The organism is Hyphomonas sp. TMED31 (genome assembly GCF_002172815.1).
Taxonomy (GTDB): Bacteria; Pseudomonadota; Alphaproteobacteria; order Caulobacterales; family Hyphomonadaceae; genus Hyphomonas; species Hyphomonas atlantica.
This window is the reverse complement of sequence record NZ_NHCK01000059.1, coordinates 1-57437: the sequence shown is the minus strand read 5'-3', so window position 1 is coordinate 57437 and position 57437 is coordinate 1. Positions and strand designations below refer to the sequence as shown.

General features: G+C 57.2%; 62 protein-coding genes (1 of these 62 running past the window's edge). 27 read left to right on the top strand and 35 right to left on the bottom strand.

All coding sequences use genetic code 11. From position 1 onward, the window contains the following. Nucleotides 1–164, top strand: the end of a protein-coding gene (locus CBB91_RS09150; protein ID WP_273013656.1) for a sodium:alanine symporter family protein. It extends 1561 nt beyond the left edge of the window; 164 of the gene's 1725 nt are visible here — the last part of the coding sequence; the start codon falls outside the window, past its left edge; the stop codon is at nucleotides 162–164. A 76-nt stretch (nucleotides 165–240) separates the two neighbouring features. Here the strand turns inward: CBB91_RS09150 and CBB91_RS09145 are convergent, their stop codons facing one another. The 3 genes from CBB91_RS09145 to CBB91_RS09135 are packed head-to-tail and all read right to left on the bottom strand — an operon-like array spanning nucleotide 241 to nucleotide 2107. Next, nucleotides 241–708: a VOC family protein gene (locus CBB91_RS09145; protein ID WP_345906789.1), complete on the bottom strand. Its 468-nt coding sequence runs from the start codon at nucleotides 706–708 to the stop codon at nucleotides 241–243. A gap of 2 nt (nucleotides 709–710) precedes the next feature. Next, on the bottom strand, nucleotides 711–1169 hold the full coding sequence (locus CBB91_RS09140; RefSeq protein WP_035548818.1) for a hypothetical protein: 459 nt from the start codon (nucleotides 1167–1169) through the stop codon (nucleotides 711–713). Nucleotides 1170–1222: 53 nt separating this feature from the next. Next, entirely contained in the window at nucleotides 1223–2107 is an 885-nt protein-coding gene (locus CBB91_RS09135; protein WP_035549036.1) for a bifunctional helix-turn-helix domain-containing protein/methylated-DNA--[protein]-cysteine S-methyltransferase, read from the bottom strand. 128 nt (nucleotides 2108–2235) lie between these two features. Between CBB91_RS09135 and CBB91_RS09130 the strand changes: the two genes are divergently transcribed. Next, complete coding sequence (locus CBB91_RS09130) at nucleotides 2236–3183, top strand: glutathione S-transferase (protein ID WP_035548821.1); 948 nt, start codon at nucleotides 2236–2238, stop codon at nucleotides 3181–3183. A 67-nt stretch (nucleotides 3184–3250) separates the two neighbouring features. Further along, nucleotides 3251–4060 (top strand): SDR family oxidoreductase, encoded by an 810-nt coding sequence (locus CBB91_RS09125; RefSeq protein ID WP_273013652.1) that lies wholly within the window; start codon nucleotides 3251–3253, stop codon nucleotides 4058–4060. Here CBB91_RS09125 and CBB91_RS09120 read toward each other — a convergent pair. Further along, the gene (locus tag CBB91_RS09120) at nucleotides 4057–4896 is read right to left on the bottom strand and encodes a hypothetical protein (RefSeq protein ID WP_273013651.1); all 840 of its coding nucleotides are present in this window, start codon (nucleotides 4894–4896) and stop codon (nucleotides 4057–4059) included. The genes CBB91_RS09125 and CBB91_RS09120 overlap by 4 nt on opposite strands. 214 nt (nucleotides 4897–5110) lie before the next feature. Between CBB91_RS09120 and CBB91_RS09115 the strand changes: the two genes are divergently transcribed. Then, the gene (locus CBB91_RS09115) at nucleotides 5111–6811 is read left to right on the top strand and encodes an acyl-CoA dehydrogenase family protein (RefSeq protein ID WP_035549038.1); all 1701 of its coding nucleotides are present in this window, start codon (nucleotides 5111–5113) and stop codon (nucleotides 6809–6811) included. 34 nt (nucleotides 6812–6845) lie between these two features. Here CBB91_RS09115 and CBB91_RS09110 read toward each other — a convergent pair whose 3' ends face one another. The 4 genes from CBB91_RS09110 to CBB91_RS09095 all read right to left on the bottom strand — a co-directional run bounded on the left by CBB91_RS09110 (nucleotide 6846) and on the right by CBB91_RS09095 (nucleotide 10253). Then, nucleotides 6846–7460 carry a glycoside hydrolase family 16 protein gene (locus tag CBB91_RS09110; RefSeq protein WP_273013648.1) on the bottom strand — a complete coding sequence of 205 codons (615 nt, stop codon included), beginning with the start codon at nucleotides 7458–7460 and terminating at the stop codon, nucleotides 6846–6848. Between the two features lie 230 nt (nucleotides 7461–7690). Next, nucleotides 7691–8449, bottom strand: coding sequence for an N-acyl homoserine lactonase family protein (locus tag CBB91_RS09105; protein WP_273013647.1), 759 nt, complete (start codon nucleotides 8447–8449; stop codon nucleotides 7691–7693). 166 nt (nucleotides 8450–8615) lie between these two features. Further along, the gene (gene hisI, locus CBB91_RS09100; RefSeq protein ID WP_273013645.1) at nucleotides 8616–9011 is read right to left on the bottom strand and encodes a phosphoribosyl-AMP cyclohydrolase; all 396 of its coding nucleotides are present in this window, start codon (nucleotides 9009–9011) and stop codon (nucleotides 8616–8618) included. A gap of 48 nt (nucleotides 9012–9059) precedes the next feature. After that, nucleotides 9060–10253 (bottom strand): CoA transferase, encoded by a 1194-nt coding sequence (locus CBB91_RS09095; protein WP_273013643.1) that lies wholly within the window; start codon nucleotides 10251–10253, stop codon nucleotides 9060–9062. Between the two features lie 29 nt (nucleotides 10254–10282). Here CBB91_RS09095 and CBB91_RS09090 point away from each other — a divergent pair, with 29 nt between their 5' ends. After that, nucleotides 10283–11182, top strand: a complete 900-nt coding sequence (locus CBB91_RS09090; protein WP_273013642.1) for a hydroxymethylglutaryl-CoA lyase — start codon at nucleotides 10283–10285, stop codon at nucleotides 11180–11182. A 3-nt stretch (nucleotides 11183–11185) separates the two neighbouring features. Here CBB91_RS09090 and cobT read toward each other — a convergent pair whose 3' ends face one another. From cobT to rpmB, 4 genes are all read right to left on the bottom strand, one after another. Next, nucleotides 11186–13186, bottom strand: coding sequence for a cobaltochelatase subunit CobT (gene cobT, locus CBB91_RS09085; protein ID WP_273013640.1), 2001 nt, complete (start codon nucleotides 13184–13186; stop codon nucleotides 11186–11188). A gap of 27 nt (nucleotides 13187–13213) precedes the next feature. After that, nucleotides 13214–14197: a cobaltochelatase subunit CobS gene (gene cobS / locus CBB91_RS09080; RefSeq protein WP_199285765.1), complete on the bottom strand. Its 984-nt coding sequence runs from the start codon at nucleotides 14195–14197 to the stop codon at nucleotides 13214–13216. A gap of 104 nt (nucleotides 14198–14301) precedes the next feature. Beyond that, entirely contained in the window at nucleotides 14302–15774 is a 1473-nt protein-coding gene (locus CBB91_RS09075; RefSeq protein ID WP_273013638.1) for an amidohydrolase, read from the bottom strand. Nucleotides 15775–16102: 328 nt separating this feature from the next. Continuing rightward, entirely contained in the window at nucleotides 16103–16387 is a 285-nt protein-coding gene (gene rpmB / locus CBB91_RS09070) for a 50S ribosomal protein L28 (protein ID WP_035548848.1), read from the bottom strand. 250 nt (nucleotides 16388–16637) lie between these two features. Between rpmB and CBB91_RS09065 the strand changes: the two genes are divergently transcribed. Then, nucleotides 16638–17525: a DUF3108 domain-containing protein gene (locus CBB91_RS09065; RefSeq protein ID WP_273013636.1), complete on the top strand. Its 888-nt coding sequence runs from the start codon at nucleotides 16638–16640 to the stop codon at nucleotides 17523–17525. A 5-nt stretch (nucleotides 17526–17530) separates the two neighbouring features. On the opposite strand, the gene CBB91_RS09060 is transcribed toward CBB91_RS09065, so the two are convergent. Continuing rightward, nucleotides 17531–18550, bottom strand: coding sequence for an RluA family pseudouridine synthase (locus CBB91_RS09060; protein WP_273013635.1), 1020 nt, complete (start codon nucleotides 18548–18550; stop codon nucleotides 17531–17533). Nucleotides 18551–18639: 89 nt separating this feature from the next. Here CBB91_RS09060 and CBB91_RS09055 point away from each other — a divergent pair, with 89 nt between their 5' ends. Next, complete coding sequence (locus tag CBB91_RS09055) at nucleotides 18640–20349, top strand: alkaline phosphatase D family protein (protein ID WP_272981695.1); 1710 nt, start codon at nucleotides 18640–18642, stop codon at nucleotides 20347–20349. On the opposite strand, the gene CBB91_RS09050 is transcribed toward CBB91_RS09055, so the two are convergent. After that, nucleotides 20346–21104 carry an SDR family oxidoreductase gene (locus CBB91_RS09050; RefSeq protein ID WP_035548858.1) on the bottom strand — a complete coding sequence of 253 codons (759 nt, stop codon included), beginning with the start codon at nucleotides 21102–21104 and terminating at the stop codon, nucleotides 20346–20348. The genes CBB91_RS09055 and CBB91_RS09050 overlap by 4 nt on opposite strands. A 102-nt stretch (nucleotides 21105–21206) precedes the next feature. Between CBB91_RS09050 and CBB91_RS09045 the strand changes: the two genes are divergently transcribed. After that, entirely contained in the window at nucleotides 21207–21476 is a 270-nt protein-coding gene (locus CBB91_RS09045) for a hypothetical protein (RefSeq protein WP_272981697.1), read from the top strand. Nucleotides 21477–21507: 31 nt separating this feature from the next. On the opposite strand, the gene CBB91_RS09040 is transcribed toward CBB91_RS09045, so the two are convergent. Both CBB91_RS09040 and CBB91_RS09035 read right to left on the bottom strand, forming a co-directional pair. Next, entirely contained in the window at nucleotides 21508–21675 is a 168-nt protein-coding gene (locus CBB91_RS09040) for a YdcH family protein (RefSeq protein WP_035548862.1), read from the bottom strand. 111 nt (nucleotides 21676–21786) lie between these two features. Next, nucleotides 21787–22401, bottom strand: a complete 615-nt coding sequence (locus CBB91_RS09035) for a GGDEF domain-containing protein (RefSeq protein ID WP_035548865.1) — start codon at nucleotides 22399–22401, stop codon at nucleotides 21787–21789. A 198-nt stretch (nucleotides 22402–22599) separates the two neighbouring features. On the opposite strand from CBB91_RS09035, the gene purE reads away from it, so the two are divergent. The 7 genes from purE (at nucleotide 22600) to CBB91_RS09000 (ending at nucleotide 29437) form a co-directional block, all read left to right on the top strand. Next, nucleotides 22600–23094 carry a 5-(carboxyamino)imidazole ribonucleotide mutase gene (gene purE, locus CBB91_RS09030; protein ID WP_035548867.1) on the top strand — a complete coding sequence of 165 codons (495 nt, stop codon included), beginning with the start codon at nucleotides 22600–22602 and terminating at the stop codon, nucleotides 23092–23094. Next, the gene (locus tag CBB91_RS09025) at nucleotides 23091–24170 is read left to right on the top strand and encodes a 5-(carboxyamino)imidazole ribonucleotide synthase (RefSeq protein ID WP_273013631.1); all 1080 of its coding nucleotides are present in this window, start codon (nucleotides 23091–23093) and stop codon (nucleotides 24168–24170) included. Before purE ends, CBB91_RS09025 begins: the two co-directional genes overlap by 4 nt. Nucleotides 24171–24174: 4 nt before the next feature. Beyond that, entirely contained in the window at nucleotides 24175–24930 is a 756-nt protein-coding gene (locus tag CBB91_RS09020) for a creatininase family protein (RefSeq protein ID WP_273013629.1), read from the top strand. A gap of 86 nt (nucleotides 24931–25016) precedes the next feature. Then, a complete protein-coding gene (locus CBB91_RS09015; protein ID WP_035548874.1) occupies nucleotides 25017–25748 on the top strand; it encodes an ATP-binding cassette domain-containing protein in 732 nt (243 codons plus the stop codon). Next, nucleotides 25745–26500, top strand: a complete 756-nt coding sequence (locus CBB91_RS09010; protein ID WP_272981700.1) for an ABC transporter permease subunit — start codon at nucleotides 25745–25747, stop codon at nucleotides 26498–26500. The genes CBB91_RS09015 and CBB91_RS09010 overlap by 4 nt, the downstream gene beginning before the upstream one ends. Before the next feature lies 1 nt (nucleotide 26501). After that, a complete protein-coding gene (locus CBB91_RS09005; protein ID WP_273013663.1) occupies nucleotides 26502–28394 on the top strand; it encodes a Gldg family protein in 1893 nt (630 codons plus the stop codon). Beyond that, nucleotides 28391–29437, top strand: coding sequence for a DUF4340 domain-containing protein (locus tag CBB91_RS09000; protein WP_273013628.1), 1047 nt, complete (start codon nucleotides 28391–28393; stop codon nucleotides 29435–29437). The genes CBB91_RS09005 and CBB91_RS09000 overlap by 4 nt, the downstream gene beginning before the upstream one ends. Nucleotides 29438–29451: 14 nt before the next feature. Here the strand turns inward: CBB91_RS09000 and CBB91_RS08995 are convergent, their stop codons facing one another. After that, entirely contained in the window at nucleotides 29452–30102 is a 651-nt protein-coding gene (locus tag CBB91_RS08995) for a DUF1223 domain-containing protein (protein WP_273241883.1), read from the bottom strand. 118 nt (nucleotides 30103–30220) lie between these two features. Continuing rightward, entirely contained in the window at nucleotides 30221–32914 is a 2694-nt protein-coding gene (acnA, locus tag CBB91_RS08990) for an aconitate hydratase AcnA (RefSeq protein ID WP_273013624.1), read from the bottom strand. 116 nt (nucleotides 32915–33030) lie between these two features. Between acnA and ccmA the strand changes: the two genes are divergently transcribed. From ccmA to CBB91_RS08965, 5 genes are all read left to right on the top strand, one after another. Continuing rightward, nucleotides 33031–33606 (top strand): heme ABC exporter ATP-binding protein CcmA, encoded by a 576-nt coding sequence (ccmA, locus tag CBB91_RS08985; protein ID WP_273013622.1) that lies wholly within the window; start codon nucleotides 33031–33033, stop codon nucleotides 33604–33606. Continuing rightward, nucleotides 33603–34268: a heme exporter protein CcmB gene (gene ccmB, locus CBB91_RS08980; RefSeq protein ID WP_273013620.1), complete on the top strand. Its 666-nt coding sequence runs from the start codon at nucleotides 33603–33605 to the stop codon at nucleotides 34266–34268. The genes ccmA and ccmB overlap by 4 nt, the downstream gene beginning before the upstream one ends. Nucleotides 34269–34289: 21 nt before the next feature. Then, a complete protein-coding gene (ccmC, locus tag CBB91_RS08975; RefSeq protein WP_273013619.1) occupies nucleotides 34290–35021 on the top strand; it encodes a heme ABC transporter permease CcmC in 732 nt (243 codons plus the stop codon). A 3-nt stretch (nucleotides 35022–35024) separates the two neighbouring features. Next, entirely contained in the window at nucleotides 35025–35189 is a 165-nt protein-coding gene (locus tag CBB91_RS08970; RefSeq protein WP_272981706.1) for a heme exporter protein CcmD, read from the top strand. Beyond that, complete coding sequence (locus CBB91_RS08965; protein ID WP_273013616.1) at nucleotides 35186–35710, top strand: redoxin family protein; 525 nt, start codon at nucleotides 35186–35188, stop codon at nucleotides 35708–35710. The genes CBB91_RS08970 and CBB91_RS08965 overlap by 4 nt, the downstream gene beginning before the upstream one ends. Before the next feature lie 17 nt (nucleotides 35711–35727). On the opposite strand, the gene CBB91_RS08960 is transcribed toward CBB91_RS08965, so the two are convergent. Next, nucleotides 35728–36438 carry a MarR family transcriptional regulator gene (locus tag CBB91_RS08960; protein WP_273013614.1) on the bottom strand — a complete coding sequence of 237 codons (711 nt, stop codon included), beginning with the start codon at nucleotides 36436–36438 and terminating at the stop codon, nucleotides 35728–35730. A 128-nt stretch (nucleotides 36439–36566) separates the two neighbouring features. Here CBB91_RS08960 and CBB91_RS08955 point away from each other — a divergent pair, with 128 nt between their 5' ends. Then, nucleotides 36567–37118, top strand: a complete 552-nt coding sequence (locus CBB91_RS08955) for an NUDIX hydrolase (RefSeq protein ID WP_273013612.1) — start codon at nucleotides 36567–36569, stop codon at nucleotides 37116–37118. On the opposite strand, the gene CBB91_RS08950 is transcribed toward CBB91_RS08955, so the two are convergent. Both CBB91_RS08950 and CBB91_RS08945 read right to left on the bottom strand, forming a co-directional pair. After that, entirely contained in the window at nucleotides 37115–37756 is a 642-nt protein-coding gene (locus CBB91_RS08950; RefSeq protein ID WP_273013611.1) for a septation protein IspZ, read from the bottom strand. The genes CBB91_RS08955 and CBB91_RS08950 overlap by 4 nt on opposite strands. A gap of 107 nt (nucleotides 37757–37863) precedes the next feature. Next, nucleotides 37864–38724 (bottom strand): DMT family transporter, encoded by an 861-nt coding sequence (locus tag CBB91_RS08945; RefSeq protein ID WP_273013609.1) that lies wholly within the window; start codon nucleotides 38722–38724, stop codon nucleotides 37864–37866. A 106-nt stretch (nucleotides 38725–38830) separates the two neighbouring features. Between CBB91_RS08945 and CBB91_RS08940 the strand changes: the two genes are divergently transcribed. After that, complete coding sequence (locus CBB91_RS08940) at nucleotides 38831–40567, top strand: amidohydrolase family protein (RefSeq protein WP_273013607.1); 1737 nt, start codon at nucleotides 38831–38833, stop codon at nucleotides 40565–40567. Here the strand turns inward: CBB91_RS08940 and ftsY are convergent, their stop codons facing one another. The 5 genes from ftsY to CBB91_RS08915 all read right to left on the bottom strand — a co-directional run bounded on the left by ftsY (nucleotide 40568) and on the right by CBB91_RS08915 (nucleotide 46201). Next, a complete protein-coding gene (gene ftsY, locus CBB91_RS08935) occupies nucleotides 40568–41956 on the bottom strand; it encodes a signal recognition particle-docking protein FtsY (RefSeq protein WP_273013604.1) in 1389 nt (462 codons plus the stop codon). Next, complete coding sequence (mtaB, locus tag CBB91_RS08930) at nucleotides 41953–43230, bottom strand: MiaB/RimO family radical SAM methylthiotransferase (RefSeq protein WP_345906787.1); 1278 nt, start codon at nucleotides 43228–43230, stop codon at nucleotides 41953–41955. Before mtaB ends, ftsY begins: the two co-directional genes overlap by 4 nt. 531 nt (nucleotides 43231–43761) lie before the next feature. Next, nucleotides 43762–44571 (bottom strand): diaminopimelate epimerase, encoded by an 810-nt coding sequence (dapF, locus tag CBB91_RS08925; protein WP_273013598.1) that lies wholly within the window; start codon nucleotides 44569–44571, stop codon nucleotides 43762–43764. A gap of 521 nt (nucleotides 44572–45092) precedes the next feature. Beyond that, nucleotides 45093–45875, bottom strand: coding sequence for an SDR family oxidoreductase (locus CBB91_RS08920; RefSeq protein WP_273013596.1), 783 nt, complete (start codon nucleotides 45873–45875; stop codon nucleotides 45093–45095). Continuing rightward, nucleotides 45872–46201 (bottom strand): nuclear transport factor 2 family protein, encoded by a 330-nt coding sequence (locus CBB91_RS08915; protein ID WP_273013595.1) that lies wholly within the window; start codon nucleotides 46199–46201, stop codon nucleotides 45872–45874. The genes CBB91_RS08920 and CBB91_RS08915 overlap by 4 nt, the downstream gene beginning before the upstream one ends. A gap of 71 nt (nucleotides 46202–46272) precedes the next feature. Between CBB91_RS08915 and CBB91_RS08910 the strand changes: the two genes are divergently transcribed. Then, nucleotides 46273–46650, top strand: coding sequence for a helix-turn-helix domain-containing protein (locus CBB91_RS08910; protein ID WP_273013594.1), 378 nt, complete (start codon nucleotides 46273–46275; stop codon nucleotides 46648–46650). A 1-nt stretch (nucleotide 46651) separates the two neighbouring features. On the opposite strand, the gene CBB91_RS08905 is transcribed toward CBB91_RS08910, so the two are convergent. From CBB91_RS08905 to CBB91_RS08895, 3 genes are all read right to left on the bottom strand, one after another. Beyond that, nucleotides 46652–47704 (bottom strand): MaoC family dehydratase, encoded by a 1053-nt coding sequence (locus tag CBB91_RS08905; RefSeq protein WP_273013593.1) that lies wholly within the window; start codon nucleotides 47702–47704, stop codon nucleotides 46652–46654. 366 nt (nucleotides 47705–48070) lie between these two features. Beyond that, on the bottom strand, nucleotides 48071–48418 hold the full coding sequence (locus CBB91_RS08900) for an ArsC/Spx/MgsR family protein (RefSeq protein ID WP_273013592.1): 348 nt from the start codon (nucleotides 48416–48418) through the stop codon (nucleotides 48071–48073). A 55-nt stretch (nucleotides 48419–48473) separates the two neighbouring features. Continuing rightward, nucleotides 48474–49358, bottom strand: coding sequence for a CoA ester lyase (locus tag CBB91_RS08895; protein WP_273013590.1), 885 nt, complete (start codon nucleotides 49356–49358; stop codon nucleotides 48474–48476). A 91-nt stretch (nucleotides 49359–49449) separates the two neighbouring features. Here CBB91_RS08895 and CBB91_RS08890 point away from each other — a divergent pair, with 91 nt between their 5' ends. After that, complete coding sequence (locus tag CBB91_RS08890) at nucleotides 49450–50553, top strand: serine hydrolase domain-containing protein (protein ID WP_273013588.1); 1104 nt, start codon at nucleotides 49450–49452, stop codon at nucleotides 50551–50553. Between the two features lie 42 nt (nucleotides 50554–50595). Continuing rightward, nucleotides 50596–51180: a LysE family translocator gene (locus CBB91_RS08885; RefSeq protein WP_273013586.1), complete on the top strand. Its 585-nt coding sequence runs from the start codon at nucleotides 50596–50598 to the stop codon at nucleotides 51178–51180. A 93-nt stretch (nucleotides 51181–51273) separates the two neighbouring features. Here the strand turns inward: CBB91_RS08885 and rarD are convergent, their stop codons facing one another. Next, on the bottom strand, nucleotides 51274–52182 hold the full coding sequence (gene rarD, locus CBB91_RS08880; RefSeq protein ID WP_273013584.1) for an EamA family transporter RarD: 909 nt from the start codon (nucleotides 52180–52182) through the stop codon (nucleotides 51274–51276). Nucleotides 52183–52242: 60 nt separating this feature from the next. Then, nucleotides 52243–53286, bottom strand: coding sequence for an aspartate-semialdehyde dehydrogenase (locus CBB91_RS08875; RefSeq protein WP_273013582.1), 1044 nt, complete (start codon nucleotides 53284–53286; stop codon nucleotides 52243–52245). A 123-nt stretch (nucleotides 53287–53409) separates the two neighbouring features. On the opposite strand from CBB91_RS08875, the gene CBB91_RS08870 reads away from it, so the two are divergent. Further along, a complete protein-coding gene (locus CBB91_RS08870) occupies nucleotides 53410–53781 on the top strand; it encodes a nuclear transport factor 2 family protein (protein ID WP_273013580.1) in 372 nt (123 codons plus the stop codon). Nucleotides 53782–53787: 6 nt separating this feature from the next. After that, on the top strand, nucleotides 53788–54588 hold the full coding sequence (locus CBB91_RS08865) for a TIGR03084 family metal-binding protein (protein ID WP_273013578.1): 801 nt from the start codon (nucleotides 53788–53790) through the stop codon (nucleotides 54586–54588). On the opposite strand, the gene leuB is transcribed toward CBB91_RS08865, so the two are convergent. From leuB to CBB91_RS08845, 4 genes are all read right to left on the bottom strand, one after another. Beyond that, nucleotides 54585–55637 (bottom strand): 3-isopropylmalate dehydrogenase, encoded by a 1053-nt coding sequence (gene leuB / locus CBB91_RS08860; protein WP_273013576.1) that lies wholly within the window; start codon nucleotides 55635–55637, stop codon nucleotides 54585–54587. The two genes, CBB91_RS08865 and leuB, sit on opposite strands and share 4 nt — an antisense overlap. 87 nt (nucleotides 55638–55724) lie before the next feature. Continuing rightward, a complete protein-coding gene (locus CBB91_RS08855) occupies nucleotides 55725–55880 on the bottom strand; it encodes a hypothetical protein (RefSeq protein ID WP_155841697.1) in 156 nt (51 codons plus the stop codon). Nucleotides 55881–55901: 21 nt separating this feature from the next. Further along, complete coding sequence (leuD, locus tag CBB91_RS08850; protein ID WP_273013574.1) at nucleotides 55902–56531, bottom strand: 3-isopropylmalate dehydratase small subunit; 630 nt, start codon at nucleotides 56529–56531, stop codon at nucleotides 55902–55904. Between the two features lie 10 nt (nucleotides 56532–56541). Further along, complete coding sequence (locus CBB91_RS08845; RefSeq protein WP_273013572.1) at nucleotides 56542–57384, bottom strand: VOC family protein; 843 nt, start codon at nucleotides 57382–57384, stop codon at nucleotides 56542–56544. Between the last annotated feature and the right edge of the window lie 53 nt (nucleotides 57385–57437).

Here is a 57437-nt window from a genome sequence, read left to right as displayed (position 1 = left end):
TACTCGGCGACATCGCGAACGCCTCGATGGCTTTCCCGAACCTGATCGCCATCCTGGCGCTTTCGGGCGTCGTAGCTGCCATGCACAAGTCGAACGGAGATCCCGACAAGGGCCATCCGGTGCACGACTATCGCGAAGAGTCGCGCCACCCCGAACAGGACTAGACGCGACATACAACCAAAAAATAAAGCCCCGCCTGGTTCACACCGGGCGGGGCTTTTCTATTCCACTTTGTGCCGTCTACCAGACGCCGATATTCTCTGCGCTGGCCCAAGGTTCTTTCGGGCCAAGCGGCTCGCCCTTCTGAAGCAGTTCAACCGATATCCCGTCCGGCGATCGGATGAAGGCCATGCGGCCGTCACGCGGCGGACGGTTGATCGTCACACCGAGATCCTGCAGGCGCTCGACCGCGCCATAGATATCGTCGACAAGGTAAGCGAGGTGGCCAAAATTCCGGCCACCAGAATATTCTTCCGGGTCCCAATTATAGGTCAGCTCCACCATCGGGATGTCGGTCTGGGTCGGGTTTACCCCTTCTGGCATCCCGCCCATGCGATCAACATCTTCAGGTGTCGCCAGAAACACCAGAGTGAACCGCCCGGCTTCGCTGTCCATCCGACTGACTTCTTTCAGCCCCAGACCCTCGCAGAAGAATTTGAGAGATGCATCGATGTCGCTGACGCGCACCATTGTATGCAGATATTGAATGCTCATGACTGGCCTCCGTTAAGGTCCCGAATGACTTGTTTGAATGTGGGTGGCATCAGCGCATAGTAGCGCCGCATCGCGATCGCCAACAGGCCGATCGTCACGAGCATGAAGGCAAGAAACACGGAAAATGTGTGAATAAGCGTTCCGGTCTCAAAGACCGGGGACTGCCCACTCAGCCGCCAGAATGTCAGCCATAGCTGGTTGAAGCCGGCGACAAATGGCCCAAGAAGTCCGAATACGATGACCGCACACGCGAAGAAATAGGTTGCGGCCCTCGGCCCTTCGCTACGCAGATAGAGATCTGTGAACTCTACCTCAGTCACATCCTCCGGAATCTCGCCCGATGCCTTGCGCACCGCTAAAACTTCCGGGGCGAAATCGCGCGCCTGTTTCCAACGCCAAGCCAGATGACCGCCCCAGGCAACAAGCGCGGCAAGAATAATCAGGAATGCGAGCATGAGCGTTTTCGGTCCGGGATCTGCGGCGGAATGCCGTCTGCCCGGCGCCTGTATCAGGCCGCGCAGGCACGTTCGAGGGTCAACATGGCACGCTTGCGTGCCACACCCCAATGATAATTATGAAGCCGACCGTCCGCTGCAAGGGCACGGTGACAGGGAATAAACCAGCTTATGGGATTTGCACCCACCGCCGCCCCAACAGCACGTGCTGCCTTGGGGTTACCACTCGCCTTGGCAAGCGCCCCATAGGTCGAGACGGTGCCCATCGGAATATCCAGCAATGCCCGCCAGATCTGCCGCCGGAACGGCGTGCCATAGAGTGCCACGGGCAACGGCTCGCCTGCCTCGAATACACGGCGTGCCATCTGTTCGGCCTCCGCATCATCGCGCCGGATACTCGCCCCCGGATATCGCCCAGCCAAATCTGCAAACGCATTTTCTTCCGTGCGCCCCTGATGCTCGAATCCGGTCCTCTCAGGTGGGTTTTCATCGATAAAGCCAAGCGCCACCAATCCTCGTGGAGAAATGAGCCAAGCCCCTTCTCCAAAAGGTGTTGGCGCGCGTCCGAGTACAAGGTCCGCTCCCTTGCCGCCTGCCTTCGCTTCACCAGGTGAAAGCCCTTCGTGCGCGATGAAGAGATCGTGCAGTCGTCCCGGCCCGGACAGGCCTGTTTCCAGAGTCGCATCCAGCACACTTGCCCCCTCTCGAAGCAGGTCACCGGCTGCTGCATGTGCCAGAGCGGATTGGTATTGCTTCGGGCTTATCCCGGCCCATCGAGTGAACTCGCGCTGAAAATGACTGGGTGACAAGCCAACGGACTTCGCAGCCGTCGCCAAGTCTGGCCATTCCTGCCAAGTGTCGCCCAAATAGGACAGGGCATCTGCCATGCGCTCATAGGCGACAGCGCGCTCATCAAGGGAGTGGGAAACAGTCATCATGAAACATGAATGCCGCGCTACAAACTCAAGTGCCACCCGTTTCTTGCGGCACATCTCACCAATTGAGACTTCCCAGCCCAACAAAAGCCCGGCAAGTATAATCCGTAAAAAGTCCTGGGAGACATAAAATGGCTGATGCGCGCAGTATTATCCTGCATGAGTATCCAACCTCACCTTATGCAGAAAAAATCCGGCTCGCATTGCGCCTCAAGAATTTGGCATACAGTCGGGTAGAGATTCCGGTCATCATGCCACGGCCTGACCTAATGCCTCTGACCGGCGGCTATCGACGTACGCCTGTAATGCAGATTGGCGCGGATGTCTTTTGCGACACAGCGATAATCTTGCGGGAGTTGGAGGCACGCTATCCAATGCCTGCGCTGAAGCTGCCCGGCCATGAGGGGCTGGCCCAGATGGTCGCGGGCTGGACCGATGGTCGATGGTTCCAAAGCTCTGTCGCCGTCATCTTCGGGGAAATGGGTGACAAGGTCCCGGAAGCCTTCAGGAAAGATCGCGAAGCTCTTTCCGGGAGACCCTTTGACGTCGATGCGATGAAGGCCGTCGCGCCGATGATGCGCGATCAATGGCGTGCGCGCCTGATGCTGCTGGAAGAACGTCTGCAGGGCGGGCAAGGCGCCGGGGCCGGTATCTACCTTGTCGGAATGAAGCCCGGCCTGGTCGACATCCACGCCTATATGAATGTCTGGTTCATGCACCAGAATGTGCCGGATTTTGTCGCCAAATGCTTCGAAACTGCCGATCTGACAAAAGCGTGGTTTGAGCGACTGCAGGAATTCGAAGGACAAACTCCGGAAACGATTACGTCCAAAGACGCGTTGGAAATCGGGCTGAATTCAGCACCTCGCCTGGTCGCCGCGACGACGCGTAATGAACCACAAGAGTTTGCCCCCGGAGAGAACGTAGCTGTTGCCCCAGACGATTACGGTCAGGTCTGGGTGGAAGGTGAACTCGTGCATGCAGACTCTCAACGCATCATCCTGCAACGTACGTCGCCAGAGGCCGAAACGGTTCATGTTCATTTTCCTCGCGCCGGATTCCTGGTGCGCCGAGCCTAGGCCGCCTTGCCAGAAAGGCCCTGCCCGCTAGTCTCGATACGGCAGCGTTTCGCAACGGAGATGGATCATGGACAGGCGGCTTTGTCTTATCACGGGCGCTTCAGCGGGCATCGGCGCCGAATTCGCCAGACAATATGCAGCACTCGGCTGGGACGTCGCTTTGACTGCCCGCCGCAAAGATCGTCTTGAGGAACTGGCTACCGAGATCGAAAGCAAGTACGGCGTTCACGCTATCTGCATCGTACAGGATCTCGCCCGGGCGAATTCGGCCGACAAGATTCTGTCCACGCTCTTGGAGCAGGACCGACACGTGGACGCGTTGGTGAACAATGCGGGCTATGGTCTGCCCGGTACTTTCTTCAACACGAGCTGGAAGTCGCAGGCAGAGTTCCTGCGCGTGCTCTATACGGCCCCGATCGAACTCGCGCACAAGGTTCTGCCCGGCATGTCTGATCGCGGATATGGACGCATCATCAATGTCGCCTCACTGGCGGGCTATGCGCCGGGTAGCAACGGCCATACCCTCTACGCCAGCGTGAAAGCCGGGCTCACAAAGTTCTCTGAAAGCCTGAATGCGGAGTGCGAGGCGCTTGAGGGGGCTGACATACATTGCACCGCGTTATGCCCCGGGTTCACCTATAGCGAATTCCACGACGTAAATGGCACACGCGAACAGATGAAAAGCATGAACAAACGGATGTGGATGGAGGCTGGACCTGTCGTAAAAGCAGGCATCGACGCGGTGAACCGGGGACAACCGGTTGTCGTTCCGGGTGTGGTGAACAAAGGCCTCGCGACTCTGACGCGGCTGATGCCTGAACCTCTCGGCCGCGCCATCATGCGTCGCCAAAGCCGCACAATTCGTCGCCAGGATTAGTCGCCGGTCGCCGTAAACTCTTCGCGAATACGATTGGCGGTCGGTGTCGTATCCGTCTTTCGCCAGTCCTTTGCGGTTCGCTCGCGTACCTTTTCAGGCCGTTTGCCGCGTTTGACCTCAGCGTGTTCTTCGCGGCCTGAGGACACAATCGGGCCCTCGAAAAAGGCCGACCAGTATTTCCCGAGCACTTCCGCGCGGCCCTCAAGCGATCGCAGTTTACGGCGCTCTTTCCAACTCGTCAGTTTGATGCCTTCCGTCTTGATGCGCTTTTCAGCACCGGCGAACCGAAGACAGCCGGAATAGCGTGTCGGGGCACCACCCGTCAGATCAAACTGGACCTCGCCAAATCCCTCTGCCTGCCGGCCTGACTCAATTGGCAGCGTTTCGCGAAACTTGAAGTCGATACGTGGCCAATTGAACCCCAGATACTCGGCATGCAGGCCGCTCTCGACCTCACCGATGCGCGTAAGGGTGGATGAGGAAATCAGAATGCCGTTACGCGCGGGCTTCAGCGTCACAATCGCGATGCGCGGCCCATTGGGGCCGCCGCGTTCCGCCTGAATCCAGCTTCCTTCGACAAAAGATCGCCCCAGAACCCACCGCCGAGGCCACCCCAGCTTCAACAATCCCGGCAGGATAATACCTGACAACACAGACCAGACGATGAGCAACACCAATCCGGCGCCAACCAAACCACCCCATCGGGCGACCGCACTCTCGCCTGCGACCTGAAAAATCGTCTCGCGAACCGTCGGCCCGAAGGCGACAATTCCTGCAAGAACAACACTCGACGCCAGAAGGCTGGAGATTGCGCTGAAGCGATTGTAGGGGTTCATTTAAAAGGCGGCTCCGTCAGGGTTCGGTGTGCGTGATCCCCTTTCCGGAAATCCGTCCTTGAACACCGATTACCGCAACGCCAGTCGGGACGCCACGCATATTCTGTTGTTTCCTGAAAGCGAGACGTATTGTTGCAGCGCACAACTTATCCATGACTTGCCGCCCACTGCGCCCTATAATCAGAAAAAACAGAAATCTCTGGAGGAAGTTCGAATGGATGGTGCTGTTGAGACTGCGGCCCTTGAACCTGTTGTAATCCCAAATCTGGTTGCGTTGATCAGTGACGCATGCACAGCCATTGACGCATATGCCGATGCCGCGAGAGGCAAGTGCCGCGCAGCGCTGACCAATGATGACGGCCGCCCGGACCGCGCCGCACTTGAGCGCGAGCAACATATTGCACATGGCCTTTCCTGGCTGGTGACTTATGCCGAAACCCTGAGGCAGACGGCGGAATGGGCCGCCCGGTTGGATCAGGAAGGAAAGTTCGGCACAACTGAATCCCTTCTGACGCAAATCCTGTTCAGCGACTATTGCGCGCAACTCGCAAGCGGTATTCCGATGAACCAAGGCGAAGTCATTCGCCCGCACGAACTCGGCATTGCTGCCGAAGCGAGCGCACTGGCTGCCGCAAGCCCCATCCAGAAGCTCATTATCGAAGGCAAAACACCTGCCGTGATGGCCGCGGCTGCCGAATGCCTGCCAGATGCACTCAGCCGCAACACGGTCGAGGAAACAGGTCTCGACGAAACCATGAGCATGGTTCGCGAACAGTTTGCGAAATACGCAACGGACAAGATCAAACCGAACGCGCATGAATGGCATCTCAAGAACGAATATATTCCGATGGATGTCGTCAACGAGATGGCAGAACTCGGCGTTTTTGGCCTGACCATTCCCGAAGAGTTCGGCGGTTTCGGCATGGGCAAGACGGCCATGTGTGTCGTCTCGGAAGAATTGTCCCGCGGATATATTGGCACCGGCTCCCTCGGCACACGGTCGGAAATCGCCGCTGAGTTGATCCTGATCGGCGGCACCGATGATCAAAAGCAGAAATGGCTGCCGCTGATATCAAGCGGAGAAATCCTGCCCACAGCCGTTTTTACTGAGCCAAACACTGGATCAGACCTCGGCTCCCTGCGTACTCGCGCTGTCAAATCTGAAGATGGCTCGGAGTACAGTGTCACCGGCAACAAGACCTGGATTACTCATCCAGTCCGCGCAGACTTGATGACACTGCTCGCGCGCACAGATCCGTCCACTAATAATTTTTCCGGTCTATCCATGTTGTTGGCCGAAAAGCCGCGGGGCACAGACGAACACCCCTTCCCGGCTGACGGCATGACCGGCGGGGAAATCGAAGTTCTCGGCTATCGCGGCATGAAAGAATATGAAATCGGTTTTGACGATTTCAAAGTCAAAGCCGAAAACCTGCTGGGCGGTGTCGAGGGGCAAGGCTTCAAACACCTCATGGCTACGTTCGAAAGTGCGCGCATCCAGACCGCCGCCCGCGCTATCGGCGTCGCGCAGAACGCTTTCGAAACCGGCCTGCAATACGCGCTAGATCGCAACCAATTCGGCAAGCCGATCTTTGAATTCCCGCGTGTCTCAAACAAGCTGGTCATGATGGCAGCAGAGCTCGTCGGCGTTCGTCAGCTTACATACTATTCCGCGCGCCAGAAGGATGGTGGAAAGCGTTGCGACCTGGAAGCGGGAATGGCGAAGCTGCTTGCCGCCCGCATTGCCTGGGCGGCGGCTGATAATGCCGTTCAAATCCACGGAGGCAATGGTTTTGCGCTGGAGTACCCTGTCAGCCGAATCCTTCAGGACGCACGCATTCTGAATATCTTCGAAGGAGCAGGCGAAGTTCAGGCGATGGTCATCGCGCGTCGCCTGATCGAAAGCGCGAACTGACCACTGTCCCCTTGGGGCCAGCCATAGGTTGGCCCTAGGGAATCTTCTTCTCGTAGACGCGAACCCAATCAACGAGAAAACGGTCCGGCAGACGCTTGTCGTCAGGCATATTCGACCACCACTGATGAGCGACGGAGGGCTGTGTACTGATTTCTCCGGAGAATTTGATCCATTTGGGCGCTTTCGAAACGCCACCGGCAGAACTTCGCCAAACCTCTTCGCCGTCAACGAACCAGATATACTCTGTCTCGCTCCATTCCAGCGCAAACACATGCCATCCACTGCGAATACCTGGACGAACTGCTTTCTTGTTTTCGGTCTTGTGATGCTTGTCGTATCCATCCCAGTGGAGCGCGTGGCTGACCACGTCATTCCAGCCGAAAGCTTCAACGATATCGATTTCTGTGCCGTCTTCACCGGATCCGTCTTCCAGGTGCACCTCATCCGCAAATAGCCAGAAGGCAATCCACCAACCTGGATCCTGAGGCAGTTTGATACGCGCCTCATAGCGACCGAAAGCGGTCTCGAACTTTCCTTCCGTAGACACCATGCCAGACGCATAATCGTGAGGATCGTCATCCTGGTCCGGGTTTCGGTTTGGTATTAGGGTTGCTGTAATTTCCAGCTGTCCGTGACCTGTCAGGCTCACATTATCTTTAAGCCACCACCCGTCCGGACCCTCGGAGTTNTGCTTTCGATTGTATTCGTGAGAAATCCACTTGTCGGGATCTGGCCGCCCCCGACCACTGAACTCATCCCGNAAAACAAGCTTCCAACCCGAGTTGGGATGATCAAGCACTGAATAGGATGTTGTGTTGCTTGAGCATGCGACGCTCAGACAAAATAGAACAGCTGCAGCAAACAAGCGCATTCTGCGCATTAGCGAATCTCTCCTTGCAGCGGATCGATATCCGCTGGTTCATGTTGGATAATNACTTTCGCACCCAAGGCCTCAGCCCGCGCCTCAAATGCTTCCATGGACTCCAGGGTCTGATCTTCGTCTGAATTGAATCTTGGGACGCGCTTCAGGTCGCGGCTTTCTGCCCGATGGTAAAGATCGCCCGTCAGCAGGATGGGCCCCGATTCCGGCATCATCAATTGCAGCGATGTGTGCCCGGGCGTGTGTCCGGGTGTTTCAAANATCACGACACTTCCATCGCCAAACACATCTAATTCGCCGGTGAACACCTGCTTTTCCATAGGCTCGAACAAGGCAAAGAGAGCTTGTTGCTCAGCTGCGATTTCGGCTCCCTCGCCGTCTTCAGGGAACATGGCATCAAGTTCACCCTGGCTAACCAGCCAAGTCGCTCCCGACACCTGATCGGCTTGCCCGATATGGTCGAAATGGCTGTGGGAAATTGCGACATAGTCGATGTCGTCAGGGGTCAAACCCCGATCGGCAAAATGATCCGTCAGAGTCTTGTCCAGCGATACTGTGAAGATCTGCTGCGTCTGNGGTCCNGCAACGGCGAGGATCCCCGGCAGGCCGAGATCCCACAGAAGGTTGCCATCCGGGTGGCGAACCAGAAAACACGCATCAGTGAAGGTGTCGGCTTCGCCTGCATAGTCCCCTGCAGAGGAAAATGCATCAAGATCNGAGACTTCGATNGTNCCGCAATCGAGTACGTCGACACGCAAGGCTGCCGTTTCCGAACTTTCNGAAACCGNCGCATCCGTTGTTGGCACCTCATCNGGCGCGTCCGCGCCACACGCGACCAAGACTACCAGTGAAAATATTGATCCAGCCCAAACCGTCGCGCGCATACTCTACCCCCATGACTGTTTGNGAATTCAATCCCAACTCTCAGTCTTTGGCAACCGTAAGCCCGACGCCATCGCTGTCTGCGATCCGATAAAAACAGCTCGCGCGGCCAGTATGGCAGGCTCCGCCCGTCTGGCGAACCTTGAGCAAAACTGCGTCCTGGTCACAATCAATGCGCACTTCTTCGACGNGTTGCACGTGACCAGANGTTTCNCCCTTNACCCATANCGACTGACGAGACCGGGACCAATAAGTCGCCCGCCCGGTTTCAAGAGTCGCCTTCAAGGCGTCAGAGTTCATCCAGGCGAGCATCAACACTTCGCCTGAGGCAACGTCCTGGGCGATCGCCGCGATCAGTCCATCGGCATTGAATTTCGGACGCAATTCGGGGCATTCATCCTGTGCGCTGCCGGAAAGAGGTTCGGGGAAGTCAGTCATCCGGGCCACATAGTCGANATAGCAGNCCCCNGCCAGAAGGAATTGGCCCTAAACGACGCCGCGCTCGCGCAACCCCGCTTGTTGATCGGAGTCGTAGCCAAGAGTTGTCAGGATCATATCCGTATGCTCGCCAAGCCCCGGTGAACTGGCTTCAACCCCGCCGGGCGTATCGGTCAGTTTNGGNAAAACACCCTGCATCGGCACATCGCCCAAAACCGGATGCGACACGCGGATGATTGCATCACGAGCGGCTATATGTGCGTCTTCCAGCATTTCCTTGGCCCGGTTCACCGGACCGCACGGAACGCCATTCTCCTCACATGTTGCCAGGACGTGAGCCATTGTGTGCTGCCGGGTCCAGTCAGAGATCATGTCGTCCAACTCCGCCTGGTTCTCACCCCGGGCGTCGTGCGTGGCGTAGCGNGGATCATCCGCCCAGTCGGTGCCGCACATGGCAGACAGGCGGCGAAACAATGTGTCCTGATTGGCCCCAATGATCACGAGACCGTCGCTGCAGGGGTAGACGCCTGACGGAGCAATACGCGGCAATATAGGTCCGCTCCGCTCGCGCGTATGTCCCATGAGTGCATATTCGGGGATCAGGCTCTCCATAAAGGCCATGACGGTTTCGTAGATAGCTGCATCGACCACCTGTCCCTTCCCCGACTTCTCCCGTGCGAACAGAGCCATCATCGTGCCAAGCGCAGCGAATGTGCCGGTCATCGTATCGCCAAGAGAAACCCCTGCCCGCGCAGGCAGGCGATCCGGCTCGCCAATCAGGTAGCGCAGGCCGCCTTTCGCTTCGCCAACGCTGGCATACCCTGCNTTATGGCTTTCCGGGCCGGTCTGGCCGTAGCCGGACACGCGCGCGATCACGAGACGCGGGTTGATCTCGTGCAACAACTCCGGACCGAGCCCCCAGCGCTCCAGCGTTCCGGGGCGAAAATTCTCGACCAGTACGTCAGCCGTCTTCACCAGGTCGNGNAATATTGCCTGTCCTTCTTCCACGCGCAGGTTCAGGGTCAGGGATTTCTTGTTGCGCCCGATGATAGGCCAGAACAAGCCAATGTCGTCCTTCTTGACTGCGCCCCAGCCTCGCGCCGGATCCGGCAGGCCGGGCGCCTCAACCTTGATCACTTCAGCGCCAAAGTCGCCAAGCAATTGTCCGCAGAAGGGGCCGGCAATCAGCTGGCCGAGTTCGATGACGCGCAGGCCATCCAGAGGGCGTTTCGTATCTGTCATTTGACCTCAATGCACACTACATAGGCATCATGACAAGACGTATTGATATTGTGGAAGTCGGCCCACGCGATGGGCTGCAGAATGATCCCGCCGATCTGACCATCGAGCAGAAGCTTGAATTCATTGCGAGATTGGAAGAAGCGGGCGTCAAACGGATGGAGTCCGGCAGCTTCGTCAGCCCCAAGGCAGTGCCCAAGATGGCCGATTCTGCCGCAGTCTTCGCAGGGCTGGACCGGTCAAAAGGAACGCGCCATATCGCCCTTGCTCTGAACGAGAAAGGTGTACGCCGCGCCATTGACGCGAAAGCTGATGAAATCAATTTCGTGCTCGTGGCCAGCGAGACCTTTGGCAAGCGCAATCAAGGCATGANCCCGCAAGAAAGNGCGGACGCNCTGTTCCAGATTGCGCCTCTCGTGTTCGACGCAGGCATCCCGCTGTCCGCCACAATCTCTGTCGCNTTNGGNGATCCGTTTGACGGGGAAGTCGATGTAAAACTTGTCGGAAATCTCGCCGCGCAGGCGCAACGCGCAGGCGTGGGCGAACTGGCACTCGGCGACACAATCGGTGTAGCGGACCCGTGGGCGGTTCGCCGCGCGATCGAACGGGTACGGTTGGAAGCTCCTGACGTGTTTCTGCGCATGCATTTCCATGACACGCGCGGCGCGGCGCTTGCCAATGTCGCGGCCGCCGTGGATGCGGGCGTGGACGTGATCGATGCCAGCTGCGGCGGAATCGGCGGCTGCCCGTTTGCTCCAGCGGCGACAGGCAACGTCGCCACCGAAGACGTTGTCTACATGCTGGAGCGCGGCGGCTTCGAAACGGGATTGGACCTCAGCAAGCTGATCGAAACCGCCAAATGGCTTGAAACCGTTCTGGGCCACCCGATTGCGTCGTCGCTCAGCAAGGCGGGCGGATTTCCCACGACTTGATCGCTACTTTTTCGGACCTTTGACTTCCTGAAGGCTGGTCTTCTTCACCGCGCGACCGAGATCGACTTTCTTGCCATAGCTCGGCGCGCCGCTCATNGCGCCAGATACTGCGCTACCACCGCCCCGCACAGTACGGTCCGTCAGCGGCGGGATGGCCATTGCCTTGGGCTCCGGTGCGTTCTCGTCGAACAGGCTGGCCAATTGCTCCGTCATCGCACCGCCGAGTTGCTCGGCGTCCACAATCGTGACGGCGCGCTTGTAGTAGCGCGTCACATCATGGCCGATGCCGATAGCGATCAGCTCCACCGGGCTCTTTGTTTCGATCTCTTCGATTACCTGCCGCAGATGGCGTTCGAGATAGTTCCCGACATTCACGTTGAGTGTAGAATCATCCACCGGCGCGCCGTCTGAGATCACCATCAGGATCTTGCGCTGCTCAGGCCGCCCCAGCATCCGGTCATGCGCCCAGAGCAGCGCCTCGCCGTCGATGTTTTCCTTCAGCAAGCCTTCGCGCATCATCAGGCCCAGATTGCGCCGGGCGCGACGCCAAGGCGCGTCAGCCTGTTTGTAGACGATGTGGCGGATGTCGTTGAGGCGGCCCGGCCCGGCGGGCTTGCCGGCCTTGACCCAATCCTCACGAGCGATGCCGCCTTTCCATGCTTTCGTTGTGAAGCCGAGAATTTCGGTTTTCACGCCACAACGCTCCAGTGTGCGCGCCAGAATATCCGCACACAAAGCAGCCACCATGATCGGTCGACCCCGCATGGAGCCCGAATTGTCCAACAGCAAGGTCACGATCGTATCGCGGAATTCGCTATCGTCTTCCTGTTTGAACGAAAGCGGCGCTGTCGGGTCTGTTATGACACGGGTCAGCCGAGCCGTATCCAGAACCCCCTCTTCCAGATCGAAGCTCCAGGACCGGTTCTGTTGCGCCATCAAGCGCCGCTGCAGCTTGTTCGCGAGCTTTGAGACCGCACCCTGAAGACCCTGCAACTGGTGATCCAGATAAGCGCGCAGCCGCGTCAGCTCCTCAGCGTCGCAAAGGTCTGGCGCATTGGCAACTTCGTCATGCTCGGTTGTGAAGACCTTGTAGTTGAAGCGATCCTTGTCGTCGCCGTCCTTGAAGTTCGGGCGTAGCGGTTTTGTGCCCTCTTCCTCATCATCGGGCGTATCATCCGCTTCGGCATCAACATCCATGTCGACGCTGACGTTCGATTCCTCGCCCTCCATCTCTTCCGTATCGCCAGCATCCATCTGCTCGGCAGAGGCGCCCATCTGCTCCTCGGACTCCATCTCCTGGTCGCCTTCGGAGGGCTGTTCATTCTCTTCGCTTTGCTCTGACTCTTCTTGTTCCTGCGTTTCAGCGTCTTCGCCGGGCGCATCAGAAGTTGTCAGGTCCCGGATCATATCACGAACGGTGCGGGCAAATTCCGGCTGGTCATGCAGCTGCTCAATCAGGCGCTCGATCGCGCCGCCCGTTTCGGTTTCAACGCGTTCGCGCCAAACGTCAGCAACGCGCTTGGCACTATCCGGCAATGCCCGCCCTGTCAGCTTCTCGCGCAGCAGAAACTCCAGCGCTGGCGCCAGAACTGCGTCTGCGTCTTCGCTGCCCATTGCAAACTCGCCGGACTGGCATCGTTGATCCAGAACAGCGTCGAGGTTTTCCGCCGTGCCACGCATCGCGTTCGCGCCGAGACTTTCGATCCGCGCCTGTTCCGCCGCATCATAAACCTTGCGCGGCAAATCACCGGACGGACGATGCGCGAAATGGGCCGCCGGATTGTGGTGAGCCCGGCGCAAGGCTACCGCATCCGCTTCCCCACGAATACGCGCTGCAACAACCGGGTCCAGCTGCTGGGGCGGCGGACGGAGAGTGATTGTCTCCCCATCACTGCCCACATCATTGCCGAAGCCAACCTCCACGTCCCGGTCTGCGCTCATCGCCTTGGTCGTGGTGGCCAGCGCCTGCTTGAACAATTCCTGAGGAGAGGTGTCTTTTGACATGTATCAGACCTGGCGCATGGCGCGGGTTCAGGCGACCCTCACCATGATCGCGCTTTCCGGAAGTTCTTCTGCGAAACAGCGCTGGTACATTTCTGCCACCAACGGCCGCTCCAGCTCGTCGCATTTGTTCAGGAACGTCATGCGGAACGCGTGACCAAGATCACCAAAGATCGCAAAGTTTTCTGCCCATGTGATCACCGTCCGGGGGCTCATCACCGTGGAGAGGTCGCCGCTCATGAACGCGTTGCGGGTTAAATCCGCCAAGGTGACCATTTTGGAGAGCGTATCCTCGTCGACGCCTGTCGCTTTGGATTTCACAATCTCGACTTCGGCATCGTGCTCAAGATAGTTCAGCGTGGTCACGATACTCCAGCGGTCCATCTGACCCTGGTTCAACTGTTGTGTCCCGTGGTAGAGGCCCGTCGTATCGCCCAAGCCGACCGTGTTCGTCGTAGCAAACAGGCGGAAATATGGATTTGGCTCGATCACGCGGTTCTGGTCCAGCAATGTCAGCTTGCCAGACGCTTCCAGTACACGCTGGATCACAAACATCACATCCGGGCGGCCCGCATCATATTCGTCAAAAGTGATCGCGACCGGACGCTGCAATGCCCATGGCAGGATACCCTCGCGGAATTCCGTCACTTGCGCGCCATCCTTCAGGACGATGGCATCCTTGCCGACCATGTCGATCCGGCTGACATGGCTGTCCAGGTTCACCCGGATCATCGGCCAGTTCAGCCGAGCAGCAATCTGTTCGATATGGGTCGACTTACCTGTCCCGTGATACCCCTGCACCATGACGCGGCGATTGTGCTCGAACCCGGCGAGAACGGCCAGCGTGGTCTGCGGATCGAAGCGATAGGCCTCGTCGATCGCGGGCACATATTCTGTCCGAGTCTTGAACCCATGCACGACCATGTCGGTATCGAGGCCGAATACCTCGCGGACATTGATCTCTTCCGTCGGCTCCAGGCCGTCCAGCACATCGGTATCACTCATCACAGTCATGGCATGCGTCTCGTCATCTATTGCAGAATTGGACCTATCACACCTGACGCTTCCGCCAAGCGTGACATTGGGTCAAATGTGGGTTTGGCGGGCCGCGCGGCAAATCATTCTGCAGCCTGCCACACAATNTCACCGCCAATCACCGTCATTATGGGCTTCGCTTTGAGAATGTCCGCTTCAGGTATCGTCATCAAATCNCGGTCGAACACCGAGAAATCGGCAATCTTGCCAATCTCGATCGTGCCCAAATCGTCCTCCTGAAACGAGGCATAGGCTGCAGCTGATGTGAACAAGGCCAAGGCTTCTTGCCGCGACAGGGCCTGTTCCGGATGCCACCCCTCCCCTGCGCGCCCCTCAAGGTCCTTCCGGGCANTTGCGGCATAGAATTCAATAAGGNGAGAGCCGACCTCGACCGGCGCNTCNGATCCNCCGGCCACCACAGCGCCACCNGACAGCATATCCTGCCACGCNTACGCACCGGCAAGCCGGTCAACGCCCAACCTGTCCGGTGCAAACTTCAGATCTCCAATCGCGTGAGATGGTTGCATGGAGGCAATCAGGCCGAGCGCCCCGACTTGAGCTACATCGTCTGGCGCGAGGATCTGCGCATGCTCAATCCGCCAGCGTTTTTCGGGACCGTAACCAAGCGCGCTGAATGTCTCGAGAATGTGGCGGTTCGCGAGATCTCCGATNGCGTGAATTGCCAGCTGAACATCGTCCTCAGCCGCGTCCATCATCAGATTGTGCAGTGCATTCGTGTCCAACAGTTCGAGACCGCTTGTGTCCGGCCGATCAGAGTATGGCTCNATCAATAGCGCACCGCGGCTGCCGAGAGCACCATCCATGTAGAGCTTTACCGCGCGATTGGTGATGGTGNCCGTTTCATGTNGGCGACTNNTGGCGACATCAAACGCGNTCTCATCGAAGGCGTTATAGATGCGCAGCGGCAACCGGCCCTCCTTGGCGAGACCCGCCATGATGGGCGCCTCAATTCGCCCAACGCTCATATTATGGACGCCGGTCCACCCNCGGCTCACATAAGTTTGTGCCCCAGTCTCCAGAGCCAGAGAGATGTCGTCCTCCGACGGCGCAGATAGCAACTCGAGAACGGGCGCCATCGCATAGTCGATCACNATCCCCGTTGCTTTACCGTCATCCCCTCTTTCAACACGCCCGCCGGTCGGATCTTCATTCAGATCATAGACATCAGCCGCCTTGAGGGCAGCGGTGTTTGCCACGAGAGCGTGCCCATCGGCGCGCACATAGATGACAGGGTTATCTGGGCTGACCTGATCCAAATCCGCTGCGGAGGGCATGCGCCCTTCGGGCCAACCTGTCTCGATCCAACCTCGACCGAACAGGATTTCGCCGGGTTCCTTTTCCCAGACTTCGATCTCTGTCCGAGTGACAAGCTCGTCGATAGATGCCGTNCCCTCAAGATTAAGNGTAAGTTCTCGTTGCCCAATGCCAAGCAAATGCGCGTGGGAGTCAGTAAAACCAGGGAACATCACGCTACCGTCCAAGTCGACAATCGTGACGTCCTCGTCGCCCCAATCTGCCGATGTCGGCGGCACCATGGCGACTATTCTTCCGTCAGAACCGACAGCGACCGCNTCAATAACAGGCTGGTCAGCGTTGCCAGTATAGATCGTGCCGCCCGTGAANACCGTAACCGGTCCGGTCTTATCACTTGNAGGGGGTTGCCCGTCTTTGGGCGCGCATCCGGCGACCAGCGCCCCTAAGAGCACTGTGGCCAACAGCATTTGACGCATGAGATATTCCTCCACCTATGCTCCCTGTCTGGCACGCGGAGGGAAGGACTTCCAGATTTCGGGCACAAAAAAGCGCGCGCAGCCAGTGCCGCGCGCGCTTCTCTAAATCAGCAGGCCCGATAGGGGCTTATGCTCAGGCGACAGCTTTCTTTTCGATGTCGCGCTTGATCTTCAGGGCCTTGGAAGACAGGCGGTCTTCTTTTGCCTTCGCCAGAAACGCATCCAGACCGCCGAGCTTGTCGACAGTACGCAGGGCCTTGGCCGCGATGCGCATGCGGAAATTCTGGTTCAGTGCCTCAGACCGCAGAGTCACCTGAACGAGGTTAGGGCGGAAAATCCGCTTGGTTTTGATTTGCGAGTGGCTCACATTGTGGCCAGTCATCGGCTTGGTGCCGGTAAGTTCACATTCGCGGGACATGGCCTCGCTCCGAATAAATATCTAAGGATCTCGAAGGCGCGTCGTTACAGTCCTCAATGCCCTCATGTCAACTCCGAGGATCAGGCATTCGGCAGTTTTCCGGTTGCGACTGTCATTGCCGGTCATACTTGTACACTGCGACCCAATCCAGAATGGGGCATGATCAGGGCATACCTGTTCAGCTCGTGTTGGGCGATACTGAGCTAGAGGAATATGGTAACCTAGCGCTCCGGAAAGGATTCAGGTTCTTATGAAACGCGCCCTCTTGATTGCATCTGCTACAGGACTCGCCCTCGCGGGTATCTCGGTAGCCGATACTGCGCCCAGCTCTGCCGCGCCAGCTGTACTTGCCAATGTGAAGGCAGGTGAAACCACCCGCATGGTCTATGAACTGGAAGCAAAGGCTTATGTCCTGTTCACCCCCGCCACAGGCCGCGCTCATTTTGACGTGGAAATGCGCCCGGACACCTACAACATCAAGTCTCGCGTTAAAGTCACAGGCATCGCTGACTGGTTCGTGAACTATGACATGCACCTTCAAGCCTCTGGCTACACGCGCGGCGATGAATTGAAGACTTACAATTACGTTTCCCAGAACCGTGACGGTAAAAAGAACCGCCGCGTCAACTTGACCATTACCGACAAAGATTTTTCCATGACCGCCAATCCGGTCTTCGGAAATCTCGGAGAGCCTCCTGCAACAACCGAGCAGGTATTGAAGACCAACGATCCCATCACCGCATTGATTACCTTTGCGCTAGAGCCACGCGCTCCCGACGCTGATCCATGCGGAGGTCCACTTCGTATCTTTGATGGGCGCCAACTGACCTATTTGCACCTCAAGAATGCCGGTACGAAGCAGATCGACGTCAAAGCCTGGTCTGGTGAGGCCATCGAGTGCCACATCACGATGGAAAAAGTTGCAGGCTACAAGAAGGACAAATCTGACAAAGACAATTTGTCGGGCATCGACGGCCCACTTCGCATGTGGCTGGCCCCGCTGGAAAATGGCGCGACCGTTCCTGTGAAGATACAAGCCGACACCGACAAGATCGGAAAGGTCACGCTACAGGCGTCGAAACTCTACTTTGAGCCCGTCGTAACGTCAGAAGCTGCGTTGAACCCTGGCGGGGGCTGATCCCATCAGTCGCCCATTGGCAATTGGCGCAGCGCGTCAATCAATTCCGCCATGTCATTTGGAAGAGGCGCTTCGAACCGGAGCGCCTCTTTCGTTATGGGGTGCACGAAGCCGAGCATCGCGGCATGGAGGGCCTGACGAGGGAACTTTCGCGCAGCTTTCGTACCTGCGATGTGGGCCTCGCCGTGGCCATATGAGCTGATACCCTTGTGGCGCCCATAGACTGGATCCCCAATCAGCGGCGCGCCAATATGGGCCATGTGAACTCGGATCTGGTGCGTCCGACCAGTCTCCAACTGGCACTCCATCAAAGCTGCGGCCGGGAGAGCAGTGCCCTTGTCGCGAATGCCGAAGGTCTCGATGGCGCGATAATGCGTAACGGCATTCCGCCCAACGCCGCTCTCCGGATTGCGCACGACAGCCATTTTCTTCCGGTCGCCAGTCGACCGGGCGATCGGCAGGTCCACGGTACCCGACAAGGGTCGCGGTGCGCCCCGTGTCACTGCCAAGTATTTGCGTTCAATGTCGTGCTTCTGGAAAAGTTCCGACAGGCCAAGATGTGCCGGCTCGGTCTTCGCGGCGACAAGCACGCCAGTGGTCAGTTTGTCGATCCGGTGCACGATTCCAGGTCGCTCCACACCGCCAATGCCGGAAAGCGATCCTCTGCAATGATGCAATAGCGCATTGACCAGAGTGCCATTCCAACTTCCCGGCGCCGGGTGAACGGCCATACCGGACGGCTTGTTGATCAAGATCAGGTGCTCGTCCTCGAACAGAATGTCGAGCGCAATATCTTCCGGCTCCGGAGTGGCCGGCACCGGCTCGGGAAGCCGAATGTGATAAGTTGCGCCTTCGGCCACGCTGCGTCTTGGATCAAGCACGGCTTCATCGTCCTGCGCGACGGCGCCTTCCAAAATCAATGCCTTGACGCGCGAGCGGGACAATTGCTCCGCCTTTGATGCCAGAAAGGTGTCGAGCCGAATGCCAGCATCTTCGGCAGCTGCGCGAATTGAGAGCGTTTCCATAAACAGACTTATAGACGCACTTCCCGCCAATCGTCATGCTATTGTCAACACACTTGACTAGGGGAAGTCAGGCAAGACCGGAGAGAAGCATGACCAAGATCACCCGCCGCGGACTGTTGGGCGCAGCCGCAACTGGAACCTTAAGCGTTGCCGCATGCGCGACACCTGCCAAAACAGTACAATCCCAGACTGAAGCTTATGACGGCGGAGTGGAGTTTCTGCACGGAGTCGCGTCCGGCGACCCGTTGAGTGATCGCGTCATTATCTGGACACGCGTTACCCCGCAATCAGGCACGGCCCCTATTCCAGTCACATATGAAGTCACAGATCCCGCGAACCCGTCAGCGCCAGCGATTACAGGCTCGGCTATGGCAAGCGAATCCCGTGACTTCTGCGTCAAAGTAGATGTCCCCGGCCTGAAGCCGGGAACAGTTTACAATTACAAATTCACGGTCAGAACCAATGCTGGCGAGGTTAGCTCGCCGCAGGGGCGCACCAAGACCACCTCAGAGAGTGGCAATACGCCCGTTCGGATGGGCGTCATCTCGTGCTCGAACTGGCAATTCGGTTACTTCAATGCATATGAAGCGCTGTCCAATGAGGACGATCTAGACGTCATCGTCCATCTGGGAGACTATTTGTACGAGTATGGTGTCGACGGATACGGCGCTGAAGTTGCCACCAAGCTGGGCCGTGTACACGATCCGATCACGGAAATGGTGACCCTGACCGACTATCGAATGCGCCACGCCCAGTACAAGACAGATCCGGACCTTCAAGCTGCTCATGCGGCCGCGCCGTGGATTTGCACATGGGACGACCATGAGAGCACCAACAATTCTTATCGGACAGGCGCTCAAAATCACAACCCTGAAGAGGGTGAAGGCGACTGGTCAGATCGCAAGCAAGCCGCCATCCAAGCCTATTTCGAATGGCTTCCCCTTCGCGAGCCCGTAGCGGGCGACGTCACATCTGCGGTGTGGAGAAGTTTCACCTTTGGCGATATCGCAACCGTACACGCCCTTGAAAGCCGCCTGACAGGGCGTTCTCCGGACGTCAGCTGGTTCGATGCACTGGCTGGCGTGACCGATCAGCAAGTGATGATGCAGCGCGTTTCAGAAACACTTCAGACCATAAACGACCCTGCCCGCACCATGCTCGGCACGGAACAGGAAGCCTGGCTGGCTGGCGAGCTGAAATCTTCAACCAAGGCCGGAAAAGCGTGGCAGGTTCTGGCCAACCAGGTCGTCATGGCACGAACGACCCTGCCAAACTTCCAGGAAGCCCTGACACCAGAGCAACTTGCTGCCCAGCAGAACGGCTTTGTTCAGACGATGATTGGCTTCTCCACACTCGGCCTGCCCTTCAATCTGGATGCCTGGGATGGCTTTCCTGCCGCGCGGGAGCGCCTGTATGAGGGTGCGGCAGCAGCGAACGCCAAACTCGTCACGCTTGCAGGCGACACGCACACGGCCTGGGTAAACACACTCACAGATGCGAATGGGAACCGGCGCGGTGTAGAATTCGGATGCACCTCAATCACCTCTCCAGGAAGCGGCGCTTACGTAACTGACATTCCAAATCTCGGTGACCTGACGACCGAAGCGAACCCGGACGTGATCTGGCACGATCCATTCAATCGAGGTTACACGATTGTGTCGCTCACTCCGGACACGGCGCGCGCCGAATACCGAGTTGTTTCAAACATCCTCAGCAAGGAGTTTGTGACGGAAACGGCGGCAGTTTACGAAAGCCGGCAACAGGGTGACAGTGTGACAGACCCTGTCCGAGTCGCTTAATCCAGAACACCGGCGAGGCTGGAGCGACCACCGTCCAGCTTCAGCAACTCGCCGGTGATAATGGCCGCGTCAGGAGACGAAAGATATCGAGCCGCGTCCGCAATCTCGTCGGCAATCGCGGCCCGTCCCCAAGGCGTTCGGCGCGTTGTCCAGTTTTCTATACGCTCTTCCCGCGGACGGATTGCAACGATGCCGTTGACGCGTATTTGTCGGTCGGCAAGTTCCACCGCGCCCGCCTTGATGACACCAAGCACGGCTGATTGTGTTATGGTTTCGGTAAAGCGACCCGGCATGGTTGCCACTGCTGAGTAAGACAAGACAAAGGTAACTGTCCCCTTCTGTCGAATACGTTCAACAGCCGCTTCAGGGAGATCTTCCTGTTCTGCAATGCGTTCCGAAAAGACACGTAATGCGAGCGCGGCGCCGCGTGTTGCCTTTGCAACCGCTTTGTCAAATTTGTCTTGATCAAACTCATCTAGACTGTCTGCCGCTTCGATGTCGGGGATAACGACAAGATTGTCGACCCGCCCGAAGGCTTCGACGGCCACAGTAAGTGCATTGCGGAGACCGAGGCGCGTATGCAAATCGCCATGATGGAGCAAGACATCATCCGGCACAGCATTCCTGGCTGTAGCGATCCGATCATCCGAGGGATCAGCGGCTACGACATGATGACCAAACTTGCTGAAGCGGCGCGCAACAGCGTCTCCTACCTCGCGACCAAGACCGAGGATAACGGTAACTGGTTGAGCCATGACGCCCTAAACCTTCGTGTTTTCAGAAGAGGGCGTGGGCGGGCTGGATACCCGCCGCGCTCGGAGATCATCTCCGACGATGGATAAACGATCATTCAATCGATGAAGCGCGGCGAGAATCTCAGCGAGCAGTCGGATCGTCAGATACAAGAAGCCGAGACCCGCCAAACTGGCCAGTATACGACCAATACCGTGAATAATATGTCCGCTGAATATCTGCCCAAGTCCGGACAGTATCGCGAAAACCGCCAGTACGAGGAACAAGATTGCGAGGACGCCCGTCGCCTGTTTAACGGCCCCAAGCGTCATCGCTCTGTCCTGATCAAATATCTCCCGCATGCCTTATCCTTACGCCTGCTTGTTTCAGGCTAGGACACAAAGATGAAGGCGAAGTTTCAAGGTCCTAGCTCGCTTTGAGCAATTGCAGCTCTTCCTTGATGTGAAGCTTCTCTCGCTTAAGGCGTTTCAATCGAAGGGCATCTGCCGACGGTCGTTTCTGTTCTTCATGAATAGTCTCGTCGAGTTTGCGGTGCTTGTTGGCGAGTTCGTTGATCCGGCCTTTAAGCGACATGGCAGTCTCCTTCTTGCTGTTAAGTGAGTGTGTCTTAACGGCCACAGTTAAGCACAGGAGATTTGAAGCGTCACGGGGGGCCAAGGCCGGATTCGACGGAATCCGGATAAATTATTGTTTATCTGCCTGAAGACTGGATTTCCTGCGCGCTTTCTGGGCGAACATGGCTTGGTCAGCCAACGCGATGAGGGCTTGAGCGTCCTGCCCGACTTGCCATTCAACCACGCCGCACGACGCCCCTATACGCACTTCAGGGCCTGATCCGTCGGGTCCGCTCGTGACAACCAACTGGTCAACTTCCTTCGCCAACTGCTCCGCCTTCAACAGGCTGTCTTCTGCCGTCGCTTGGGCAAGTACTATTCCGAATTCGTCTCCGCCCAAGCGACCAACAATATCGGTGTCTCGCGTATGACGCAGCAACAATTCAGAGATTCGAATAAGCACTTCATCACCCGCGGCATGTCCGAAGGCATCGTTCACCTGCTTGAAGTGGTCCAAATCGATGTAAATCACCGACAGCGGCGTTCGAAAGCGAGCCGCAAGCGCGATTTCACGGTGAATTTCCCGTTCAAAGGCCCTGCGATTGAAAACGGGACAAAGCGCGTCATTATCGGCCAGAGACTCCGCTTCGCTAAGCGCATCACGCAATCGGTCGACATCTTCTCTCAGAAACAGAACTTCGTCGCACAGTGCTTCAATGGCGGCACGTGTGCGCACATCAAGCATATCGAGATCCACCCCAAGGACATTGAGGAGCGCGGCTCGCCCCGCGGGCCTGGGTGCATGGAAATCATCCGCCATGGCGCGAGGTTAAGCAATTATTGAGCCGAGATACAGCGGTTCCTGCCGCGCCTTGGTACACACGAGAGTTGACGCGCCTTCCGGCATACCTATGTTGCGCGCTTTCCAGCGACGAGGCCTTCTATGACGGACAATAGCGCTCCCAAAGTCGGAATAATAATGGGCAGCCAGTCCGACTGGCCTGTCATGCGACTGGCGGCTGAAATTCTGGAAGAGCTCGGCGTATCGCACGAAACGCGAATTGTCTCAGCGCACCGCACACCAGACCGACTGGTCGAGTATGCAAAGACCGCGCGAGGCCGGGGATTGAAAGTTATCATTGCCGGCGCTGGTGGCGCGGCTCACCTGCCTGGTATGACAGCGTCCATGACACCCCTGCCAGTTCTTGGCGTGCCAGTTCAATCGCGCGCTCTATCCGGTATGGACAGCCTTCTTTCCATTGTTCAAATGCCAAAAGGCGTACCCGTGGGCACCTTGGCAATCGGCGAAGCGGGCGCGACCAATGCGGGATTGCTGGCTGCCTCGATTGTGGCGTTGGAAGATCCGTCGGTCGCCAAAAAACTGGACCAGTTCCGTCAGGCCCAGACTGACAAGATTGGCGAGTCTCCCGAAGCATGAGCATGATCGCCCCCGGTAGCACGATCGGGATACTTGGCGGCGGCCAGTTGGGCCGCATGCTTGCCAGTGCCGCAAATCAGCTAGGCTTTGACGTTCACATTTTTTGCCCGGAAGACGACGCACCCGCCTCCCGCGCGGCGCGTCAAACCTGGATCGCTGATTACTCGGATGATGTAGCGCTTCGCGCTTTCGCGAAAAGTTGCGACGTTGTCACGCTTGAGTTCGAAAACATCCCAGCATCCACCGCAAAGGCAATCGCTGATTGCGGAGTAGCGCTGCACCCCGGCCCTAAAGCTCTCGCCATCTCTCAGGATCGTGCCGAAGAAAAGGCCTTTCTCAACAGCATTGATATCCCCACTGCGCCTTATGAGATAATTTCTGCGGCTGCCGACATTCCAGGGGCTCTCGAACGCGTTGGTGGCACCGGCGTTCTGAAAACACGTCGCGATGGCTATGACGGCAAGGGACAATCATGGGTCCGCTCATCAGGAGATGCCGATATCGCTTGGGACGCTATTGGCGCGGCACCTGCCATTCTTGAAGCAGCGATCCCCTTCGAGTGTGAAATTTCAGTCATTGTTGCACGCTCCAGCGTGGGAGAAACACTGAGCTGGGCGCCCCCTCGCAACGCGCATGTCGACGGCATCCTATCGCGTTCAATTGTTCCATCCGGACTCGATAAGAACGTAGAGACGCGCGCGCGCGAACAAGCTATGAAACTGGTCGAAGCGCTCGACTATGTGGGCGTTCTTGCCCTTGAATTCTTTGTCCTTTCTGACCGGTCCCTGCTGGCGAACGAGTTCGCACCGCGCGTCCACAATTCTGGTCACTGGACGCCCGAAGCGTGCCAGACCGGTCAATTCGAACAGCACATTCGCGCAATCTCTGGATGGCCACTCGGTGATACGCGGCGCCTGTTCGACGCCGAGATGCGCAATCTGATTGGTGATCAAGGCCTTGTTGACCCGACCAGCCTTAAGCCCGATGAGACTCTGACCCTATATGGCAAGAGAGATGCGCGGCCGGGGCGGAAGATGGGACACATCACCCGCAGGATCGCGCCCCGAAAGGACTGACCGCATGCTGCTTCCTGTTTCGACCTGGACCGACATCGAAGCTTGGCTGAAAAAATCCAGAACAATCGTGATCCCGATTGGATCAATGGAGCAGCATGGGCCGAACGGCTTTATCGGCACAGATGCGCTCTGCCCCGAAATAATCGCCCGCGAAGCGGAAAAGCTCGCACCTGACGACATATTGGTTGGCCCAACGTTCAGCGTGGGTTGCGCCCAGCACCATCTTGGTTTTCCTGGCACAATCACATTGCGCCCCACTACGATGATTGCCGCAATGGCCGATTGGACGGAGAGTCTGATGAGGCACGGCTTCGAGCGTATATACTGGCTGAACGGTCATGGTGGGAATATCGCCACCATCGAAGCCGCCTTTTCCGAGATTCACGCCCGGCGCAGTTTTGATCCGCGCGGTGAAACCAATTTCCCCGGACTGACCTTGAAACGCCGGGATTGGTGGGACTTCAAATCGGTAATGACGCTGTGCAACCAACTTTATCCTGTCGGGCATGGCAGCCACGCTACGGCGTCTGAAGTCTCGGTCACTTACTATGGTTTTCCCGATCATGCGCGAACTGACGTGGAAATGTCGCCGAAGATCGCGCCGACTGGAACGATTGGCGACGCCGTCCAATATCGCCGGGACTTCCCCGATGGGCGGATCGGATCGGACCCGACCCAATCAAGCGTTGAAGATGGCGGAAAAATCGTGGACGCAGCCGCAAAAGCCGTACTCGATGAGGTTCGCCGCTTTTCGGCGTGACGACTGATCCGGCTGGTGCCTTGGCTCTGGCCAGAATCACCCAACAACGTTATCAGAGGGCTCCCGGGAAAGGACCTGTTTGAAGAATGCTGGACATTCAGAAGCTGGAAAAATCCTTTGGTGAAAAGCGGGCTGTACAAGGCCTGTCCTTCACCGTTGAGAAGGGAACGGTGCTTGGATTTCTCGGTCCGAACGGCGCAGGCAAATCAACATCAATGCGCATGATCTCAGGCGTGCTGGAACCCGATTCCGGAGACGCGCTCATCGACGGCAAATCGATCGTATCCGCAAGACGAGAGGCGCAGGCCGCGCTTGGTTATTTGCCAGAAGGCGCACCCCTATATGACGACATGACCCCGCCGGAGTTTCTGGCGTTCATGGCATCGGCCCGCGCTATCCCGCGCTCTCAACGCAAGCAAGCTATAGAACGTGCCATTGCGGACTCCAGAATTTCCACCGTTTGCGGACAACGGATTGGCTCTCTTTCAAAGGGATACCGCCGCCGGGTGGGACTGGCTGGCGCCATCCTGCATGATCCGCCAGTATTGCTGCTTGACGAACCTACCGACGGACTCGATCCGAATCAGAAGCGGGCCGTCCGAGCCCTGATTGCCCGAATGGCGCCTCGCAAGGCAATTGTGATCTCAACGCACACCTTGACCGAGGTGCCCGCGATGTGCACACGCGCAATTATCGTGGACCGAGGGCGCATTGTCGCTGACGATACACCCGACGGACTTTTGAAATTATCGGCGGACGGTACACTTGAGAGCGCGTTTACCAGACTGACCGATCAAGCGGAGGCTGAATCCGCATGAATCGTTTCCGTCAGCAATTTGACAGTTTCCTTCCGACCTACCGGCGCGAACTAGGGGCGTATTTCGCGACACCGATGGCTTATGTCTTCCTGGCAGTGTTCCTTCTGTCTTTAGGGATGTTCACGTGGGAGGCTGCACGCTTCTTCGACACAGGCACGGCCGACTTGTCACCATTCTTTGTTTGGCATCCATGGATCTACATGATCTTCCTGCCCGCACTCGCTATGCGTCTATGGGCAGATGAAGCAAGTGCGGGAACCGATGAACTCCTCCTGTCACTTCCACTTGGAATGCCGGGGCTTGTACTGGGTAAACTGTTCGCGGCATGGAGCGTTGCCGCCGTAGGGCTCATCTTCACGCTGCCAATGTGGGTGACAGTCAACTATCTGGGCGCCCCGGACAATGCGGCGATTGCCCTGACATATTTTGTCAGCCTCCTGATGGCCGGTTCCTATCTTTCGATTGGAGCAGCGATTTCAGCCCTGACCGGAAGCCAGGTCACGGCTTTTGTGATCAGTGTGGTAATTGCATTCGTATTCACGGCTGCCGGTTGGCCATTGGTCCTCTCTGGTGTGAAAAGCCTGTTCGGCGCCGGAATGGCAGAACTCGTCGCGCATTTTTCATTCCTCTCTCATTTTGAGGCTGCACAACGAGGCGTTCTGGAATTCCGTTCGGTGTTGTTCTTTCTCGGCGTTATCACGCTATGGACCATATTGAATGGTTTGTGGGCCTCCCGGCAGAGGCTTGGCTGACATGAAGGCAAAGCACTATCTCATCGCCGCCTCCGTGCTCACCGCGATTACATTCATAGCGGCAAACCTGCTCGTGCAGAAAATGTTCACTGGCGCGCGGATCGATTTCACCGAAAACAATCTATACACGCTGTCAGACGCGACGAAATCGACGTTGGATTCCGTGGCAGAACCCGTGGACATAACCTTCGTCTACACACGGTCCACCGGTCAGGATTTTCCGACCATTCGCGCCTACGCAGCCCGTGTCCGTGAGTTGCTGCAAGTCTATGAAAGCCAGTCTGGTGGGAAAGTACGCGTCACTGAGATAGACCCCGTCCCCTTTTCGCCTGCAGAAGACCAGGCCCTCGCCGCAGGCATCACCGCAATTGATACGAACGGAAATGATCCTCTCTACTTTGGGATCATTGGGCGAAACTCAATCGATGACCAACGCGTGATACCATTTCTGGCCCCAGAGCGAGAAGTCACGCTGGAATATGATTTGACCCGCATGGTCGCCCGGCTGGATGATCCGGACCCGGCAAGAGTCGGCATACTCTCTTCACTCCCAGGCATGACCGCGCCGGGCGGTGAGGGCGGCTACACATTACTACGCGATATTCACAAATCATTTGACGTAGAACCCATCTCCGAGACCTTTCAGTCCTTGCCTGAAGACCTGGATGTGTTGCTCGTCGTACAGCCACCAGACCTGTCGGACAGACAGCAATGGCTGATAGACCAATTCATCCTGCGAAAAGGCCGCGCGGTATTCCTGCTTGATCCGGCCGCAAAAACTGCGGCAAGCGCTGGCATGTTCCAAACCAGCGAAACCGGGACGTCCGCGACGTTGGGCAGGTTTGGGGAAGCTTGGGGTATCTCACTATCCAATGACGCGGTGGCGGACGCTGCCAGCGCCCTGACCGTACCAGTCGATACAGGCGGTGGACGTATCGAAGAGCTGGCCCATCCGCTGTTCCTGGGCATTCCGGCGGGTGATATGAATCAGGATGATTTGATCACGGCGGACCTCGCCCGATCTGTGAACTTCGGCGCGCCGGGTGCGTTTGAGGCTGGCACGTTGAGCGATGAGGTGGAGTTTACGCCACTTGTAATGACGGGGCCCAGCCCCTCCTTCATCAAGGCGGAAAATGCGGTCACGGACATGTCGCCTCAGCAAGTTTTACGTCAGTACCAAACCGAACCAGAAGCATTGGTCCTTGCCGCTCGCCTCTCTGGGCAACTCACAACAGCTTACCCGCAAGGTGCCCCTGCTTTTGATGAGCCATCGGACCCGCTGTTGGCCGAGATTGCCCGAGCAGAAGCGGCGAACGCCCTGCCGCATGTTTCCGAAAGCGAAACGGACGCTCAACTTGTCCTGATCGCCGACGTAGATTTTGTCGCGGACGATTTTTACATCATTCCGAATGAACAGATCATCGTTGCGGACAATGGCGCGCTGGTACTGAACGCGCTGGACGCCTTGGCAGGAGGTGGTGAGCTTTCCCGGCTAAGGTCTCGCGCACCAAGTCTGCGGCGGATGGAGCGAGTTGATCGTATGCGTGAGAACGCCGAGGCCATCTATTTCCGTCAACAGGCTGCCCTACAAGACAATCTCCAAACGGCCCAAGCGCGGCTTGAAGAATTACAGGCGATCGGCGCGGCGGATGGCTTCTTCTCAGGCGACTTGGAAGCAGACCTGACGGAAGCAGAGCGTACTGAGTTGCTGGATTTGAGACAGCGCATTGTGGACCTGCGCGCGCAATTGCGAGAGATCGAACGCAATTATCGCCGAGATATTGATCGCCTGGAGGGCACGTTAAAAGCCATCAACATCTGGGGCGGCCCGATGTTGGTCTGCTTGATCGGTCTGTTTGTCTGGTATCGCCAAAGGCGCAGGGGAGCGGCATGAGCGATCTTCGCACCAAACAACGGATACGGCGACTTCAGATCATGGGAGGAATCGCCGCTGGCCTGACCCTGCTGAGCCTGGCTGCCTATAGTTTTGATGGCCCGTCAATGCGCGCGTCAGAGCGCGACGGCCAAAAAGTGATTCCTGACTTCGCTGCTATTCGCGCTGAGGCCAGNNCCATCCGCGTNTCACTCTCCGATGAAGCNTATACNTTGGTGAATACCCAAGAGGGCTGGAAAATGGGCGATGAGGATGGATATCCAGTCCGTCCCGACCGGCTCGCTGAACTGGCAACCGGTCTGGAAGCTTTGAGTTGGGGAGAGGGCCGGACCCGTGACCCGGACAAGCTAAACAGGATTGGCCTAGGTGATCCACGCGATGGCGGAACAGGCGCTTTGATTGAGATCATCGACGATAACGGTCAGGTGGCCGCATCGCTTATCACAGGTCGTAAAGACAGCCAGCTATACGGACGGCTGCCTGATCAGGAACAAGCGTTTCAGGTCGTGGGAGATCTGCCTCCCTTCTACAATCATGATGCGTGGCTGGACTTTGACATCTTCGAGATCAATTCNGACGCCATCTCGGCGGTGAGAATATTCGATTCCGTTGGCGAGAGCTTGTACCTCCAACGCTCCGTAGGTTCGAGCGATAGAAGCTTTATTCCCGGTCCGCCCTTTCAGAACTTCAGATTGGTTAGCCGTATGGCAGCCTCCACCCCCGCCCTGGCGCTCACCCGGTTTGACCCGATCGGCGTAAAACCCGCCAGTGAGCTGCAAACGCGCTTCGTTGGTCGACACATCACCGAAACGCATGACGGGCTTGAAGTAGACGTACACGCGTTCAGGGAGCCGGACGGCTATTTCGTTACGATCCGCGCCATCGAGGCTGGCGAAGGCGCTCATCGCGGCAGCACGATCAATGACAAAGCGGAAGGCTGGGCTTTTCAACTGGCTGAATATGACTGGAACGAATATACGCCGCGCGTTTCTTCGATTGTCAGGCCCCCTGCCCTCGCGCTCGAGGCAGATCAGCCTAATTAGCTTCGAAGATTGCGCTAAGGCGCAATGACCATCGTCGCCAAGACCGGGCCGAATCCAGACTCCTGAACAATGACGGCGCAGCCCGAATCACAAACCGGTATGTCCAGCTCAACTGAATTCCCGAGCCACGGGCCGAGCGCTGTCACGCGAGTAACAGGGTTTACCATGTCCGTCGTATTTGCGTCGCCGGACAGATAGTCTACGAGCCAGATGTCTGCGAGATCCGGAACACGACCCGATAGTCGAAGCTTGTTGCCCTTGCGGACCAGGTCGACACTCAGTGCCTCTCTCGCTTCCAGCCGCTCCAGCGCACGGTCCACATTATGACGCTTGCTTCCCGCACACTGCTCCAAGCCATTATAGACGGTTTGAGGCGTGTAAGGACCGCGCAGGCCAAATCGATCAGTGTATCCTCTCTGGCGATCCTTCGATTCCTTCATCGCCATCGGGTCCTTGTCTCCAAGATAATCCCAATAATCGACTGACCAGGTAAGTACGAGCAGATCTTCCCGCTCCGCGCTGACGGCCTTGAGCGTGCGATGGGCCTTGGGACAGGAACGACAATTCTGGGAAGAAAAAAGTTCAACCAGCACCGGGCCTTCGGCAATGGCCGGCGAGGTCCAGAGACTCACGATCAATACGAGGGAAGCAAAAAAGCGTTTCATTTCAGGTCCAGCTTATAGGCCCATCTTAGATCGCGCGACAGTCACAGGGATGTGAGGCCTGTAAAAAAGCCCCCTCGGCATACCGAAGGGGCTTTTGGAGCGTATCTAAGGTGCNCGGTCAGGCGGCAGCAGCCTCACGGGCNAGATTTCGGAGCACATAGTGCAGAATGCCGCCATTGCGATAATAGTCGAGTTCATTCTCGGTATCGATCCGAACAATTGTCTTCGCGACAATCTTTGAACCGTCTTCGCGAGTTATTTCCACGTCCATGGTCTGGCGTGGTGTAATCGATTCCACACCTTTGATGGTCACGATCTCCTTGCCGGTAAGCCCAAGCTCCTTCGCACTTTGGCCATCGGCAAACTCCAGTGGAAGCACGCCCATACCAATCAGGTTCGACCGGTGGATACGCTCAAAGCTTNCNGCNATNACNGCNNNNACGCCNAGNAGGNNNGTGCCTTTNGCNGCCCAGTCGCGTGACGAACCGTTACCGTAGAGATCGCCCGCGAACACTACCAGTGGCGTGCCTTCAGCCTCATACTTCATGGCCGCGTCATAGATCGGCATCTGTTCGCCGTCTGGATAGTGTACTGTCACGCCGCCTTCGACGCCCGGGACCATCTGGTTCTTGATACGGATGTTTGCAAAGGTACCGCGCATCATGACTTCATGATTGCCGCGCCGAGAGCCGTAGGAGTTGAAGTCGAGTGGCGACACCTGGTGTTCCTGCAGATAGATGCCCGCCGGGCTGGACGCCTTTATGGAGCCGGCCGGGGAGATGTGATCTGTCGTAATGGAATCGCCGAATACAGCGAGAACACGCGCTTCTTCCACATCTTTCGGGGCGTCGAGATCCAGCCCCATCCCCTCAAAGTATGGAGGGTTCTGAACATAGGTGGAGGCTGGCGGCCAACTGTAAGTTTGTCCGCCAGACACTTCGATACCTTTCCAATGTTCATCACCTTTGAACACGTCGGAATAGCGCTCGGCAAACATTTGCGGCGTAACTGCCGCTGTCATGATTTCCGCAATTTCGTGCGATGTTGGCCAGAGATCCTTGAGATAGACATCATTGCCATTTTTATCTTTGCCAAGAGGATCCTTGGTCAGATTGATCCGCAGCGATCCAGCAATAGCGTATGCAACGACCAATGGCGGTGACGCCAGATAGTTTGCCTTGATATCAGGACCAATACGCCCCTCAAAATTGCGGTTTCCGGAAAGGACGGAGCAGGAAACAAGGTCTCCATCCGCAATCGCCTTTGCGAGCGCGGGCGGCAATGGCCCGGAATTGCCGATACACGTTGTACATCCGTAACCGACCAAATTGAATCCAAGCGCGTCGAGATCATCCTGCAGACCAGCCTTTTCAAGATAATCCGTGACCACTTGAGATCCCGGTGCCAGTGACGTCTTGACCCATGGCTTGCGGTCGAGACCCAGTTCGCGGGCTTTGCGTGCGACCAGTCCCGCTGCGATCAACACTGATGGATTCGATGTGTTCGTGCAGGATGTAATTGCTGCGATGAATACGTCGCCGTGCGTGACGGTGTAGTCTTCACCGTCCACAGCAATCGGCTCTGCGGCGTCGGACGCTTTGCCAAATTCTTTTGCCATGGCATCGGCGAAGGCCGTGTCGCCTTCGGAAAGCAATACGCGATCTTGAGGGCGCTTTGGCCCCGAAATCGATGGGACAACAGTGCCGAGATCCAGCTCAAGTGTATCCGTAAAAATGGGCTCAACCTGTTCCGGGCGCCAATAGCCCTGCGCCTTGGCGTAAGCCTCGACAAGCTCAACTCGGTCCGCGTCACGACCTGTATTGGTCAAATACTTGACCGTATCTTCGTCTACCGGGAAGAATCCACACGTCGCTCCGTACTCAGGCGCCATGTTGGAAATGGTTGCCTGATCTTCGAGTGTCAGATTGGACAAGCCTGGACCGTAGAATTCGACGAACTTCCCGACCACACCCTTCTGGCGCAGCATCTGGACGACGGTCAGTACCAAATCGGTTGCGGTGGCACCCTCAGCCATCTTGCCGTCGAGACGGAAGCCAATGACTTCCGGGATAAGCATGGACACCGGCTGGCCAAGCATGGCGGCCTCTGCCTCAATGCCTCCTACACCCCAGCCGAGTACGGAAAGGGCGTTGATCATGGTGGTATGAGAGTCCGTACCGACACAAGTATCCGGATAAGCCACGGTTTCCCCGTCTTCTTCCTTGGTCCAGACGGTTTGTCCCAGATATTCGAGGTTCACCTGGTGACAGATTCCGGTACCCGGCGGGACCACACGGAAATTTTTGAATGCGGTAGAACCCCAGCGGAGGAATTCATAACGTTCCTGATTACGCTTGTACTCGATTTCTACGTTTTTTTCGAAACTGTCCGGGCCCGCGAAACTATCGACCATGACAGAGTGATCAATGACGAGATCAACCGGAACCTGGGGATTAATTGCCTCGGCCGACGCGCCAAGTTTTTCCGCTGCATCTCTCATGGCGGCCAAGTCAACTACGGCTGGAACGCCGGTGAAGTCCTGCATCAGAACGCGCGCCGGGCGATAGGCAATCTCGTGGCTGATATCACCCTTGTTGTCGAGCCAGGTCTTGAACGCCAGAATATCTTCCTTGGTGACGGTTTTACCGTCCTCAAACCTAAGCATGTTCTCTAGCAACACCTTGAGTGAGGCTGGCAAGCGTGAAACATCACCCAAACCGTTTTCTCCTGCCGCCGACAGAGAGTAATAGGTGTAGGATTTATTGCCGACAGAGAGTGTGCGTTTGGAATTGAAGCTGTCGAGGGAAGTCATAAGAGGGAACCTCGCGTCTGAATTATCATCTGCGGCGAAGAGCCGCCGCGTTGGCCTGTCTCATATAAGCGCATAATGGATTGAAGCAATTGAGACAAAGGGTCTAAACGGGTCAGATGAGCGTTGGTTCACTCCTTTCCGGAAACAATATCGGCATAATGCGTGGCGAACGCGTACTTTTTCGTGATGTGTCGGTTTCCCTGTACCCCGGAGAAGCAATTGTCCTCAGAGGTGCGAACGGTGCCGGCAAGACTACACTGTTGAGAATTCTGGCCGGCCTGACGCAAGCTGAAACGGGCGAGGTTTCCAAGCAAGGCGCGCATCATTGGATTGCTCACCGAGAGGGATTGAAACCTCATGAGACGCCAGCGGATCACCTCCGCCTGTGGGCCCGCGCCTGGGGGCAGACTGTAGAGGTCGGGCAATTGCTTGCCGACATGGGCCTGTCTAAGCCTGCAGATGTACCGGCAAAGTATCTCTCGGCAGGGCAGCGACGCCGTACAGCGCTGGCGCGTTTGCGACTGGAAAACCGCCCAATCTGGCTTCTCGACGAGCCGTTCACGGCACTCGACGCGGACGGAAAGTCTTTGTTGCAGGCCATGATATCAAATCATCGCACTCAGGGAGGCGGCGTAATCGCGGCCATCCATGGCGAGGCTGGGTTTGGATTCGATACACAGGTGGAGATTTGAGCGGCGCACCGATCCTCTCGGCTTTCCGGCAGGCGCTGGGTGAGGCCTGGGCCGGTGGCGCGGGAGCGCTGCTGCCACTCGGCTTCTTCGCAGGCACTGCTGTTCTCGTTCCCTTGGGAGTCGGGACGGAACCAGCGACATTGCGCGCCATCGGCCCCGGGATCCTTTGGGTATCCCTTGCCCTATCCAGTCTGGTTACCCTTGAGCGGGTTTTTCAGGCTGACACAGAAGACGGCGCTTTGGACCTCTGGCTGCAGACGGGTGCCCCCGCGGCGGCCATTGCCGCGGCCAAGACTTTCGCGCATTGGCTGACCGCAGGTTTGCCTCTGGCCCTACTCTCCCCCATGCTGCTGCTCATGTTCCAAGCGAGGGCTAGCGGCGCTCTTCTTGAAAATATGGGCCTCTACGCCATCGGCGGTATCGCCTTCTACTTCTGGGGCGGCGTTGGCGCAGCGCTGTCAGCNACAGTTCGAAGAGGCGGCCTACTGATCAGCCTGATCGCGTTGCCCCTGTACGTTCCCACCGCCATATTCGGCGCGCTGGCCATGGGCGATGGTCCCAGCAGCGCTTCAGCTCCATTGTTTCTCGCAGCAACAACGCTTTTTGCTTTGGCTGCAGCTCCGTTCGCAATGGGTGCAGCCCTACGCTTGGCGGCAGACTGACAGAAGGGTATTTCGAACACGATGTTTTCTTGGTTTGCAAACCCACACCGATTCCTGAAGCTGTCGGGCTGGCTCGCTCCCGCGTTCTACGTGCTTGCGGCTGTCGGCATTCTATGGGGGCTTTGGCAGGGTCTCTGGATCGTTCCGAAAGACGATTATCAGGGCGGGGACATCATGCGGGTGATGTTTATCCATGTGCCAGCAGCCTGGCTTGCGATGGCCAGCTATCTCGGCATGGCCGTGATGAGTTTCGTCTGGTTTATCTGGCGCCATGAAGTCGCAGACATAGCCGCCAAAGCGATCGCTCCACTGGGCGCAACCTGGACAGCGCTCTGCCTGGCGACGGGGGCGATCTGGGGCAAGCCGACCTGGGGCACCTGGTGGCAATGGGATGATGCACGGATGATGTCCGTCCTGTTCATGTTCTTCCTGTTCCTAGGTTACATGGCCCTTCGCGCGGCTATGGACACACGGCAAAAGGCTGCACGGGCTGGCGCGATCCTCGCCATGGTTGGCGCGCTGAATGTCCCGCTGATCAAGTTCTCGGTCGACCTGTTCACGTCCCTGCATCAGGACGCAAGCGTGATCACAGCAGAGGGCCCCAAGATGGCGGCAGTTTATCTCTGGCCGCTATTGATCAGTTCATTTGGTCACACGCTACTGTTTGCCGCCCTTGTCATGACGTTCATGCGTGCTGAAATATGGACAAGACGCGCCGCCCAATTGCGGGCCCGCCTGATGACAGGAGACTGAGCCATGCTTCCCGTATTTGAATCCAATTCAACTTTTATCTGGGCGAGCTACGCAGTCGGTCTTGTTCTAATTGGCGGTGCAATCGCAACGGCGTGGTTTAAATCACGCAATGCAAAAGCCGAGCTTATTCGGATCGAAGCCCGGATCCAGGATCAAAAACGCCGATGAAGCGCTGGCTGGCGATTGTTCCGGTTGGCGCATTAGCCATTTTTGGCGTTGTGGCTGCGGGGCAATTGATCAATCCGGAAAAAGGTGACTTCGAGCGACGTCTTCGCGACGCGCCTNGTATCGCNTTTCAGACCCCAGACGGCGACCCGCTAACATTCCCCCCCTCTCCGACGGGCGGCAATATTGCCGTCAACCTGTTTGCGAGCTGGTGCGCGCCGTGTGAGGCAGAGCACAAGTATATTGCAGAATTGTCGGAAGCCTATCCAGATCAGGTCTACGGAATCTTGTACAAGGACACGCTGGAGAACGGGCAGGAATTCCTTGCCCGGCTTGGCAACCCGTANACGCAAATTGCGCTGGACCCAGATGGGCAGGGCGGACTTGAGTTCGGACTTACTGGAGTTCCGGAAACTTTTGTGATTTCTCCAGAAGGCAAGATTCTGGATCATGTCCAGGGGCAACTGGACCAAACTTCGGTCAAAAAAATAGGCGAGGCACTGAAAAGCGCCCCGCCCACGTAAACTCCGTTACCGGAAGCTTACTTTTTCTTCGCTTTGCGAACTGGAGCCTTTTTNGCNGGCTTGGTCGCAGTAGCTGGCTTCGCCTTCGTTGCAGCCTTAGCCTTGGCTTTTGGTGCAGCTTTTTTGGCTGGAGCCTTTTTCGCTGCTGGTTTGGCCGCAGGAGCTTTCTTCGCTGCCGGAGCTTTCTTGGCCGGAGCCTTCTTCGCTGCTGGCTTGCGGGCCGGGGNTTTCTTGGCAGCTGGCTTTGGTGCTGCTTTAGCAGCAGGTGCTGGCGCAGCTGGCTTCGGAGCCGGCGNTTCTGCCTTGTCTGCTTCTGCAACCATATCGGTCAGACCAGCAACGAGTGCGGACTGNTTNGTTTTCGGAAGAGCTTCAAAGATGGCTTCGTCTGCTTTCTCTACAGCTGGCAGAGCTTTCTCGTAAGCTTTTTTGCCTTTCGCCATCAGAGAGACGACTTTCGCGCGCTTGTCAGTTTTTGAAGCGACACGCTTGATGAGGCCAGAGCGCTCCATACGAGCAACCATGTCGGCNAGTGTCGAACGGTCGATACCGGTCGCGTTGACAAGATCGGACTGGCTGACGCCGTCATTGCCGGACAGNGCAGCAAGAACGGAGAACTGACGAAGCGTGATGCCAGCGGCGCTTAGTGCAGCGGCGGATTCATTTGCAGCAATCTGCTGAGCACGGTGCAGCAGGTGGCTAGGCGANTTTTTGAGATCGTAGGTCATGATAGTGTTTCTTTCTGTATTCAATTAGGCGTTGGGCGCGATAGAAAATCCGGTTACTGGTCTATTAANTTTCCAACCTGTGTGCGGATCAACATGTACCCTAATATACTCGAGAGGCTTAAGCTTCGATGACGGATCAATTATCAAATGGTTTCTTTTCGCAAGAATTCAAACTGAAAATACCCGATGGAGACGACCGAATACGCCGTGTTTGCTCACATTGCCAGTTCGTAGACTACATAAATCCGAAAATAATTGCAGCTTCNGTTGTTACAAAAGGTAGCAAAATCCTGCTTTGCAGGCGTGCGATTGATCCGCGTAAGGGATTCTGGACGCTGCCGGCAGGCTTCATGGAGCAAGGGGAAACCGTGGAGGAAGCCGCTCGGCGTGAGGCCCGGGAAGAAGCNAATGCCGAGATTCGCATTGATCGCATNCTNGCGGTTTACTCAGTGCCGCGCATCTCTCAGGTGCAGATCATGTTTCGCGCCGAACTTGTTTCAGACATATCGCCCGGTCCGGAGAGTCTGGAGGTCGAGCTGTTCGANTGGAGAGATATACCGTGGTCGAATCTGGCCTTCCCAACCGTACTTTGGGGCCTGACGCACTATGCTGAAACTCGAAGCAAGACGGTATTCGCGCCGTTCTCCAATCCACCCGGAACGGAGGCACTCACACGTTAGGCATCAGGTGTTTCAGATTGGCGCATGTGTTTCAGCGTGTACGGGACATTGGCCACAGCNAACAGGACACCGATAACAATGTTTCCAAGCTTCCAGTTTGCCCAAGTCGCCTCGGAGAAGTTCCGCCACAAGAACTCATTCCAGATTGCCATAGCCACGAAATAGAGACCCCAACGGATCGCCAGCGTTTTCCAGGCGTGGTCAGGCAGATCAAATACGGAATGAAAGAGCATCTTCCAGATGTTCCGGCCAACGGCCAGACCACCAAAGATNACGCCCGCATAAAGCAGGTTGATGATCGTCGGCTTGATGAACAGGAAGAGTTTTGACTGAAGCAATATTCCTGCTGTTCCAAACGAACCAATCAGGAATGACGAGACGAGCAAGAAAGGAGGAATACGTTCCTTCTTGAGCAACTTCTGGCCGATCACCACAAAGGTCGCAATGATCAGAACACCCGTCGCCCAGTACAGCGCAGTNTCTTTGGTAAACAAACCATCGCCTTCCGGAAACCTTAGCATCACATTGTANATGATGATGAAGGCCAACGTCGGACCAATCTCTGTCCAAATGNTTCCCGCTTTGGCGGCGGCATCGCCGACATCGGCAGATTGCGTGGCTTTGTTTGGCTCTGTCATGCAATTCCTACGTATTACGCTCGGGTCCGGATCAATTTGGATTTCCGCGCCTGTCTGACAATAGGTGAGCTAATAAATCACCAACGAAGCGAAATTGTCCGCATAGATTAGGCACCAGCTTGCATCAAAAGAAGGCCGCCCGACAGAATGGCCGCCGCGATGATCCGTCTGTATCCGAATCCTTCCTTCAAGAANATGGCGCCCAATGCAGCAGCAAAGACGACTGACGTTTCTCGCAACGCCGTTACGACAGCGGCATCAGTCAGTGTGTATGCATAAATCGCCAGACCATATGAGATAGTACCCAGCATACCGCCAGCTATGCCACCCTTCCATTGCCTGGCCATCGCCTCTCCGATTTGCCCCCGTCGTTGAATAACCGCAACGACAGTCACTCCGANCCAGTCGANCAGAAACAACCAGACNACAAAAGTCATTGGATCCGGCATGGCACGCGCGGCNCGCGTATCCGCAACNGCGTACATGCCTACGCCCAANGCCGTCAGCAGGGCCCATACGAGTGCGCTNCGGTCCAGCTTCCGGGCTGTGGCTGTCTGCCCTGTTGGCAGGGCAAAGACAATGATCGCCAAACTGGCCANCAACAGACCNGCTGACTGAANCACGGTCAGATATTCATTCAGAACAAAGATCGCAGCACACGCCGTTACCAAAGGCGCGAGGCCCCGCATCACAGGAAAAACAAGCGACAGATCCCCTCGGTGCAATGCCCGAACGAGGCAAAACTGATAGAACCAGTGAACCACGACCGATATCAGGATCAAAGACCATGTCTCCGGAGGTGGCGTCGGCACGAATGGCGCAAACGGCAGGACGCTTAGCCCCATCACGATGGCAACCGCCATGCGGGCGGTCAGTACGTCACCGCCCCGCTTTACGAACATGTTCGTGGCCGCGACCGTGACTGCTGACAGTAAGCACAGGATGACTGGGAGGAGGCTTTCCGACATACGGCGCGACCTATGCACGGTTTGCTGACGCGTGGGAAGGATTTGACTCTGCCTCAATTGAGGGCCTCACTCGCCTCAAAGAAGAAAAAGACGGAGGAAACCCAGCATGACGCACGATCTCGTTTTGCGCGGCGGCACGATCATTGACGGAACAGGCGGCGAAAGTTTCGAAGGCGATGTGGCCATCACGAACGGCGTCATCACTGAAGTTGGATCTGTCGGCGGCAAGGGCGTAGAGGAAATAGACGCGCGCGGACAAGTTGTAACGCCGGGCTTTGTCGACATTCACACCCATTATGATGGCCAAGCAACGTGGACAGGCGCCATCAGCCCCTCCTCCCTGCACGGCGTGACGACAGTGGTGATGGGCAATTGCGGCGTAGGCTTTGCGCCATGCCGACCCGACGACCATGACCGGCTGATCCGCTTGATGGAGGGCGTCGAGGATATTCCGTTTCCGGTACTCGCCGAGGGACTCCCCTGGAACTGGGAAAGCTTTCCGGATTATCTCGACAGCCTATCAAGCACTCATTTTGACGCCGATATCTGCGCGCAACTGCCCCATGCGGCGCTGCGGGTTTTTGTTATGGGAGACCGTGGCGCAAATCGCGAGCCTGCGACGCCGGAGGATATTCAGCAAATGCGCGCATTGACCACCGCAGCCATCCGCGCCGGCGCAATTGGTTTTTCCACGTCCCGCACGCTCAACCACCGCACCAGTGACGGTCAACCGACCCCGACCCTGACAGCCAGCGAAGACGAATTGGCCGGCATCGCGCAAGGCGTGGCAGATGCCGGACGCGGCGTGTTGCAGTTCGTCTCTGATTTCGACGATCCAGAGAAAGAAGCTGCAATGCTGCGTCGGATTGTGGAGACCAGCGGCCGACCGCTTTCCGTATCACTTGCACAGGCAGATGTTGCTCCCAATGGCTGGCGTCGCCTACTCAGCGCTATTGAACAAGCGGTCGAAGATGGCTTACCCATGCGCGCCCAAGTCGCGCCACGTCCGGTAGGCGTCCTGCTTGGGTTTGAACTGACGCTCAATCCCTTCAGCGCGCACCCCACCTATCGAGAGATATCAAATCTGCCGTTCGAAGATCGGATTGCGCTATTGCGCGATCCCGACTTCCGAAAGCGCCTTCTATCTGATGAGCCGGACACGGATAATCCGTTTCTGAAAGCAATGCTGCGAAGCTTCGGAAAGATTTTTCAACTGGACGCGCCGGTGAACTATGAACCAACAGCCGATCGAACGCTGGAAGCCATCGCCGCGCGCCGAGGCGTTTCCCCAGAAAAAGCGGCGCTGGATCTTATGCTGGAACGCGAAGGCCGTGGTATGCTCTACCTTCCCTTCCTCAATTATGCGGGTGGGTCTCTTGACCCTTCCCACGACATGATGCTGAGCTCGGCAACGCTCCCCGGCCTTTCAGATGGTGGCGCGCATGTCGGCATGATCTGCGATGGGTCCTTCACCACAACGATGTTGACCCATTGGGTTCGCGACCGGACGCGCGGCCCTCGCATTCCGATCGAGCACATCGTGCAGCGTCAGGCACGCGCCACTGCCGAGTGGATTGGACTGAACGACCGCGGTCTGATTGCACCGGGCTATCGCGCAGACCTCAATGTCATCGACACCGCAAACCTGACATTACATCTGCCGGAAGTTACTTATGACTTGCCTGCTGGCGGACGTCGACTGATGCAGAGAGCCACGGGCTACACNGCCACAATCCTCAAAGGCCAGATCACTCACCGGAATGGAGACCCAACCGGCGCNCGGCCAGGAAGACTCGTTCGGGGTCCACAACAAGCGAACATNTCTGCNATGGCAGCGGAATAGCTAGCTCTGCAGGCCAACCAANGCTTTAGANAAAGCCTCTGCACTGAATGGNCGAAGNTCTTCCGCTTTTTCNCCAATCCCNATGAAATGGATCGGCAGATCGTANGCTTCCGCGATAGCNACGAGCACACCGCCCTTGGCGGTTCCGTCCAGCTTGGTCATCACCAGCCCGGTCACGCCCGCAGTGTTCTTGAAAGCCTCTACCTGCGACAAGGCATTCTGACCGACCGTGGCATCCAGAACGAGGATGACATCATGAGGCGCCGTCGGATCAAGCTTTCTGATGACGCGGACGACTTTCTCTAGCTCCGACATCAGTTCTGTCTTGTTTTGCAGGCGNCCAGCCGTATCAACCAATACGAGATCGAGATCGTCTGCCTTCGCCTTTTCAATTGCCTCGTANACAAGCCCTGCCGCGTCGGCNCCTGTCGGTTTAGACATNACGGGTATACCGGCGCGTTCACCCCATACGGTCAGTTGCTCAATGGCCGCAGCACGGAATGTATCACCCGCCACAAGAAGCGCCTTGGCACCCTGTTCTGTCAGTTTTGATGCGATCTTGCCGATGGTCGTCGTTTTGCCAGACCCGTTGACCCCAACAAACAGAACAATGCGAGGGCTCGGCCCTTCCGAGAAATCGACGATTTTCTCACGAGGCTTCAAAACGTCAGTAATTTCGCTGGCCAAAGCGCCCCGGATTTCATCCTCGGAGATTTCCTTGTCAAACCTCTCCTTAGACAGATTACTGGTCACGCGCATAGCGACCTTGGCGCCGAGGTCGGATGAGATCAAAAGATCTTCCAACTCCTCCAGCGTTTCATCATTAAGCTTTCGGCGTCCAAATACGGACAGTCCAGATGTCAGGCGCGACGATGACCTGGAGAGCCCTGAGCCCAATTTGGCCATGAAGCCAGGATCATTGGCCTCCGCCTCCATCGCGGCGCGCGCGGCTGCTTCGCGCTCAGCCCGGAGCCGCGCCGCCTCTCGGCGTTCTTCCAGCAGTTTTAGTTCAGCTGCCGCCTTGGCTTGCGCCGCCTCTCGCTCTTCCTTCGCTTTGCGGGCTCGTTCAGCCTCTTCCGCCAATCTTTGAGCTTCAGCTTCGTCGGCCCGCGCCTGCGCGGCTGCACGCGCCTCTTCTGCCTTGCGTGCCTCCTCCTCCAGGCGCGCAGCCTCTTCTGCCGCAGCCGCAGCCTCCCGAGCCTGCCTTTCCTCCCACGCCCTGTTCGCCTCGGCGACCTTGCGCTCGATTTCTTCCTGTTCGGCAGCCTTTCGTGCAATTTCGGCTTCCTGCGCCGCCAGTTCCTCGGCAGACAACTCTGGCGCCTCCATCGCGGCACCAGCGTCTTTCAGTTCCTGTTGCTTTTTCTTCTTACCGAACCAAAGGATCATGCGGTGAGAGCTCCGATCAGCTGTTTTCCATCATGCCGCACTATACGGGCGCGCACCGGGCGTCCAGCTTCGCCAGGTTCTTCCTCAAACCGCACGGGCGTAAAGTCTGGAAGGCGCGCTGACANTCCCCGCTCNACCAACGCGTCNACGNTCTGGCCTTNATAGGTNCNCAGGTGACGAGCAAGTGCGGCCTCCCCCACNTCTCGCAAACGCGCGGCCCGCGCCTTGATAACCGACTTCTGAAGTTGAGGCATCCGAGCAGCCGGCGTGCCCGGNCGTGGCGAATACGGAAAGGCATGCACGAAGGACAAACCNCATTCTTCCACGAGCCTTATTGAGTTCTCGAAATGCGCTTCGGTTTCGGTTGGAAAGCCCGCAATGATGTCGGCGCCAAATGCCATATCCGGACGAATACTGCGCAATTGCTCCGTCAGTCTAACTGCATCGCTCCGGGAATGACGCCGCTTCATCCTTTTCAGGATCAGATCATCGCCATGCTGCAAAGACAGATGCATAAAGGGCGCAAGGCGTTTGTCTGCCATTGTTTCCATCAGCGCGTCATCGATTTCTATGGCGTCGATCGAGGATATACGCAGCTGCTTCAGCTCCGGCACCAGCTTCAAAATGCGCTGCACCAGATTGCCGAGTTGCGGCGCGCCTGGCAGNTCCGCGCCCCAGCTGGTCAGGTCCACACCGGTNAGTACGACTTCATAGTGACCCGTCTCGACAAGGCGGCGGACTTGGCTGACCACCTCCCCTGCCGGCACCGAACGCGAATTNCCACGGCCATAGGGAATGATGCAGAACGTGCAGCGATGGTCGCAACCATTCTGCACCTGGACATAGGCCCGCGCGCGGCCCTCCATGCCGTCAATCAGGTGCGCCGCCGTCTCTTGCACTGACATGATGTCATTCACGCGGACCTTTTCGTGTCCGCCCAGCAATTCGGCTGGCCGCCAGGTTTCCGACTGCATCTTTTCATGATTGCCGATCACACGCGTGACTTCCGGCATCTTAGCGAACATATCCGGGTCGATCTGCGCGGCGCATCCGGTCACCAAGATGGGCGCGCCTGGATTGTCCTTTGCAGCGCGCCGGATTGTTTGGCGCGCGCTTCGAACCGCTTCAGATGTTACCGCACATGTGTTGATGATCACGGCGTCATTCAGGCCAGCTTCCGACGCATGGCCGCGCATCACCTCCGATTNGTAGGCGTTCAGGCGGCATCCGAGCGTAATCAGCTGCGGGCTGGAAGGAGCTTTGGCATCNGTCATGACTTTGATGTCAGCGGACATCGCGCCGAATTGCCCACAGTTCAAGGTCTTTGGTGCGGGTCAGCCTGTGCAAGCGCCGGTCTTGTGTCCGCTGAACAACCCTATCATGCGGATCGAAACGCTTTCAGCTTCCCCCTCTATGATCATTGAGCCCTGAAGCGAATTGCGATCCGGCGCGACAACGATCAGTGCATCGCCCACCAGCTCAATATCATCCATCGTACAGGAAAGATCGAAACTCAGATGGTTGTCACTGCCCCGAGAATCCAGCACATCGCAATTGTCGATCCCGATTGTATCGACATCCAGCCGCGTGTCTTCTTCACTCGCCCAGCACTCCGTGGTGAATTCAAATTCGGGATCTATGTCCTGGCGCANGCCGAACATTGTGAGTTCGGGCACCATCGANAATGTCGTTTCCCAAGAGCCTTTGTTTACCGTGATGGCTTCTTGGCCAGAAGCGTGGCCGGTCAGAACNATACATAACGCGCCGATGACGAGTCGTCTCATGGCAGGATCCCGTCTTTTGTCTCAGATTNCCGTTTCGAATTCGAGTTCGACCGGTCCNGTCATATAAACACGGTCATCGGTTTCCCGCCATTCGATAGTCAATTCACCACCATCNAGGATCAGTTTTGCCGTGCGATCTGTCAGTTTCGCACGCGCCGCGCACACCAAGGCTGCACACGCTCCAGTACCGCACGCTTTGGTCAATCCGGCGCCGCGTTCCCAGACGCGCAGGCGGATGGTCTGCCGGTCAATGACCTGCGCAAAGCCAACATTTACACCCTCAGGAAAGGTCGGATGCCACTCAACAAGAGGGCCGAGCGCCCGGATATCATAATCGTCAACATTCTTGACGAAAAAGACCGCATGGGGATTCCCCATCGAGACAACNGCAGGCCGGGCCAGCCAGGGATTGTCGATCGGACCGATCTTCACATCTACGCCGCGCACATCCATTTTTTCAGAAAGCGGAATGTCTTCCCACCCCATCAGGGGCGAGCCCATATCGACCGTGATCAGGCCGTTATCCGCAGAGAACGCCTTTAGCACGTCCGCCTCGGTCTGGATCGTCACCCGGTCCTTGCCAGTCTCGGCCAGAAGCAATTTTCCGACACAGCGCGTGGCGTTGCCACAGGCAGACACTTCAGTGCCATCTGCATTCCAGATACGCATGAACACGTCGCGCGCAACGTCCCGCTCCAGTGCAACGATCTGGTCAGCCTTCATATCTTTGGCAATCTGGCGCACCTGATCTGTGCTCGGCACGAACGAAGTCGACCGCGCATCGAAAATGGCAAACGCGTTGCCCGCACCATTCATCTTCCAGACTTTCATCCGTCAGCCCTTAAAGTGTTTATGTCGACCAGAAAAGTGGAACTTCGCGCGTGATAATCATCACTTGGGAAGACCGAAGGAGACAATCCAGCCCNANACCTGGATCACGAGCGCGGTGATCAGCGCGCCGCCCACAAGCGGATGGGACACAAATATCGCAAGCGCGACCACAGACAGGCACGCATAGTCAACTAGATCGCTCGACATCAGCCAGCCCTGCGGCTGTCGCGCGCGCCGCACATCAAACAGGGTCACACTACGCCAGACACGGCCCATATCCGGTGGACCAAACGCCTCCTGCAGTCTCTTTGGATCACGTATCCCGGTCATTTCCGCAAGGTCTGCAACCGTCGCCTCACCCAGTGCGACGTTGCGCTTTCGGGCAGACGTGCCGATCAGGCTGACAATTGCCGAAAGCACCACCGCAAGCGCGATGGCGAATAGGGTAAAATCATCAAAAGGCCCGTATCCACTCATGCGACCTCATATAGGGAAGCGTTGGCGAAACGGAAGCGCTTGCTTCAGACGGTTGGAACGGTTCCGCCATCGATGATGAATTCCGAACCCGTGATGGTGCCGGCTCGCGAAGAAGACAGGAACACGATCAGGTCCGCAACTTCCTCCGGGGTCGACGGACGCCCGATGGGTATNCCCCCAAGAGACTGCATCAGCTTGTTTTCGGCGTCCGCATAATTGCTGCCATCTTCGCGCGCGATGCGGTTGACCAAATCAATGGAGGCTTGCGTCTTGATCCATCCGGGGGCCACCCTCAGAACCCGAATACCCTTTGGCCCNACTTCCTTCGACAGGCNTTTGCTGTANGCAGACAANGCCGCCTTCGCGGCAGCATAGGCGGTTGTCGCTTCGGGCAAGGGCATCAGGCGCTGGATGGAACTGATGTGGACAATCGTACCGCTCCCCTGCTCGATCATTGTCGGNAGGAGNGCCCGGTCCAGTCGCACCGCCGGCATCAGGTTCCGGTCCAGTTCCGTCTGCCATTGCNCATCATCCAACACCGAGAACCCGCCAGATGGCGCATCGGAACCGCCCGCCACATGCACAAGTATGTCCAGGCCACCCAACAGCTCCAGGGCTTTGTGGGCGAGATCCGCGCACCCTTCAGCGGTGTTCAGATCGCTTGCCACGAACTGCACACCCGGAGGCAGGGCCTGCGGTTGCCGGCGCGCGGTTGTCAGGACGTTGGCGTCCAACGCCGCAAAGCANNCAACNACTGCGTGGCCAACACCCCTCGTCCCGCCCGTGACCAGAACGCGANGCTGGTGGAAATCCAGGCTCCAGCTCATGGCTTGATCTCCAGAGCTGCGATTTGATCATCCCGGAGCGTGAAAAAGTANCGCAGCCGTACGGGACTGCCGGGAAAATTGCCTTCGACACGTCCGGTCACCACATATTGTTCGCCAGCCTTCNCCGCTTCCAACGGGGTGACCTGATAGGACGTGGTCGCCTTGGCTTCCAGCTTCCAGGCCTTTATCGCGTCCCGGCCCTGATAGGTCTTCTGCTCGTCGATTACGACGGCCTCAACCGAAAACAAGTCTGACAGGCTGTCGGTATCATTCGTCGTCTCTGTCTCGAAATACCGATGAATCGTAGAGGGAAGTTCAATGGACATATGCACCTCCTGTCCGGCAGTCCGGAATGGACTGTCTTGCGGAAAAGCCGATATCGATCTAGCCAGAATAAATGACAAGTACGGACAAAAAAGTCGGGTACTTACCCGAAAGTGTGCGCCCGGAGTATACGCCGCTGTCTGCCGCAGAAGGTGTAGAGGCCGCTCTGCGCATGCTGGAAGGCCGATGGAAGATTCTTATTCTCTTCCATCTTTTCGGCGAGCGATTGATGCGTTTCTCNGATCTCGAACGGGCAATTCCGGCCGTGTCCCAGAAGATGCTGATCCAACAGCTACGCAAACTGGAGGCCGACGGCCTTGTGAGGCGCATCGTTCATCCCGAAGTGCCGCCTAGAGTGGAATACTGCCTCACAGACTGGGGCGAAAAGCTCTGCCCGGCGCTCGATGCACTTCTTCTCTGGGGTGAACGAAAACCGGAAGGCGAAGCCTGACCTAGCGCTCGCGCGGAATGGCGGCCCAGTAGTCAAAGTCCAGCAACACGCCATCGGCGTATTTGCCATCTTCTGTCTTGTAGGCGAACGCGCCCGGATCCTGATCTTTCACCGCGACGAGTCGAAGACGCAGTGCGCCGACATTGTCAGATAGCTCAGNCTTNTCGAGCACTTCGCTCCAGGCATAGATCGTGTCTCCTGCGAACAGTGGGCTCGCATGGGTGCCGGCGTTGATCGCGAGCATGTGTCCGGCATTGGCCAAGCCATTGAATGCCAGNGACCGCGCGATTGAAATGACAACACCGCCATAGATCAGACGCTTGCCGAACCGGCTCGACTTCTGACCATGGGCGTCAAAATGAACTTTTGCTGTGTTCTGATANAGGCGCGTCGCGATCTGATGCTCCGCCTCTTCAACAGTCATGCCGTCGACATGATTGATCTTCTCGCCGACCNNATAGTCTTCAAACANNTGCTCGCTTCCGGAGAGGGATGTGTCCCAACTGTCCATTGCCNCGAAGCCAGATAGTTCAACGCCCGGCACGCTTNTGGGCAGGTCCGGGATCACGGCTTCAGGCGCTGGAGAACTCGCATCACGCTTGTTGACCATCACCCAGCGCACAAAGGACATGACCTCTTCACCGCGCTGGTTTGTGCCGCGAGTGCGAACCCAGACGACACCGGTCTTGCCGTTGGAATTCTCCTTTAGGCCAATGACTTCAGACACCGTATTCAAGGTATCGCCCGGCATAACCGGCTGCGAGAAGCGACCATCAGCGTATCCGAGATTCGCGACAGCATTCAGAGACACGTCTGGAACAGACTTGCCGAAAACAACATGGAACGCGTGCAGCGGGTCTATCGAGAGGCCTGGATATCCGGCCGCCTTCGCGAACTCGGAAGAGGAATACTGCACGAAACGTCCGCCGGTGAGCGCGCGATAGAGCGCGATGTCACCTTCTGTCAGCGTCTGTGGCGTTGCGTGCACAAGTGGCATGCCAACAGAAAAATCTTCGAAGAAATGGCCGGGATTGGATTTCGATGTGCTGGTCATACGCCCCTCAGGTCAGTTGGGGGCAATATTTCCCGGCGTCAGGCCGCGACATGCCCCAGATACAGATCGGCGATCACCTGACCGTCACTGGCANTGGAAATCAAGGCCGGTGAGACGAAGGGCAGCAGGAGGATACCTATGGTAGCGGTCGCAAGCAGGCCGCACATCATCTGCTGCTCTCGATTCTCAGAAAATTCGTCCAGCATGCGCGGTCCGGCGAGCATGTATGGCACGCCCAGCGTGCAAAAAGCGGAGAAGGCAACCAGAAGGCCAGCAAGAATCATGAACACGATCATGATCCTGCTGTGCCAGACAGTGGTTGAGGCTTCGCGTGGAAGATCTGTGAAATTTCACAGACCTTCCCGGCTATTTCAGTTCGAGCATGGTCTCGATCGGGCGACCAAGCGCAGCTTTCTTGCCCTTTATCAGGATCGGTCTCTGGATGATCTTCGGGTTCGCAGCCATTGCCGCGTAAATTTCGTCGTCCGTTGATGTCGCATCAATGCCAACATCCGTCGCGTTCTTGTCGCGCAAAAAAGCGCGGGGCGAGTCAGCCCCGAGTTTCTTGGCGATATCTCGCAACTCGCTTTCGCCAAGCTGCTCTGATGCGTTCATGTATTTTCGGATCTNTGGATCAATGCCGTTCTCCTGCAGAAGGGCGAGCCCCTTTCGGGATGTGCTGCAGCCGGAATGGTGAAGATATGTGTAGGTCATGTCGATGCCTGAATGCGTAAGTGTTTACCCTGAAACTACCCGATATCGTGGCGCATCACGCCTCGAAAGCGCGAATAGCCTTGTCCATCTCCACAGCNCGGCGGGCTTCCTCAAGATGCAGCAGTTCNGTCATTTTGCCATTCACCTTCAAAACGCCTTTGCCTGCGTTCTCGGGATCGGCAAAAGCTTCGATTACGGCTTGGGCATGCTCCACATCATGAGGGCTCGGGGCNAACACACGGTTTGCTGTATCGAGCTGCGAAGGGTGGATCAGCGTTTTGCCGTCGAAGCCCAGATCGCGACCTTGNTCGCACTCATCGATCAGGCCCTGCTCATTCTTGATNTCATTGTAGACCCCATCAATCGCGATGATGCTGTAGGCACGCGCGGCGGCCACGGACAGTTGAAGGGCCGTTTGAAACGCTAGGCGGTCCGGCGTCATCCGCGCGCGGTACTCTTTTGCAAGATCATTGGTGCCCATGACAAAAGTCGTCAGGCGNGTGCGGCCCACGGCTTCTGCGATGTCCTTGATGTTCAGGATGGCCTTCGGCATCTCAATCATAACCCAAAGCCCCATATCGGCAGGAGCCCCGGCCCGGCTCATCGNATCATCAAGACGGTCGATATCGCTGCCATCTATGACTTTCGGTGCCAGCAAGGCATGTGCGCCCGAATCCACCGCCATTTTAAGGTCTGCCTGCCCCCATTCGGTGTCCAGACCGTTCATGCGGACGACGATTTCACGATGTCCGTAGCCGCCCCCCTGTATGGCAGCGCGGATCGTTTCCCTCGCCGCCTCTTTCGCGTCGGGAGCAACAGCATCCTCGAGGTCCATGATAACCGTATCGGCGGCGAGAGATTTGGCTTTTTCCAAGGCACGCTCATTCGCACCGGGCATGTAAAGGCAGGAACGGCGGGGACGGTGAAGCGCTTCAGGCATGGATGGGCATTTCCTCGATTGTTTGACTTGTTCGGCGAAAACAGGTGAACCGTCACTGTCCAAAGATCAATAGCTCCAAAGGTCGCCCTTCATGACTGCATCCCCGATTGCTGGCATCGTCGAACCNNGTTTTGAAGCCGTCCGAGATGCGTTCGANAAGAACTTTNCGGATGGCGAAGAACTCGGCGCCGGCTTCGCGGTGATCAAGGATGGAGACGTTGTCGTAAATCTCATCGGCGGCTGGGCTGACCGCAAGAAGGAAGCACCCTGGACGAACGAGACGCTCGTGCCGGTGTACTCCACAACAAAGGGTATTGCTGCGCTTGTTCTGGCCCATCTGGTCGAGCGCTTGCCAGCCGGCTTCGAAACGGCTGTCGCAGATGTCTGGCCAGAATTTTCAGCCAATGGAAAAGGCNATGTCACCATCGGACAGGTTGCCAGCCATCAGGCAGGCTTGCCGGGCTTCCCCGATGAGATCGATCCAGAACTCTGGCTGGATCCTCCCTCCTGCGCGGCCGCCCTCGCTGAACTCACTCCGATGTGGCCTCCCGGAAGCGCGCATGGCTACCATCCGTTGAGCTGGGGCTATCTGGTTGGAGAGATCGCCCGCCGCATAAGCGGAGAGACGCTGGGCACCACCTTGCGCAGCCTGTTCCCGAATATTGATTTCATGATTGGAACGCCCGCCAGCGAACACGATCGCTGCGCCGATATTCAGCGCCCGCGCGCCCTCGCCGACCTTGGCGAAATCACCCCGGCCCGGCGGGCCGCCTTTNTCAGTAAATGGTCTGCGCCCAATCGCGGCGGCGCAATCTGGCGGGAGATCGAAATTCCGTCNGCCAACGGCCACGGCACNGCCCTCTCTGTTGCCCATTTGTACGAAACCTACACAAAGGGCGGCGGCGCATTGATGAATGCGACGACATTCGATGCCCTCTCCTCGGCGCGGACTCATGAGCCAGATCTCGTCCTCCCCATGATCACGAGCTTCGGCGCGGGCATCATGCACAACACGCATGGCCTGTTTGGGCCAGAACCCACCACGCTCGGTCATTGCGGCTGGGGGGGCTCAATGGCCATCGCGGACCAGCGCAACGGATTAACCTGCGCCTATGTGATGAACCGTCAGTCCAACATCCTTGTCGGTGACCCGCGCGCCGTGCGCCTTGTCGAAGCCGCCTATGAGTGTCTCTGATCGATGTTGAGCCATGTAGACTGGGCAGCTTTCCTGGTCGCCATGGCGGCCATTGAACTCACGCCCGGTCCGAACATGGGATGGTTAGCGGCATTATCCGCACAACGAGGGCGACGTGCCGGCATGTTGGCGGTCTGTGGGATCGCCCTTGGACTGACGGCCCAGTTAATGGCCGCAGCCACGGGCCTTTCTGCCCTGCTCGGGCAGATGCCTGTGCTGTACGAAATGCTCCGTTGGTCCGGGGTCGCCTTCATGGTTTTCCTCGCCTACGAAGCGTGGCAGGACACAGGCGANACGTCGCCCCTCAATCGAAATAATGCGGATGGTTTCTGGCGCGGGTTGGTGGCAAACCTGCTGAACCCCAAGGCTTTGGTGTTCTACGTCGTTGTCGTCGGACAATTCGCCAATGCCCAANNCGNGCCGGTCTGGCTTCAGATNACCGCATTGGGGGTGATTCATGTCGCGATTGCCACCTTCATACACACCCTGATTGTTCTGCTGGGCGCACGCTTGGGCACTACACTTGAAACCTATCGAACCGCACCGGTCACCCGTGGCGTGTTCGCCATCATGATGCTGGCCATAGCCGCGTGGATTGCCGTCTCTACAGGGAACACGNGCAACTAGTTGGCACGAAGATTGCGAGAATGTGATCGGAGGCAACTCCAATCATGCTAAATCCCCTTTGGCCTCGGCAAATATTGCGCCGAGGCCCTTTTTTTAGCTGACACGCGCCGCCCGAGCCAGCCGCCGCGCCTTTGCTTCTCCCATCACACTGTCAGTGGTGAACACGACGAGTGCGGTCCAGATAAAGCCAAATGCGGCAGCGTGAGTCCAACCGAACGGTTCCCTGAACAAAAGCACGGCGATCAGGAACTGAAGTGTGGGCCCGACATATTGCATCATACCGATGGTCGAGAGTTTCAATCGCCGTGCAGACAGCGCAAACAAGATCANCGGTACCGATGTTATCGGTCCGGCCGCCACCAGCAACGCAACATCCCACCCCCCATCTCCGAACACNCGCGCGTCAGGCTGCCCCGCAACCCAGGCCAGCCAGCTGACGGCAAAAGGCACCAGCAATAAGACTTCCATCAGGAAGCCCGCACGGCTGTCGATTGCGACTNGTTTTCGGATGAGGGAGTAACAGGCAAATGTCATGCACAGGAACAAAGCAACCCAGGGCACGCGTCCGAATGCGACNGTCAGTATACCAACGCCGACTGTTGCAATGNCNACCGCAATCCATTGCGCGGTCCGCAAGCGCTCGNAGAAGAAAATCATGCCGAATACGACATTCACCAGCGGATTGATGTAGTAGCCGAGCGACGCCTCCATCGTCCTGCCAGCATTCACGGCCCAGATATAGCATCCCCAATTCGCCCCGATCAGCAGACCGGAGATGAGAAGCCATTTCAGCTTGTCCCATTTCACGGCGGCGCNGACGTCGCGCCAGTTCGCGGCAATGGCTATGAAAATCAGAGCGGTGGGGACGGACCAGACCACGCGATGTGCAAGCAGGTCTGCNGCACCGATGTGCTGCATCAGCCGGATGTAGAGCGGCAAGCTCCCCCAGATGAAATAGGCCCCCAGGCCGGCAACAAATCCAAGGCGTGTTTCAGCGTTCATGGCTCAGCGCCTAGCACTGAGCCATGAGAAAAAGCCACCCAATTATTGCTTCGAAGCGTGTCAGTTCGTGACGACAGGCTGTTTTTCCGGTTTCAGNATGCCGCGGTTCAGGAGTTCCTCGGCAATTTGAACCGCATTCAATGCGGCNCCTTTGCGCAGATTGTCAGAGACACACCAGAAAGCGAGGCCATTTTCAACGGTCGGGTCGACACGAACACGGGAGATGTAAGTCGCCCATTCGCCCACGCACTCTTTCGGCGTGATGTAGAGTTCTTCCTTCGGATCGTCGACCAGCATGATGCCTGGGCTTTCGCGCAGGATTTCCTTGGCCTGTTTTGCACTCATCGGCCCGGCAAGCTCAACATTCACGGCTTCCGAATGGCCAACAAAAACCGGCACACGCACACAGGTAGCGGTCAGTTCAATGGCTGGGTCGAGAATTTTCTTCGTCTCGACGCGCATTTTCCACTCTTCCTTGGTGAANCCATCGTCCATGAAGACATCGATCTGAGGGATCACGTTGAAGGCGATTTCCTTNTGGAAGACTTCCGGGGTCGGCTCGTCATTCACGAACACACCGCGTGTCTGATTCCAGAGCTCGTCCATCGCATCCTTGCCTGCGCCAGANACGGATTGATAAGTCGAACAGACGACGCGCGTGATGCCCACGGCATCNTGTAGCGGCTTCAGCGCCACAACCAGCTGCGCCGTGGAACAGTTCGGGTTCGCGATGATCATNTTCTTCTTGTAGTCCAGCACCGCTTCGCCATTGCACTCGGGAACAACCAGCGGCACATCCGGGTCCATCCGCCATGCGGACGAATTGTCGATGGTAATCGCACCGGCCTTCGCAATTTTCGGCGCCCACTCCTTGGCGGTCGACCCGCCGGCAGACATGAGGACGAGATCGACCTGCGAAAAGTCGAATTGCTCAATATCGTGACACTTCAGGGTGCGGTCCCCATAGGAAACTTCCTTGCCAAGAGACCGGCGGGAGGCAACCGCGAACACTTCATCGGCGGGGAACATGCGTTCCTCCAGAATGTTCAACAGTTCGCGTCCGACATTACCTGTTGCGCCGACGACTGCGATCCGGGTGGCCATGATATTACTGCTCCTACAAAATGAACCGGGCTTATGGCGCATCTTGGACGTTTGTTAAAGCCTGTTGCTAATGACTTGCTGCTAAGGCAGACCTGACAAGGCGCGACCATTGGAGCTGAAGCCATGCTGAATGACGTGATCAACCGCTATCTCGCCTGTTACAATGCACGCGATATTGACGGCATGCTCGATTGCGTGACGCAGGATGTCGTTTTCGAGAATATCTCGAATACGGGTCAATCCATGCGTCTTGATGGGAAGGACATGATGCGACAGGTTGCAGAACTGTCCGGCAACGCATTTTCCTACCGCCGNCAAAGACTCGTCAATCTCGTAAGCGGCGGCGGAAAAGCCGCGGCGGAAATCGAGTTTGAAGGCAAGGCCGCGGTCGATTTGCCCAATGGGGTCAAGACCGGCGAGACCGTAAAAGTNCGAGGCGCNAGTTTCTTTGAATTTCGGGGCGATCTGCTGTGTCGTATCGCTGATTACAGCTAAGCAGTCATGCAACAGGCTACGGATTTTCTCGATGAAACGAAGNCGCTGTCGGACCTGATCGCGCCACTTGATGACTCCGACTATCTTCAGGAAACGGCGTTCAANGCNTGGACCATNGATATGGTATTGCGTCACTTNCACTTCTGGAACAAGGGCGCCCTGCTTTCAGTTACAGATGAAACCGCTTTTGAAGCGCTTGTCGNTGACCTGACAAACGCGCTTCGCGATGGGGCCCTCCCTGCCCATGAGGAGGCCCATTTCAATGGACTTTCCGGCCGCGCCCTTCGGAGTGAATGGCTCCAACTGGCGCACAAGACAGCAGACGTTTTCGCGTCGACAGATCCGGGGCTGCGCCTCAAATGGGTCGGCCCAAGCATGAGCGCGCGCTCGTCAATTACCGCCCGCTTGATGGAAACATGGGCACATGGACAGGAAGTNTACGACCTGCTCGGAGTAACCCGCCAGAATGCCGACCGTATCCGGAACATCGTCGTGCTGGGTGTAAATACGTATGGCTGGACATTTGCGAACCGGAAGCAGCAGGTTCCTGAGCCAATGCCCTATCTGCTCTTGACCGCGCCTTCCGGAGAGGAATGGACATTTGGCGATGAGCAAGCCGATGAGCGCATCATCGGACTCGCCGAAGAATTCTGTCAGGTCGTTACGCAGGTCCGGAACATTGCGGATACCAGTTTATCCGTCACTGGCACAAACGCTGCGGCCTGGATGGAACAGGCCCAGTGTTTTGCCGGACCACCCAATCCCCCGCCTGCGCCCGGCACGAGATTCATGCGTCCTCGGAACTAGAGAGCGGCGATAATCGCATCCGCCATCTGGCGCGTAGTCAGCTCACCACCGAGGTCACGCGTTCGCGCGCCTTTCTCAAGCGCTGAACCGACCGCTGCGAACAGGGCATCCGCAGCCTTCTCGCGGCCCAGAGACCAGCGAAGGGCCATTTCCAGAGACAGGATAGCCGCACACGGATTGGCAATCCCCTGCCCTGCTATGTCCGGGGCGGACCCATGTACAGGCTCAAAAAGCCCCGGCGTGCCTTCATCGCCCAGAGACGCGGATGGCAGCATGCCGATTGAACCGGTCAACATGGCGGCTTCATCCGACAGGATATCTCCGAACAGGTTGCCCGCAAGAATTACATCGAACTGTTTTGGGGCCCGGACCAGTTCCATCGCGCAGGCGTCAGCGTACATATGACTTAGCTCAACACCCGCGCCGTGCTCGGCGTGCGTCAAGGTTACTTCCTGGCGCCAAAAAAGACCTGTTTCCATGACGTTTGATTTCTCTACTGAGCAGACACGGCCATCGCGACCGCGTGCAACCTCAAACGCCACACGCGTCACGCGCTCGACTTCCGGATGGGTATAGATAGATGTGTCGTACCCGCGGCGCAGGCCGCCCTTTTCATCGATGCCCCGCGGGGTTCCGAAATAAACGCCGCCCGTCAGCTCCCGGACGATCATGATATCGAGGCCTTGAACGATTTCCGGTTTCAGGCTCGACGCGCTCACGAGGGCCGGGAAACAGAAAGCAGGGCGAAGATTTGCGAAAACATCCAGCCCTTTGCGCAAGGCCAGCAACCCGGCCTCCGGGCGCTTGTCGCGAGAAACGCCATTCCATTTCGGTCCGCCAACCGCCCCCAGGAGCACCGCATCCGACCTTCGTGCCAGGTTAAGTGTATCGTCCGTCAAGGGTGTGCCGTGCGCGTCATAGGATGCGCCGCCAACCAGACCTTCCTGAAGCTCCAGGTCCGGGGCCACCACACCTGCCAGACGGCGTACTTCGGCAACCACTTCCGGGCCAATTCCATCACCGGGCAAAAGAAGAAGGGTCTGTTTCACTGTGAGGCTCCAATTACGAAATTAGTTAGGGAAGAGGCAGCGTCTGCGTCAGCTGCATGGCGCGGTGTGACATCGATCAAATCTGGATCAGTCGCCCTTGTCGGACGCCTCATCGTTTTTGTCCTGAACCTTTTCAGGAAGCTTCACATTCACTTCCGGCTTCACGCCGAAAGGGTCGGTATGACACGCAGAAACCGAGAGTACAGCAAAACAACCCACAATAGCCAAAGCGAGTTTCATCATCTCAGTCACCTCCAGAACGGATTAGTTCGCTTTTTCCAACCAAGGCATAGACACGCGCCGTTTCGCTTCGAACGTATCGATCTCAGAAGCCGCCATCATGGAGCTACCGATCTCATCGAGGCCAGCCATCAAATTCGCCTTGCGCCCTTCGTCCACCTCGAATGCGAAAGTTTCGCCGTCCGGCGCGGTGACGATCTGGGCTTCCAGGTCCACCGTAAAGACGTGGTTCGCACCACCTGCCTGATCCGCCAGTTTCTGGCAGACATCAACTGGCAACCGGACAGGCAAGATTCCGTTCTTGTAGCAATTGTTGTGGAAGATATCGGCAAAGCTCGGCGCGATAACGCAAGTAATCCCCTGGTCCAGCAAAGCCCAGGGCGCGTGCTCACGAGAGGATCCGCAACCGAAATTTTCACCCGCGATCAGGATGCTCGCTTTCGCATATTCAGGACGGTTCAAAACGAAATCAGCTTTTGGCGATCCATCGGACAGCGTTTTCAACTCGTAAAACAGGCCTTTCGACAAGCCCGTGCGTTCCGTCGTCTTCAGAAATTGCTTTGGAATAATCATGTCAGTGTCGACATTGGACATCGGCTTGCCCTTTTCGAGCAAAGGCGCAGCCGTTCCGGTAAGTTGGGTAAATGCTTTCATGAGCGGCTTCCTAGCGTGAAGAATGAGCGATGAACAGAGTGGGCACGCCGAGCGTGCCGTCGCGGACAGTAAAGACAGTCGAGCCAGGCTTCCGGCCAGTTCGCTGTTCAGAGACATTGAACCCGGCTTCGGTCAATCGCGCATGAGCCGCGGAAAGATCGTCCACTTCCCAGGTCAGGCCCCAGATACTGTCAGGCGCAGACGGGTCATGCGTCTCTCCCAGACGATGGATCACCTCAAACGTCAGACCGCCGGTGCGGAAAAACAGGAACCGCGTCTTCCATTCCTCCCGGGTCCGATCGAGCGCCAGGTCCAGTCCCAAGCGCGCGCCGTACAGGCCGAGTGCCCTGTCCGGATTCGGCGTGGCGATGACAATATGATCGAGAGATTTGGCACTGCTCGCCAGCGCATCTGCCAAGGGCAATGATGACTCCGGGCTGACAACAAACGTCTTCACACCAGCCGTTTGGGAGTCCGAACACCGAAAACGTGACCATTTTCGCGTTTTTCCGTCGATTTCGTTCGTACTGGCACCTCCAGCAACTTCATCCGGCATTAGGCCGCGGCGCGTCAGCTTGTGATGTGCCAGAGCGATATCGTCAGTGCCGAAGGCCAGGCTTTTCAGCCCGGGCCCCTCTTCCGAGATGATTTCACGCAAACGGTCAGCGACAGTCCCTTCCCCATTCGGCGCCATCAGTTCGAGGCTTGTATTGCCCAGTCTGAAGAGCGCCGTCGCAGCTCCGCCGGATGACGCCCGCCAGTCTGCTGACCGCCCAAGCAGGCGCTCATAAATGGCAGTGCCCATCGCGATATCGGGGCAGACGAGAACGAAATGATCGAGACCGGAGATCATGTGTCGTTAGAGGCCCTCAAAAAGCGCCGTCGAGACATAACGCTCAGCAAAAC

Excerpts from the sequence above, each read along its gene's own strand:
- CBB91_RS09140 (WP_035548818.1), bottom strand. The coding sequence starts at position 1,169 with ATGCTCGCATTCCTGATTATTCTTGCCGCGCTTGTTGCCTGGGGCGGT.
- CBB91_RS09135 (WP_035549036.1), bottom strand. The coding sequence starts at position 2,107 with ATGATGACTGTTTCCCACTCCCTTGATGAGCGCGCTGTCGCCTATGAG.
- CBB91_RS09130 (WP_035548821.1), top strand. The coding sequence starts at position 2,236 with ATGGCTGATGCGCGCAGTATTATCCTGCATGAGTATCCAACCTCACCT.
- CBB91_RS09125 (WP_273013652.1), top strand. The coding sequence starts at position 3,251 with ATGGACAGGCGGCTTTGTCTTATCACGGGCGCTTCAGCGGGCATCGGC.
- CBB91_RS09120 (WP_273013651.1), bottom strand. The coding sequence starts at position 4,896 with ATGAACCCCTACAATCGCTTCAGCGCAATCTCCAGCCTTCTGGCGTCG.
- CBB91_RS09115 (WP_035549038.1), top strand. The coding sequence starts at position 5,111 with ATGGATGGTGCTGTTGAGACTGCGGCCCTTGAACCTGTTGTAATCCCA.
- cobS (WP_199285765.1), bottom strand. The coding sequence starts at position 14,197 with ATGACTGTGATGAGTGATACCGATGTGCTGGACGGCCTGGAGCCGACG.
- rpmB (WP_035548848.1), bottom strand. The coding sequence starts at position 16,387 with ATGTCCCGCGAATGTGAACTTACCGGCACCAAGCCGATGACTGGCCAC.
- CBB91_RS09065 (WP_273013636.1), top strand. The coding sequence starts at position 16,638 with ATGAAACGCGCCCTCTTGATTGCATCTGCTACAGGACTCGCCCTCGCG.
- CBB91_RS09060 (WP_273013635.1), bottom strand. The coding sequence starts at position 18,550 with ATGGAAACGCTCTCAATTCGCGCAGCTGCCGAAGATGCTGGCATTCGG.
- CBB91_RS09055 (WP_272981695.1), top strand. The coding sequence starts at position 18,640 with ATGACCAAGATCACCCGCCGCGGACTGTTGGGCGCAGCCGCAACTGGA.
- CBB91_RS09050 (WP_035548858.1), bottom strand. The coding sequence starts at position 21,104 with ATGGCTCAACCAGTTACCGTTATCCTCGGTCTTGGTCGCGAGGTAGGA.
- CBB91_RS09045 (WP_272981697.1), top strand. The coding sequence starts at position 21,207 with ATGAAGCGCGGCGAGAATCTCAGCGAGCAGTCGGATCGTCAGATACAA.
- CBB91_RS09040 (WP_035548862.1), bottom strand. The coding sequence starts at position 21,675 with ATGTCGCTTAAAGGCCGGATCAACGAACTCGCCAACAAGCACCGCAAA.
- CBB91_RS09035 (WP_035548865.1), bottom strand. The coding sequence starts at position 22,401 with ATGCTTGATGTGCGCACACGTGCCGCCATTGAAGCACTGTGCGACGAA.
- purE (WP_035548867.1), top strand. The coding sequence starts at position 22,600 with ATGACGGACAATAGCGCTCCCAAAGTCGGAATAATAATGGGCAGCCAG.
- CBB91_RS09025 (WP_273013631.1), top strand. The coding sequence starts at position 23,091 with ATGAGCATGATCGCCCCCGGTAGCACGATCGGGATACTTGGCGGCGGC.
- CBB91_RS09020 (WP_273013629.1), top strand. The coding sequence starts at position 24,175 with ATGCTGCTTCCTGTTTCGACCTGGACCGACATCGAAGCTTGGCTGAAA.
- CBB91_RS09015 (WP_035548874.1), top strand. The coding sequence starts at position 25,017 with ATGCTGGACATTCAGAAGCTGGAAAAATCCTTTGGTGAAAAGCGGGCT.
- CBB91_RS09010 (WP_272981700.1), top strand. The coding sequence starts at position 25,745 with ATGAATCGTTTCCGTCAGCAATTTGACAGTTTCCTTCCGACCTACCGG.
- CBB91_RS09005 (WP_273013663.1), top strand. The coding sequence starts at position 26,502 with ATGAAGGCAAAGCACTATCTCATCGCCGCCTCCGTGCTCACCGCGATT.
- CBB91_RS08995 (WP_273241883.1), bottom strand. The coding sequence starts at position 30,102 with ATGAAACGCTTTTTTGCTTCCCTCGTATTGATCGTGAGTCTCTGGACC.
- ccmA (WP_273013622.1), top strand. The coding sequence starts at position 33,031 with ATGAGCGTTGGTTCACTCCTTTCCGGAAACAATATCGGCATAATGCGT.
- ccmC (WP_273013619.1), top strand. The coding sequence starts at position 34,290 with ATGTTTTCTTGGTTTGCAAACCCACACCGATTCCTGAAGCTGTCGGGC.
- CBB91_RS08970 (WP_272981706.1), top strand. The coding sequence starts at position 35,025 with ATGCTTCCCGTATTTGAATCCAATTCAACTTTTATCTGGGCGAGCTAC.
- CBB91_RS08855 (WP_155841697.1), bottom strand. The coding sequence starts at position 55,880 with ATGATGAAACTCGCTTTGGCTATTGTGGGTTGTTTTGCTGTACTCTCG.
- leuD (WP_273013574.1), bottom strand. The coding sequence starts at position 56,531 with ATGAAAGCATTTACCCAACTTACCGGAACGGCTGCGCCTTTGCTCGAA.
- CBB91_RS08845 (WP_273013572.1), bottom strand. The coding sequence starts at position 57,384 with ATGATCTCCGGTCTCGATCATTTCGTTCTCGTCTGCCCCGATATCGCG.